Here is a 56,526-nt window from a genome sequence, read left to right as displayed (position 1 = left end):
GCCGCCGATCCTCCGCGAGATGGCACCAGCCGTCGAGGTAGCTCATGCCCTGGGTGGTCACCAGCCCCAGCGGGTCCACCGTGCGCCGGGTCCGCTCGTCGCGCGCCGGGACGTAGTAGGTCAACTCCACCTGCTTGGCATCGGCCACAGCCCGATCCAGCCGGACGCGCAGCTGGCCCAGGGCGCGTTCGCGCGCCCCCAGGTGTACGTCGACCTGTCCGGCTGCGGCTGCACCGTCCTCCGCGGCCGCTTCGAGCTTGGCCAGGGTGCGATCCACGACAGGGACCACATCGGCATCGGCGGAGTCACGCAGCGTGCGCAGGGCCACGATCAGGGCCGAGGCCTCAGGCACCGTCAGGCGCAGCGGCCTGGCGAGGTAGTCGGCATTGGTGACCCGGATGACGCCGTCCCCCTCGAGCGCGTCGAGATCGACCTCGATGTAGTCGCCGGGTAGGTAGCCGGGCCAGCCGCAGTACATCAGGACCTTGAGGTCGCTGACGATCTGGTGGGGTGTGATCCCGAGGTCACTGGCGGCCTGCTCGAGGCGGACCTCGCGCCGGGTGAGCGCGTAGGGCACCAGGGCGAGCAGCCGGGCCACCTGGGCCCCTGCGCCGGGGGGCGCGCCGGTCATCTGGCGGCCCCCTGCAGGCGTTGGATCACCGTGTCGCGCAGCGCCGGTGGCGCTTCCGCGTAGGCGTCGGCACCGAAACTGAGGACCTCGTCGGCCATCGCGTCCACCGAGCTGCCCTCGATCACCAGGCGGTCCCAGCCCGTCGTCCGGTCGGGACCGGCCACCTGCTCCTCGCTGCTGGCCGCCTGCCGGCGCAGGCCGATGGCGGCTCCGGCGCGGACCAGGACCCGGGTCTGCTCGATCCGCGGGGCACGCGGAGCAAGCTGACGGGTCAGGGCGTGGAAGTCGACGTCGGTGGGCAGCTCGTAGGACCCCTCCGGTCCGGACTCGAGCACCTCCCCCTGCACCCGCGAGAGCCGGAACAGCCGGGGGGCGCCACGGTCGATGTCGAAGGCCAGCACGTACCAGCGCCCGGAGCTCCAAGCGACCCGCCACGGCTGCACCTGACGTTGGGTCACCTCGGCCGAACCACCGCGGCGATAGGCGAACGAGACCGGCGTACGGCGCTGGGCTGCGGACCAGAAGGCGTCGAACGACGGCTCCTCGGCGCTCAGTTGGGGTTCGACCAGGTCCAGGGCGCTGCGGTCGACCGCGATACCTGCCGCCTTGAGCTTCACGATGGCATCGGACGTCGCTCCTGCCAGGCCGGCGTGCTGCCACACCCGGGCCGCCAGGCCGAGGACAGCCGCCTCGTCGGCCTCGAGCGCCACGTCAGGCAGCTCGAACGCCTCACGATGGATGCGGTAGCCCAGCTCGTCCTCGAAGAACGCGTCCTGGCTGGCCATGTCGATCGGGATTCCGAGCTGGCGCAGCTCGTCCTTGTCCCGCTCGAACATCTTCTCGAAGGCGTCGTCGCTGGACCCCTCGTAGAGGTAGCTCCGGATGTGGTCCTTGTCGAGATGGCGGCGCGCCACGAGCAGCATGATGAGGAGGTTCATCAGCCGCTCGCTCTTGCGCATCGCCACCTGCTCAGTCCCCCTCAGACGATCAGGAAGCCGACAGGATGTCGACGACGAACGTCAGCGTCGCGTTGCCCGGGATCGTGCCCTGTCCCTTCGGACCGTAGGCCAGGTCCGGCGGGATCACCAGGATGACCCGGCTGCCGACGGTCTGACCGACGAGTCCCTGGTCCCAGCCCTTGATGACGCTGCCGGTGCCGATGGTCGTCGAGAACGGTGTCTTGCTGAAGGACTCGTCGAACACGGTCTTGGTGCCGTAGACCTGCCCCAGGTAGTTCACCGTGATGTTCTGGCCGTTCGTGACCTTGTCGCCGTCGCCCTTGATCAGCGGCACGATGCGGAGCTTCGTGCCCGGCTTCTTCGCGCTCGCTGAGAAGTCGAAGCCGGTCGGCACTCCGCCCTTCTCGACGAGCTTCGGGGCGTTCGGTGGTGGGGTCTGCTCGGCGCCCTGCGGGCCGTCGAGGACGACGATCTTCTTCATGATGTCGACCACGAAGACGACGTGGTCGGTGTTGCCGATGCTCAGGGTGGCGTTGCCCTGGTCACCGAAGGCGTCTGCGGGGGGCGAGACGACCAGGACCCGCGAACCGACCGTCTGACCCTCGAGGGCAACGTAGAGGGCCTTGAAGATCTGGGCGTCGTCCACCGTGATCGTCTCGGGGGCGCCGCCCTTGTCGTAGCTGCTGAAGACCTGCTTCTTGGTGAAGCCGTTGCCGATCCAGATGTTCACCGAGACCTGATCGCCCTTGGCGACCTCGTCGCCATCGCCCGCGACCAGCACGTCGGTGTCCAGTTTGTCGCTGCTCACAGCGCTGTTCCAGGTGACCTTGGGGGCCTTGCCGACATCGCCGGTCACGGACACGGCCTCCAGTCCCCCGCTGGCGCCGGAATCGCCGTTGTCGTCGGAGGAGTCGCCACAGGCGACCAGGCTGAACAGGAGGGAGAGCAGGCCCAGGAGGGCGATGAGGCGGCGCACGTGGATCACCTTAGGAAGTCGGAGGTTACAGCCCGGTCACCTTACCGGGCGCTTCCCAGCGCTCGGCGCTGGCGCGCTCACATCCCGTCGATGAGGCGCTGCACGCGCTCGTCGTACGCCCGGAAGGGGTCCTTGCACAGGACGGTGCGCTGGGCCTGGTCGTTGAGCTTGAGGTGGACCCAGTCGACGGTGAAGTCGCGCCGTTGCTCCTGGGCCTTCTTGATGAACTCGCCACGCAGGCGCGCCCGGGTGTTCTGGGGTGGCACCGACTTGGCCTCGAAGACCTTCAGGTCGTTGGTGACCCGCGCGACCATGCCGCGCTTCTCCAGCAGGTAGTAGAGGCCCCGGTTGCGGTGGATGTCGTGGTAGGCGAGGTCGAGCTGGGCGACTCTCGCGTGCCCCAGGGGCAGGCCGTGCTTGGCGCGGTACTGCTCGATGAGCTTCCACTTGATCACCCAGTCGATCTCGGTGTCGACCATGCCGAGGTCACCGGAGTCGACGGCCTTGAGTCCACGCTCCCAGAGGTCCAGGACCCGGTCGATGGTCGGGGTGTGCAGCTCGCGACGATCCACGAAGTCCCGTGCCTTGGCGAGATACTCGGCCTGGATCTCGAGCGCGCTGGCCTCTCGGCCGTTGGCGAGCCGGACCTTGCGCTGACCCGTCATGTCGTGCGAGATCTCCCGGATGGCCCGGATCGGGTTCTCCATCGTGAGGTCGCGCATGATCACGCCCTCTTCGATCATCCGCAGCACCAGGTCGCAGCTGGCCACCTTGAGCAACGTGGTGGTCTCGCTCATGTTGGAGTCGCCGACGATGACGTGCAGGCGACGGTAGCGCTCGGCGTCGGCGTGCGGCTCGTCGCGGGTGTTGATGATGGGGCGGCTCCGGGTGGTCGCGCTCGAGACGCCCTCCCAGATGTGCTCGGCGCGCTGGCTGAGCGAGTACGTCGCACCGCGCGGCGTCTGCGTGACCTTGCCTGCACCCACGATCACCTGGCGGGTGACCAGGAACGGGATCAGGATGTCGGCCAGCCGGGAGAACTCGCCCGCCCGGCCGACGAGGTAGTTCTCGTGGCAGCCGTAGGAGTTGCCGGCCGAGTCGGTGTTGTTCTTGAACAGGTAGATGTCGCCGGAGATGCCCTCGTCGTGCAGACGCTGCTCGGCGTCCAGCAGGAGCCCCTCGAGGACCCGCTCCCCCGCCTTGTCGTGGGTGACCAGCTCGACGACGTCGTCACACTCGGGGGTGGCGTATTCCGGGTGGCTGCCGACGTCCAGGTAGAGGCGTGCGCCGTTGCGGAGGAAGACGTTGGAGCTCCGCCCCCAGCTCACGACCTTGCGGAACAGGTAGCGCGCCACCTCATCCGGGCTCAGGCGCCGCTGCCCGCGGAACGTGCACGTCACGCCGTACTCGTTCTCGATCCCGAAGATGCGCCGGTCCATATGTGCAGCCTACGGGTGCGTCGTGCAGGAATCCCCGGATATCCGGGGGAACTCGCGGTTGTCAGGGTGTACGAAGGCTGACAACCGCGTACGAACCCTGATATCCGGGGATTCCTGGGGCTGGTCGCGACCCGTCAAGCGATCGGAGGGGCCGTCGGCGGCTCGTCAGCTCCGGGAGCTTGATCGCTCGACGGGGCCTCGGCGACCGGTGTGCGGTCCCCGAGGATCTGCGCGAGCTGCTTGGGCACGATGCGCTTGAACTTGCGAGGCTGGCTGCGCGTGCGATCCAGTACGGCGACCTCGAGGTCACCGTCGGGAATCACCCGATCACTGCTCTCCGAGTGCCCCAGCGCGGCCACCGCGAGGGCAAGAGCGGACTCCAGGCTGGCGCCCTCGGTGTAGTGCTCCTTCAAGTGACCGGCCACGGTGTCGGCGGCACCACCCATCACCGCATAGCCGTGTTCGTCGGCCACCTGGCCATCGTAGGTCAGGCGGTAGATCTGGTCGTCCTCGGCGGAGTCACCGATCTCGGCCACGAAGAGCTCCACCTCATAAGGCTTCTCGCCACCACTGGAGAAGATCGTGCCCAAGGTCTGGGCGTAGGCGTTGGCCAATCCCCGGCCGGTGACGTCACGACGGTCGTAGGCGTAGCCACGCATGTCCGCCAGCCGCACGCCGGCGATTCGCAGGTTCTCGAACTCGTTGTAGCGGCCGACCGCGGCGAAGGCGATGCGGTCGTAGATCTCCGAGACCTTGTGCAGCGCCTGGGACGGGTTCTCGGAGACGAACAGCACGCCGTCGGCGAACTGCACCACCACCACCGAACGCCCCCGGGCTATGCCCTTGCGGGCGAAGTCAGCACGGTCCTTCATCAGCTGCTCGGGCGAGACGTAGAAAGGCATGCTCATGTCAGTTCATCCCCCCGTCGAGCGCGGCGGCCGGGCCGTCGGGTCGCTGCATCCGGCCACTGATCACGCGGTCGGCGATCGCTGCGACCTCGTCGTCGGGCAGCCGGCGACCGCCGTCGGCGGTGATGACCTGCACCACCGGGAAGATCCGGCGGGTGATGTCGGGCCCTCCGGTGGCCGAGTCGTCGTCGGCGGCGTCGTACAAAGCCTCCACCACCGCCTGCACACACTGCTCGGCGCTGAGGTCGTCGCGGTAGAGCTTCTTGAGCGAGCCGCGCGCGAACAGCGACCCCGAACCCACCGAGTGGAACGCGGTCTCCTCGTAGCGACCGCCGGTCACGTCGTAGGAGAAGATCCGGCCCTGCTGGCTGATGAGGTCGTAGCCCGCGAAGAGGGGGACGACGGCCAGCCCCTGCATCGCCATCGCCAGGTTGTTGCGGATGAGCGCAGCGAGCCGGTTGGCCTTGCCGTCGAGCGACAGGGTCGAACCCTCGATCTTCTCGTAGTGCTCGAGCTCGGTCTGGAAGAGGCGAACCATCTCGACGGCCAGCCCGGCTGCACCGGCGATGCCCACGCAGGAGAACTCGTCGGCCGGGAACACCTTCTCGATGTCGCGCTGGGCGATGATGTTGCCCATCGTGGCGCGCCGGTCGCCTGCCATCATGACGCCGCCGGGGAAGGTGGCCGCCACGATGGTGGTGCCGTGGGGGGCGAGGTCGCCCACATTGCCCTGAGGCAGCCCGCGGCGCGCAGGAAGCAGGTCAGGCGCCTGGGTGGCGAGGAAGTCGGAGAACGAGGAGTTGCCCGGCATCAGGTAGGCAGCAGGCAGCCGGGGGTCGGTCATTCTCCGCCCTTCTGGATGAACGACTTCACGAAGTCCTCGGCGTTGGTCTCGAGCACGTCGTCGATCTCGTCGAGCAGCGCGTCGACGTCCTCGTCGAGCTGTTCCTTGCGCTCGGCAACGGACTCGTCGGGGGCGACCTCGGTGGACTCCTCGACCTCGGAGGACTTCTTGGGCTGCTTCTGCTCCTGTGCCATGTCCCGACCTTATCGAGTAGAGGGAGACTGCGAGGTCAGCGCCGCGAAAAGTTGTGAGGCTGTGTCACAACGGTCCAACAGGTCACCGACATGGGCCTTGCTGCCACGCAACGGATCGATCGTAGGCACCCGCTGCAACGATTCGCGCCCGGGCAGGTCGAAGATCACCGAGTCCCAGGACGCGGCGGCGACGTGCTCGGCGTACTTCTCCAGGCACCGGCCGCGGAAGTAGGCCCGCGTGTCCTCCGGCGGCTCGTGCATCGCCCTGGCCACGGACGCGTCGTCCAGGAGACGTTCGATCCGGCCCAGGCGAACCAGCCGCTGGTAGAGCCCCTTCTCGGGCCGGATGTCGGAGTACTGGAGGTCGATGAGCATCAGCTTGGCGTCGTCCCACTCGAGGTTGTCGCGGTCGCGGTACTGCTCGAGGAGCTTGAGCTTGGCGACCCAGTCCAGCTCCGTCGCACACTCCATGGGGTCACGCGCCAGCCGGTCGAGGACCGACTCCCAGCGGGCGAGGACGTCGAGGGTCTGGGGATCGGCATCCACCCGTTCCTCGACGTACTTCTTGGCGAGGTCGAGGTATTCCATCTGCAGTTGTACGGCGGTGAGCTGGCGGCCGTCCTGGAGCCGGATCAGATGGGTGAGCGTGGGGTCGTGGGACACCGCGCGCAGCGCGGCCACGGGCCCGTCGACGGCGAACTCGGCTCGCAGGTAGCCGTCCTCGATCATCGCGAGCACCAAGGCAGTGGTGCCGACCTTGAGGTAGGTCGAGATCTCGGCGAGGTTGGCGTCGCCGAGGATGACGTGCAGTCGGCGGTACTTCTCCGGATCGGCGTGCGGCTCGTCGCGGGTGTTGATGATCGGCCGCTTCAGCGTCGTCTCGAGTCCGACCTCCACCTCGAAGTAGTCGGCACGCTGGCTCACCTGGAAGCCGTGCTCGCGCCCGTCCTGACCGATCCCGACCCGGCCGGCGCCACACACGACCTGACGCGAGACGAAGAACGGCGTCAGGTTGTGGACGATGTCGCCGAACGGTGTGGAGCGCCGCATCAGATAGTTCTCGTGGGCGCCGTAGGAGGCGCCCTTGTTGTCGGTGTTGTTCTTGTAGAGCAGGATCGCCGCGCCGCCGGGAAGTTGTCCGGCCCGGATAGAGGCGTCGAGCATCACCTGCTCGCCGGCCTTGTCCCACTTCACGATGTCGAGGGGCGTGGTCACCTCGGGCGTCGAGTACTCCGGGTGGGCATGGTCCACATAGAGCCGGGCACCGTTGGTGAGGATGATGTTGGCCAGACCCATGTCCTCGTCAGTCAGCTGCGAGGCGTCGGCCATCTGGCGCGACATGTCGAAGCCACGTGCGTCGCGCAGGGGTGACTCCTCCTCGAAGTCCCACCGGGCACGCCGGGCCTTCAGGGTTGCGGAGGCATAGGCGTTGACGACCTGTGAGGAGGCCACCATCGGGTTGGCCGTTGGCTGGCCGACCACCGAGATGCCGTATTCGACCTCGGTCCCCATCACCCGGCGTACGCTCATGGCGTCGAGCCTACGCGGCGACGCAGGATTCGAGGTGGTGCCCATGGGCGTGTGGACCGACCGCGTCGTGCCGCGGCTGACTGACAGAGCACTGCGCGGCGCTCAGTTCGACGACTTGCGCCGATCCGTCTGCGCAGGTCTGGAAGGGCACGTGCTGGAGCTGGGCTTCGGCAGCGGGCTGAACCTCGAGCACTACCCCACGGGAGTGACGAGGGTCAGTGCCGTCGAACCCGCCGACGTGGGGTGGAACCTGTCTGCCACCCGCAGGGGCGGCTTCGGCTCCCCCGTGCGCCGGGTCGGTCTCGACGGCCAGCAGCTCGATGCCGCTGACGGCTCGTTCGACTCGGTGCTGGTCACCTTCACGCTGTGCACGATCCCGGATCCGGCCCGCGCCCTGGCCGAGGTGGCCCGGGTGCTTGTCCCGGGCGGCACCCTCCACCTCCTGGAGCACGGCCGCGCCCCCGACGAGGGCGTGGTGCGGTGGCAGTGTCGCCTCGACCCCTGGCAGCAGCGGGTGTTCGCGGGCTGCCACCTCTCGCGCGACGTGCCCGCGCTCGTCTCCGCGGCTGGTCTGGAGATCACGGAATTGGATCAGCGCTACCTCCCTGGTCCGTCCATCGCTCGGCCGTGGGCCTACGCCTACCGCGGCCGAGCCGCCAAGATGGTCTCGTGACCGACGACAACGACGAGTCGACCCGGGCCCTCGAGGCAGTGGCAGCAGCTGGTCTGGCGCACACGGTGACGCGACACGGACCCGTGCGCTCGCTGACCGAGGCCGCGGCAGCGCGTGGCGTCGAGCCGCGGGCGGTTCTCAAGACCCTGGTGGTGCGCGTCAGTGACGGCGACTACCGGTTCGTGCTCGTGCCGGGTGACCGCGAGATCTCGTGGCCCAAGTTACGCGCCCACCTCGGGGTCAGTCGGCTGTCGATGCCGAGCGCAGAGGTCGCCTTCGAGGTCACCGGCTACGTGCGCGGCACCATCACCCCCTTCGGGAGTACGACGGCCTGGCCGGTCATCGCCGACGTGATGGTCGGCGGCCAGGTGTCGGTCGGGGCCGGTGCGCATGGCTTGGCGATCACGCTCGAGGCGGCCGACCTGCTGGCCGCCCTCGGCGCCACCGTGGCAGACGTGACGGATCCAGCGTGAACCGCCTGACCTGGCTCGGCCACGCGACCGTGGTGATCGACCTGTCCGACACCCGACTGCTCACCGACCCGCTGCTGCGCCGCCATGCAGGCCCCCTGCGCCGGATCGGCCGGCGACCCGACCCGCATGCCTGGGCGCACCCGGATGCCGTCCTCATCTCCCACCTGCACAGCGACCATGCGGCCCTGGGGTCGCTCCGCAAACTGGTCGGCATCCCCATGCTCACCGGCCCCGCCAATGCGGCCTGGCTGCGTCGCAAGCTGGATGCCGAGGCCCCAGCGCTGACGACCGAGGAGTGGGTGCAGGTGGCGGACGTGCGGGTCCGGCTGGTGCGTGCCGACCACAGCGCGCGGCCGATGCCGCATCGCCCGAACGACACCCATGGCCACCTGATCGCAGCCCCCGGGCTGACCGTCTGGTTCGCCGGGGACACCAGCCTCTACCCCGAGATGTCGGACCTGCCGACCCTCGCCGGCACGCCTATCGACGTCGCGCTGCTCCCGATCGCCGGTTGGGGTCCGCGCCTCTCCCCGGGTCACATGGGCCCCCGGCAGGCGGTCGATGCCTGTTTGGCGGTGGGCGCTCGCGCCGTACTCCCGATCCACCACGGCACCCTGCATCCGCCCGGCTTCTCGGCCGGTGACCTGGCCTGGATGCACCGACCCCTGGCCGAGTTCCGCACCGATCTGGCCGAGCGCGCACCGCAGGTACGCCTGTTGGACGTGGGCCTGGGCGAGTCTGTGGACCTGGACGACTACAGCGGCGCGCCGTAGCCGGAGTCTCCGCCCGGGCGGAGAGCGTGTGGATCAGAGGTACTGCCCGGTGTTGGCCACCGTGTCGATGGAGCGTCCTGGCTCGGTGCCCTGCTTGCCGGTGATGAGGGTGCGGATGAACACGATCCGCTCGCCCTTCTTGCCCGAGATCCTGGCCCAGTCGTCAGGGTTCGTGGTGTTGGGCAGGTCCTCGTTCTCCTTGAACTCGTCCACACACGCCTGCAGCATGTGCGAGACCCGCACCCCGCGCTGCTGCAGGTCCAGAAGATCCTTGATGGCCATCTTCTTGGCCCGGTCGACGATGTTCTGGATCATGGCGCCGGAGTTGAAGTCCTTGAAGTAGAGGACCTCCTTGTCACCGTTGGCATAGGTCACCTCGAGGAAGCGGTTCTCCTCGGTCTCGGTGTACATCCGCTCCACCGTCGCCCGGATCATCCCGTCGACCGTGGCCTGGCGATCGCCCCCGAACTCGGCGAGGTCGTCGGCGTGCAGCGGCAGGTCGGGGATGAGGTACTTGGAGAAGATGTCGCGCGCCGACTCCGCGTCGGGCCGCTCGATCTTGATCTTCACATCCAGTCGACCAGGACGCAGGATCGCCGGGTCGATCATGTCCTCGCGGTTCGAGGCACCGATGACGAGCACGTTCTCGAGCGTCTCGACGCCGTCGATCTCGCTCAGCAGCTGGGGCACGATGGTGTTCTCGACATCGGAGGAGACCCCCGATCCGCGGGTGCGGAACAGTGAGTCCATCTCGTCGAAGAACACGATCACCGGGGTGCCTTCGCTGGCCTTCTCACGGGCCCGCTGGAACACGAGCCGGATATGGCGCTCGGTCTCGCCGACGTACTTGTTCAGGAGCTCGGGTCCCTTGATGTTGAGGAAGTAGGACTTCCCCTCCTGACCCGTCTTGGCCGCCACCTTCTTCGCAAGCGAGTTGGCCACCGCCTTGGCGATCAACGTCTTCCCGCAGCCGGGAGGCCCGTAGAGCAGCACTCCCTTCGGGGGTTTGAGCTGGTGCTCGAGGAACAGCTCAGGGTGCAGGTAGGGCAGCTCGACGGCGTCGCGGATCTGCTCGATCTGGGAGATGAGCCCGCCGATGGCGGAGTAGTCGATGTCGGGCACTTCTTCGAGGACGAGCTCCTCGACCTCGGACTTCGGCACCTTCTCGTAGGCGTAGCTGGAGCGGGCGTCGAGCAGCAGGGAGTCGCCGGCGCGCAGCTTGGTGGCTCGCAACGGTTCGGAGAGACGGACCACGCGCTCCTCGTCGGCGTTGGCGATCACCAGCGCCCGCTCACCGTCCTCCAGGATCTCCTTGAGCATGACGACCTCGCCGACCTTCTCGAAGGCCAGGGCGAGGACGACGTTGAGGGCTTCGTTGAGCATGACCTCCTGGCCGCGCTGCAACTCGTCGAGATCGACGTTGGGGCTCACGTTGACCCGGAGCTTGCGCCCACCGGTGAACACGTCGATGGAGTCGTCCTCGTTGCGCGCCAGGAAGGTGCCGAAGCCCGCAGGAGGCTGGGCGAGCCGATCGACCTCTTCCTTGAGACCCACGATCTGGTCGCGCGCCTCGCGCAGGGTCTGTGCCAGGCGTTCGTTCTGCGTCGTCACGGCGGCCAAGGAACGCTGGGTGTCGCTCAGACGCTGCTCGATGGCGCGGGACGCACCCGGCATGTCACTGAGCCGTCTACGCAGGTCAGTGACCTCGGACTCGAGGAACCGGACCTGGTTGTAGAGCTCTTCTCGGCTGGTGTTCTCCGATGCGGACATCTGCACCACCTCCTGATGAATCGACCCTACCTGTGACCCCTGCGAAGGGAAGTGGATATCTCGCGGTGTTGGTCACGATTTCGAGACGGCCCCTAATCCACCGGCTGATCGGGTGAACGCGGGCCGGTGTAGTCGGGCCCGTAGGCACCGGGCGCCGGGCGGCGCTTCTTCATCGGCGGCTTCTCCCCCGGGGCCATGCGGCGCGCCGTGACCAGGAACGCGGTGTGCCCCACCATCGAATGTCCCGGGCGGACCGCGAGGCCCTCCACGTGCCAGTCGCGCACGAGCGACTCCCAGGCGTGCGGCTCGGTGAAGCCACCATGGACCCGGACCGTCTCGACGTAGCGGGAGAGCTGGGTCGTCGTGGCCACATAGGCACACACGATGCCACCGGGCACCAACGATTCAGCCGCAGCATCCACGCACTCCCAGGGTGCGAGCATGTCGAGGATGATCCTGTCGGTTCGCTCACCGGAGGCAGGGAGTGCTTCGGCGAGGTCGCCGATCGTGAGCTCCCAGGCGGGGTGGTCACCGCCGAAGAACTGGGTCACGTTCTGCCGGGCGACATCGGCGAACTCCTCACGGCGCTCGAAGGACGAGACCCGCCCCTGTGGTCCGACGGCACGCAGCAGCGAGCAGGTCAGGGCACCGGAGCCGACCCCGGCCTCCACGACGCGGGCGCCGGGGAAGATGTCGGCCATCGCCACGATCTGCGCCGCGTCCTTGGGGTAGACGACAGCCGCTCCGCGGGGCATCGAGACGACGAACTCGCTGAGCAGGGGCCGGAAGACGAGGTATTCGCCACCAGCCGACGAGGTGACGGTGAATCCCTCCTCGCGTCCGATCAGCTCGTCGTGCTCGAAGTGGCCACGGTTGGAGAAGAACCGCTTGCCCGCACTCAGGCAGATGTTGTGGCGGCGGCCCTTGCTGTCGACCAGACGCACCCACTCGCCCTCGTTCAGCGGGCCACGGTGGACGCCCGACCAGGCGTCAGGAGGTACGTCGGGGTAGGTCTCAGGCATGCCCGAAACCCTAGTGGCGAGACTCCCGGAACGCTCTATCGACGTCAGCGGTCGTGAGGACTCCGAAGATGGTGCCGTCATCCTCGAGCAGCAGGTACTCGTGTGCGGGTCGGCGACTCACCGCGAGGATCAGTTCCTCGCCGTAGATGGTCGCCGGCAGGGCGAGCCCCGGCTCCATGGTGCGCGCCACCGACGAGGTGGCCACCCATGGACGACGTTCCTCCGGGGTCGAGCGCAGCGCAGCCTCGTTGACGATGCCGGTCGGCTGCCCGTCGTGGGTCACCGTCACGATGCTGCCGGCTTCGGCCTCCTGTGCGCGGCGTACCGCCTCAGCGAGCGGCAGGTCCTCGGGCACGGCGAGCGTGCGGCGAGCCAGGTTGCGCGCCACCAGGCTGGGCAGCCGGCGTCGTAGGTTGGCCGAGGACAGGGCCGCGCTGGCGCCGGTCCAGAGGAACAGCGCCACGATCCCGGCCATCAGGAAGTCGAACAACTGGGGCTCGATGTGGAAGAACGGCTCGTAGAGCAAGGGCAGGAACAGCGCCAGGATCGCGGCGATCCGGCCACCCCACGCGGCGGCGATGGTGCCCCGGTGCGGATTGCCGGCGGCGGCCCACACAGCCGACTTGAGCACTCGCCCACCGTCGAGCGGCAGCCCCGGCACCAGGTTGAGGACACCGACCACCAGGTTGGCCACGAAGAGGCCGTCCACCGTCATCCCGATCAGACCTCCCGGTGTGAGCAGGGTGAGCAGGAACGCGACGAACGAGATGGCCAGGGACATCAGGGGGCCCACGACTGCGATCCAGAACTCTTCGCGTGGACGACGAGACTCACCCTCGATGGCCGTCACGCCGCCGAGGAAGTGAAGCGTGATCGAGCTGACCGAATGGCCGTAGTGACGCGCCATGAGCGCGTGGGCCGCCTCGTGGGCGAGGACCGAGAGGTAGAGCACGACGGCGAATGCGAGCCCGGCCAGGTACTTGCCGGCGCCGAGCCCGGGCTGCACCTGTTCCACCCGAGGAGCCAGCGCCACCGCCACGAGGCCGGCGATCAGGAACCAGGTGCTGGTGACGAGCACGTCGATGCCGGCGATCTGCCCGATCCGGATGGTGCCGGGCGGATGCTCACGTTTCACCGGCTCGAGGTCGGGATCGGCGTGGCTCACGTCATCGAGGCTAGCCGATGACCCGGCACTGTCGGTGCCGTGACCTATGGTGTCGGCCATGACAACGGGTTCGATGCACGAGTCCCCGGCCACGCGGCACTCCACGCCGGTGGACGGGGTGGACGTGCTCGGCGCGCTGTCGCCGAGTCGTGCCGGTGATTTCTTGACCTGCCCCCTGCTCTACCGCTTCCGCACCGTCGACCGCCTGCCGGAGCCGTTCTCGCCGGCCGCGGTGCGGGGCACGGTCGTGCACAAGGTCCTGGAGGACCTGTTCGACCTCCCGGCCCACGACCGCACCCCGGAGCGGGCTCGCGACCTTCTGGTGCCCACCTGGGACCAGTTGTTGGAGGGCGAGCCCGCACTGGTCGAGATGTTCGGTGGCGAGGGCCCCGAGGTCGCATCGTGGTTGACCTCGTGTCGCGCCGTGCTGGACCGCTACTTCACGCTCGAGGACCCACGACGGCTGGAGCCCGCGGAGCGGGAGGTCTACGTCGAGACGCTGCTCGAGTCCAAGCTCCTGCTGCGCGGGTTCGTCGACCGTGTCGATGTCGCGCCCAACGGCATGATCCGCGTGGTCGACTACAAGACCGGCCGCTCCCCCGGTGAGTTGTTCGAGGCCAGCGCCCTGTTCCAGATGAAGTTCTACGCGCTGGTGATCTGGCGCACCCGCGGTGTGATCCCGGCGATGCTCCAGCTGATCTACCTGGGCAACGGTGAGATGTTGCGCTACGAGCCCGACGAACAGGATCTGCTGGCCACCGAGCGCAAGCTGGAGGCCATCTGGCTGGCGATCCGCTCCGCGCAGGACAGCGGCGACTGGCGTCCGCGCCGCTCGGGCCTGTGCGCCTGGTGTGCCCATCAGGCCATCTGCCCTGAGTTCGGCGGCACCCCGCCACCCCTGCCCGAGCTCACCATCGAGCCCGGGCCGGACCTCAGCTGAGGTTGCGCTCGGCCCAGATCGCTGCCTGCGTGCGGTCGACGACCCCGATGCGCGCGAAGGTTGAGGTGAGGTGGGCTTTGACCGTGCGCTCGGAGATGGCCAGTCGACGGGCGATCTGCTTGTTGGCGAGGCCCTGGCGCACCAGTTCGAGGACCTCGGCCTCGCGTGGGGTCAACTGGACCAGCGGCGCGCTCGGCGCTCGTGCCGTCAGGAGCTCACGGGCCGCCCGCGGGTGGAGGGGTGACTCGCCCCGGCTGACGGCTCGGATCCCGTCGAGCACCTGGTCGGCGTCGGAGTCCTTGAGGAGATAGCCGACCGCCCCGGCGTCGAGGGCCGCGATGATCCGGGGACTGTCCGAGAACGACGTGAGCACCAGGACATCCGCCCCCAGGTCCTCGCTACGGATGGACCGCGTGGCGGCCACACCGTCCACGCCCGGCATCTGGAGGTCCATGAGGACCACGTCGGGCCGCTCGCGGCGTACGACTTCGAGGGCCTCGGCGCCGTCGGCTGCGGTGCCCACCACCTCCATGTCCGCGGCTCCCCGCACGAGCTCGGCGAGTCCGGCGCGCAGCACCGGGTGGTCATCGACCAGGACGACACGGATCATGTGACTCTCATTTCCAGGCGGACGGTGGTGCCATGGCCGGGGAGCGAACGCACCTCGAGGCGGCCACCGTTGTCGGCGACCAGACTCTCGAGGCCCTGCAGCCCGAAGCTGTCGGTCTTGGTCGGGGTCTCGGGCTTGAAGCCGATGCCGTCGTCGCGGACCTCGAGGGTGAGCAGGTCCCCGATCCGGGCCACGTCCACGCTCAGCGTGCTGGCGTGGGCGTGCCGCAGCGCGTTGCGCACGGCTTCCTGGGCGACTCGCCACACCAGGGCGACTGTGGTCTCGGGGACGCCGTCGACCGACGCGACGCTCACCCGGACCTCGACGCCGGCGCCGGCGACCGGGGCCACGAGGTCGTCGAGCGCGGCCTCCAGGCCCTCGGCACGCAGGTTGGGGGGATGGATCTCGACGAGCAGGGACCTGAGGCTGCGGAGCCCGTCGCGCAGCGAGGTCGAGGCGCGCTCCAACGACTCGCTGCGACGTGGATCCTTCTCCTCCCTGGCGAGAGCCGACACCGTGAACGCCGTGCCGGCCAGGTCCTGGACGACTCCGTCGTGCAGGTCCCGAGCGATCCGGCGACGCTCGGCATCCGAGGCATCGACTGCGGTCAGCAGGAGCCGTTCTCGTTCGGCAGCAGCCTTGGTCAGGCGGCGGGTGAGCACCCACAGCATCGGGGTCGCCACGCTCACCAGAACGACCAGTCCCCCGAAGGTGATCCGCTGGAAGGGGCGGAAGATGGAGGCGCGACGCAGGGCGATGTCGTCGGCGGAGTAGTAGGCCTCGAACAGCAGCGGCTGGCCCTCGGGGGACCAGATCTGGGTGTAGACCTCGACCAGGTCGAAGCCCTTCTTCTCGTAGCGGTTCTCCGGCTCGCTGAGGTCGGAGACCTCGGCATCGCTGCCGCCTTCGCGCAGGATCTCCAGTTCCTCCTCGCCGAGTTCGAAGGTGTCCCCGATGAGCCGGGTCTCGTCGGAGTAGACGATGCGCCCGCTGGCGTCCCACAGCTTGATCCGGATCACCTCGCCCACCAGCAGCCGGTCCAGCGCGGCCCTGTCGAACCGGTCGATCGCCCCGGCACGACCGGCGACGAGACCGCGTGGAATGGCGGGCTCGGCCACCGACCGCCCGAGGATCTGCGTCGTGGCCTGTGCGTCGGTCAGGGCCTCGCTCGAAGCGGCCCGACCACTGAGGATGCTCGTGCCCAGGGTGATCACCACCAACGTCAGCAGCCCGATGGCCAGGAACTGCGCCACCGGGCTTCTGAGGAGTTGCTTCACTGAGTCATCCTGTCCACCGTTGCCTGTCGGGCAAGGCTAGGGCCTGTTCGGCTCAGAGACTCACGGTTCCGCGGCAGACCTCGCCGGACTTCGGGTTGGTCGCCCGGAACACGAAGGTGTCCACGCCGCTGAGGTTGACCAGCCGGCGCTCCACCGAGAACGAGCCGCTCGGAGCCTTGGTGGTCGCTGAGCCGCTGGCCGAGCGGGAGCCGTTGTGGTTGATGACCCAGTTCCAGGTCTGTCCGTTGCGGTTGCTGTCGATCTCGCCCTCGAACTCGATCCGGCCGTCGTCGGGCTTCGCCTTGACCTTCCAGTCGGTCGAGCCGGAACAGTTGCCCTCCCTGATCTTGGCGTCGGAACCCTTGGCGTTCGCCGGAACGGCGAAGGCGATGGGTACGGCGATGGCGGCGATGAAGCCGGCGGCAAGGATGCGGGTGGCGGTCGGGGTGGTGTTCATGGTGTTCCTCCTGTGGTGGGCTGGTGACATCAGCCTCGTCGCAGGAGGGTGCACTCCACCATTGTCCGGTGGTCCTAGGACTACCCGTGGGCGTTGAGCAGGTGCGTGAGCGCGAAGCTGTCGAGGCCCACCAACGTGTCGCGGAAGACCACCCGTTCACCTGGTTCGACCGGGACGTGGTTGGGCACGGCCAGCACCACACACCCGGCCGCCTGGGCAGAGCGGGTGCCCGTGTTGGAGTCCTCGATCGCCAGGCAGTGCTCAGGCTTCACGCCCAGGAGTGCCGCGGCCGTGAGGTAGGCCTCCGGATGTGGCTTGCCCTCGTCGACGGCGTCCCCGGTCACCACAGCCTCGAACGTGCCCCGGGGCAGGTGGTTGAGCACCGGCTCAACGAAGGTCAGGTAGGACATCGTCACCAAGGCGCACGGGATGCCTGCGTCCACCAGGTCGGCCAGCAGCTCGCGAGCCCCCGGGCGCCACGGGACCGACTCCCGGACTCGGGCGATCACCCGTTCGAGCAGCTCGTGCACGATCTGTTCGGGCGGGATGTCGAGTCCGGTGTGCTCGCGGATGTAGTGGGCACTCACGATGAGGTCGCTGCCGACCAGCTCCATGGCGTGCTGCTCGTTCCACTCGTATCCGTACTTCTCCGCGAGCTCGTACTCGGCCTGGATCCAGTAGGGCTCGGTCTCCACGATCGTGCCGTCCATGTCCCAGAGCACTGCAGCGATGTCGGTCACGTGGTTCAGTCCTCCGGGTCGTAGCCGAGATTGGGCGAGAGCCATCGTTCGGCCTCCGCAACGGTCCAGCCCTTGCGCTCCGCGTAGGCGGCCACCTGGTCGCGTCCGAGCCGTCCCACGACGAAGTACTGGGACTGGGGGTGTGAGAAGTAGAAACCCGACACGGCCGCGCCCGGCCACATGGCCATCGACTCGGTCAAGGAGATGCCGGTGTTGGCCTCGACGTCCAGGAGCTGCCAGAGCAGTTCCTTCTCGGTGTGGTCCGGACACGCCGGGTAGCCCGGCGCCGGACGGATCCCGGCGTAGCGTTCCGCGATCAGGTCCTCGTTGGACAGCTTCTCCTCGGCATAGCCCCAGAACTCGCTGCGGATCCGCTCGTGCAGGCGTTCGGCGAAGGCCTCGGCGAGACGGTCGCCGAGTGCCTCGACCATGATCGCCGAGTAGTCGTCGAGCTCCGCCTGGAACTGCTTGACCTTGTCAGCCAGGCCGATCCCAGCGGTGACGGCGAACGCGCCGACGTGGTCCCTGAGTCCGGAGTCGGCCGGCGCGACGTAGTCGGCCAGCGACCGGTTGGGGATGCCCTCGCGGTGTTCGCCCTGTTGGCGCAGGTGATGCAGGGTCAGCGGGCCGTCAGGTCCGATCACCTCCAGGTCCTCACCTGCACCGACCGCCGGGAACAGGCCGTAGACGCCGCGCGCGGTGACCCACTTCTCCGCGATCATCCGGTCGAGCATGTCCTGGGCGTCGTCGTACAACTTGCGTGCGGTCTCGCCGGTCGTGGGACTGTTGAGGATGTCGGGGAACTTCCCCTTCATCTCCCAGGCGTTGAAGAACGGCTGCCAGTCGATGTAGTCGCGCAGTTCGGCCAGGTCGTAGTCGTCCAGGACCTGTACGCCGTCCTGCTTCGGCACCGGCGGTGTGTAGGACGACCAGTCGATGGGCGTGCGGTTCGAGCGGGCCGCGTCGAAGTCGAGCATCGGACGGTCCTGCTTGGTCGAGTGACGCTGCCGGAGCGCGTCGTAGTCCGCCTTGACGTCGGCCATCAGCCGCGGCCGCAGCCGGTCGTCCAGCAGAGCTGCTGCGGTGGGCACCGATCGCGACGCGTCCTTGACCCAGACCACCGGGCCGTCGTACTTCTGGTCGACCTTGACAGCGGTGTGGGCGCGCGAGGTCGTCGCTCCCCCGATCAGCAAGGGGATGGTGACGCCCTGGCGCTGCATCTCGGTGGCGAAGTTGACCATCTCGTCGAGGGACGGGGTGATCAGGCCGGACAGCCCGATCAGGTCGGCGCTGTGCTCCTGCGCCGCATCGAGGATCTTCTGGGCGGGCACCATCACCCCGAGGTCGATGACCTCGTAGTTGTTGCACTGGAGCACCACGCCGACGATGTTCTTGCCGATGTCGTGAACGTCGCCCTTGACGGTGGCCATGATGATCGTGCCGTTGGTGTCCTTGGCTGTGGCCAGCTCGGGGTTGTCCAGCTTCTCCTGCTCGATGAACGGGATCAGCCACGCCACGGCCTTCTTCATCACCCGGGCGCTCTTGACGACCTGGGGCAGGAACATCTTGCCGGCCCCGAAGAGGTCACCGACGACGTTCATGCCGTCCATCAGAGGGCCCTCGATGACCTCGATGGGACGGCCACCGCGTGCCGCGATCTCCAGGCGCAGGGCCTCGGTGTCGGCCTCCACGTGGGCGTCGATGCCCTTGACCAGCGCGTGGGTGATCCGCTCTCCCAGCGGCATGGTCCGCCAGAGCTCCTCCTCGGCCTCGTCCTGTGCCTCTCCGGACCGGTTGTGGGCCTCGGCGATCTCCAGCAGGCGTTCGGCGGCGTCCGGGCGTCGGTTGAGCACGACGTCCTCGATGCGCTCGCGCAGCTCGGGCTCGACGTCGTCGTAGACGGCCAGCGCACCGGCGTTGACGATGCCCATGTCCAGGCCTGCCTTGATGGCGTGGTAGAGGAAGACGGCGTGGATCGCCTCGCGGACGGGATTGTTGCCGCGGAAGGAGAAGGACACGTTGGAGATGCCGCCGGAGACGAGCGCCCCGGGCAGGTTGGCCTTGATCCAGCGGGTGGCCTCGATGAAGTCGAGGCCGTACGACGCGTGCTCCTCGATGCCGGTGGCGACCGCGAAGACGTTGGGGTCGAAGATGATGTCCTCGGGTGGGAAGCCGACCTCGTCGACGAGGATGCGGTAGGCCCGCTCGCAGATGGCCTGTCGCTTGGCCAGGTTGTCGGCCTGACCGTCCTCGTCGAAGGCCATCACGACCACGGCAGCGCCGTACTTGCGACACAGGCGGGCGTGCTCGCGGAACTTCTCCTCGCCTTCCTTCATCGAGATCGAGTTGACGATCGACTTGCCCTGGACGCACTTGAGCCCGGCCTCGATGACCTCCCACTTGGAGGAGTCGATCATCACCGGGACCCGGCTGATGTCGGGTTCGCCGGCGACCAGCTTGAGGAAGCGGTCCATGGCGGCGACGCCGTCGATCATCCCCTCGTCCATGTTGACATCGATGACCTGTGCACCGTTCTCGACCTGCTGGGCGGCCACCGACAGGGCGGTGTCGTAGTCACCGTCCTTGATCAAGGTGCGGAAGCGGGCCGAACCGGTGATGTTGGTGCGTTCCCCGACATTGACGAACAGTGAGCGGTCGGTGACGGTGAACGGCTCCAGACCGGACAAGCGCAGGGCAGGCTCCACCTGCGCCGGCGCCCGTGGCGGCAGTCCCTCGACAGCGGCGGCGATGGCACGGATGTGGGCAGGCGTGGTGCCGCAACAGCCACCCACCAGGTTGATGAAGCCACTGCGCGAGAACTCGCCGAGCATGGCCGCGGTCTCCTCGGCCGCCTCGTCGTACTCACCGAAGGCGTTGGGCAGCCCGGCGTTGGGATAACAGGACACGAAGGTGTCTGCGATGCGCGACATCTCGGCGATGTAAGGACGCATCTCCTTCGCACCGAGTGCGCAGTTCAGGCCGACGGCCAGGGGTGAGACGTGACGCACGGAGTCCCAGAACGCCTCGGTGACCTGGCCCGACAGTGTGCGTCCGGAAGCATCGGTGATGGTGCCGGAGACGATCACCGGCCAGCGTCGCCCACGCTGCTCGAACAGCGTCTCCACGGCGAAGACAGCCGCCTTCGCGTTGAGCGTGTCGAAGATGGTCTCGATCACCAGCAGGTCGGCGCCGCCGTCGACCAGTCCCCCGGCGGCGTCAAGATAGGCCTCGACCAGCTGGTCGTAGGACACGTTGCGGGCGCCGGGATCGTTGACGTCCGGGGAGATCGACGCGGTCCGCGTCGTGGGTCCCAGAGCTCCGGCGACGTAGCGCGGGCGATCGGGGGTGCGCGCCGTCATGTCGTCGCAGGCGGTCCGTGCGAGGCGGGCGGCGGTCTCGTTGAGCTCGCGGGCCAGTTCGCTCATGCCGTAGTCGCCCAGGGAGATCGCCTGGGCGTTGAAGGTGTTGGTCTCGATGATGTCCGCGCCGGCCTCGAGGTACTCCCGGTGGATGGTGGCGATGATCTCCGGCTGGGTCAGCGTCAGGAGGTCGTTGTTGCCCTGCAGATCACTGGGCCAGTCTGCGAAGCGCTCTCCGCGGTAGCCGGCCTCGTCGGGTCGATCACGCTGGATGGCGGTCCCCATCGCGCCGTCGATGACCAGGATCCGCTCGCGGAGCGCCGCCGTGAGCTCGGCGGTGCAGTCGGGGCGTTCCCGGGACGGTTCCGACACGGTGTTCCTCTCGGCGCGGGCGGTCTGGTAGGACCGCTCATCAAGCCTAGGCAGGCGTTCCAGCAACTGGACGGACTTTCCGCATCGTGACACCGAGCGTTGCCTGCGGTGAAATCCCCGACCCGACTACGCTGGGGCGGTGATCGAGCTGCAGGACATCGCCCCGTTGGACGACCCGGTCGTCATCGCCGCCTTCGAGGGGTGGAACGACGCCGCCGACGCCGCCTCCTCGGTCGTGGACCATCTGCTGTCCGTCTGGGACGCCACCGTCATCGGTGCGGTGGATCCCGAGGAGTTCTACGACTTCCAGATGAACCGTCCGGTGATCGGCACTGACCAGGCCGGTCATCGTCGCCTCACGTGGCCCTCGACGCAGATCGCGGTCGCCTCTCCCCCGGGACTGGGTCGCGACGTGATCCTGATCCGTGGCATCGAGCCCAACATGCGCTGGCGGCAGTTCTGTGCTGAGCTCCTTGCCGCCTGCGACGACCTCGGCGGCGCCCTGGTGATCACGCTCGGCGCGCTGCTCGCCGACACGCCCCACACCCGACCGATCCCCGTCACGGGGACCGCCACGGAGCCCGAGCTCGTGGACCGCCTGAAGCTGGAGCAGTCCACCTATGAGGGTCCGACCGGCATCGTGGGGGTGTTCCAGGACGCCTGTGTGCGTCTCGACATCCCCGCGGTCGGCTACTGGGCGGCCGTCCCCCACTACGTGGCGCAACCCCCGTGCCCCAAGGCGACCCTGGCCCTGGTCGGCCAGATCGAGGAACTGCTCCAGGTGAGCATCCCGCTCGGTGACCTGCCGGAGGATTCCCGGGCCTGGGAGCGCGGGGTCGACGAGCTGGCCGAGGAGGACGAGGACATCGCGGACTACGTCCGTGCTCTGGAGGAGACCCGGGACACCACCGAGCTGCCCGAGGCCTCCGGCGAGGCGATCGCGCGGGAGTTCGAGCGCTACCTCAAGCGTCGCGGCAGCGACGACTGAGGACCGAGGCTCACAGAGCGAGTCCCAGGGCCGCGTCGATGAGGTTGCCGATGCTGGCTCCCGCGTCCGGATCGGAGTCGTCGCCGGCATTGGTGGCCTCGACCCACGCCTCGACCGCTGCAACGGCGCGCGGGGCATCGAGGTCGTCGGCCAGCGCGGCGAGCACCTCATCCACGACGGGGGCTGCGTCGGCGCCGGCACCGAGGGAAAGCGCGGTGCGCCACGCTGCGAGGCTGTCGACGGCATTCCACAGCTTGTCGTCGGTCCACTCCCAGTCCGGGCGGTAGTGCTGACGAAGCAGGGTGAGACGGATCGCCATCGGATCGACCTCGGAGTTGCGCAGCGCCGAGACGAAGACCAGGTTGCCTCGCGACTTCGACATCTTCTCGCCGTCGTAGCCGACCATGCCCTGGTGGGCATAGGCCTTCGCGTATGCCGAGCCCGGGTGGGCCACCTGCGCCTCCCCTGCGCTCATCTCGTGGTGCGGGAAGACCAGGTCGGTGCCGCCGCCCTGGACGTCGAAGTTCATGCCGAGGTACTCCAGCGCGATGGCGCTGCACTCGATGTGCCAGCCGGGTCGCCCAGGGCCGAACGGGCTGTCCCACGCCGGTTCACCCGGCCGCTCACCGCGCCACAGCACGCAGTCCAGCGGGTCTTTCTTGCCCGCTCGCTCAGGGTCGCCACCCCGCTCGGCGAAGAGGGTCAGCATCTGGTCACGGTCCAGCCCGGACACCTCGCCGAAGGCCTCGTCAGCGGTCACCGAGAAGTAGAGGTCGGTGTCGACCGAGTAGACCGCTCCTGCCTCCTGGAGGCGCTCGATGAGGGTGATCACCAGCGGGATGGACTCCACGGCGCCGATGTAGTGCTCGGGCGGCAGGACCCGGAGGGCTGTCATGTCGTCGCGGAAGAGCTGGGTCTCCCGCTCCGCGAGTTCCACCCAGTCGACGTGCACCTTGGTGGCGCGTTCGAGCAGCGGGTCGTCCACGTCGGTGACGTTCTGGACGTAGACGACGTCGTGGCCGGCGTTGCGCCAGGCCCGGTTGAGCAGGTCGAAGGCCAGATAGGTGGCGGCGTGACCGATGTGGGTGGCGTCGTACGGCGTGATGCCGCAGACGTAGAGCCGGGCAGGCCCCTCGGGGCGGGTCTCCACCAGCGCGCCGGAGCGCGCGTCGAACAGGGAGACCGGGGGCCCGGCGACGGGCAGGACGGGAACGTGCGGGGTTGACCACGTGCGCATGGCCGAAGCCTACTTCTCAGAAGGCGGGCCACGGGATCGCGGGCCACTGTGAGGAGGCCTGCGGGTAGCGACCACGCGCCAGCAGCAGCTCACAGCGACGGTGGAACGAGCGCACCTCGTTGCGGGTGACGAGCTCCGACAAGGTGGCAGACAGTGCGTCGTCACCGAGGAGTCGAGTGAGCGCGTCCCGCTCGAACTCGTCGAGTTCCTCGCCCGCCCAGCCCCACAGGACGGTGCGCAGCTTGTCGTCCACGTTGAAGCTCACACCGTGGTCGACGCCGAAGCGGTGACCGTCGGCCATGGCCAGCACGTGGCCGCCCTTGCGGTCGGCGTTGTTCACGATCACGTCGAACAGGGCCATCCGGCGCAGCGGCTCGCTGTTCTCGTGGATCAGCGAGACGGGTTCGCCTCGAGCGTCGCTGGCGTCGAGGACATGCCTCCACCCGTCCGGCACCTCGTGGGGCGCCACCAGGTCCACCGGGTACTGGTCGGGGTCCGGTTCCTGCCAGACCTGCACCATGCCGGGCCCGTGGGGTCCCTCGCGCAGGAAGGTCAGCGGCACCACGTTCCAACCGAGGGCCTCGGAGACGGCGTAGGAGGCGATCTCCCGGTTGGCCAGGGTGCCGTGGGGGAAGTCCCAGAGTGGCTTCTCACCGGCGACGGGCTTGTACACCACCTGGATGTCGCCGGCCGTGGCGAGGAATGTCGCGTTGGAGGCCGGCATGATGCGGCCCTCCAGCACCAGGGGGGCCGAGAGCAGCTCCGGCGACAGCGTCTGGCTCACGGGAGTCAGGGATCGCGTCGCTTGAAGCCGTTGGCGCGCACGCAGAGATGGCCGTCCGGATCGATCGGGTTGCCGCAGAAGGGGCAGCTCGGTCGTCCTGCCTCGACGACAGTGGCCGCGCGTTTGACGAACGCCCGTGCGGCTCCTGCGGTGATGCGCACGACGAAGACCTCGTCGGGCTCGGGCTCCTCGAGGTCCTCGTCGAGCTGCTCGGGCGAGACGACCGCGGCCTCGGTGTAGGGGAAGACCTCGATGACCACCCGCTGCGTCTGCGGCTCCCAGGCGAGGGTCATCGTGCCTGCCCGGAACTCCTCCTCGATCGGCTGCTCGAGGGGGCCGTTGTCGTCGAGATCGAGCGGGGCGACCGCGGGGATGAGGGTGGTGTTGTCCTCGCTGGACATGACCTCGTCGAGGAGCTCGTCGATCCGCTCGGCCAGGACGGCCACTTGCTGCTTCTCGAGGCCGACGCTCGTGACCCGCGCACCACTGCGGGCCTGGAGGAAGAAGGTGCGGGCTCCGGGCTCGCCGACAGTGCCGGCGACGAACCGCTCCGGGGGATCGAATCCGTGTACGAGGGGACTCATGACGACAACCCTATGCCGACGCCGGAACCGGCCCGGCACCCCCACCGACGACGGCGTCGGTCGGCGCCGAGGCCTTCGCGCGGCTCCTGCTTCGCCCCTTGCCCTTCGTCGGCGGTGCCGGTCTCAACCAGGAGAGGTCTCCGGCGTGGGTGTTGACCGACAGCACGTAGGGACGTGCGGAGGTGTAGCGGATGATCGTGACGGAGGCTGGGTCGATGTTGATGCGCTGGAACAGGTCGAGGTGCATGCCGAGCGCATCGGCCACGATCGCCTTGATGACGTCTCCGTGGCTGACCGCTACCCAGGTGGCCTGGTCACCGTGCTCGGCTGCGACGGCAGCGTCGTGGCGACGGATCGAGGAGATCGCCCGTGACGACATCGCGACCATCGACTCTCCGCCGGGGAAGGTGACCGACGAGGGCTGGGACTGGATCGCGGGCCAGAGAGCGTGCTTGACCAGGACCTTGAGCTGTTCGCCCTGCCAGTCGCCGTAGTCGCACTCGAGCAGTCCTCGGTCGGTCGACGGCTTGAGCGCGGTGGCCTGGGCGCCGACGATGGCGGCCGCGGTCTGTCGGCAGCGTTCCAACGGGCTGGTCACTACTGCCGCCAACGGGACCACGCCGAGCCGCTCCGCCGTCGTGCTGGCCTGCTGCCGGCCCACCTCGTCGAGCTTCACACCGGTGGTGCGCCCGGCCAGCACCCCGGTCGCGTTGGCCGTCGTACGGCCGTGTCGGACGAGGATCGCGGTTGCCATGCGGTCGAGACTATCGGGGCTACCCTCGGGCACGTGATCATCGACAACGCCGTTTACCGCCGGGGCGTGCGAGTCCCCGTCGAATGCGACCCGTCGGATCTGGCGGCGGTTCGCGCCGGGCTGACGGGCAAGGACGACTTCGTGTGGATCGGCCTGCACCAGCCGTCCGCCGAGGAGATGGCCGAGGTCGCGCGCGTGTTCGGCCTCCACCGGTTCGCGGTGGAGGACGCCCTCCAGGCTCACCAACGCCCGAAGCTCGTGACCTACGGCGACAGCCTGCTGCTGGTGCTGAAGACCCTGTGGTACGTCGATGAGCACGATGCGGTCGAGACCGGTGAGATCAGCCTCTTCATCGGCAGCGACTTCGTCGTGAGCGTGCGTCACGGGGAGGGCTCGGAGCTGCACACGGCCCGCGCGTTCCTCGAGAGCAAGGAGAACGTGCTCGCGCACGGTCCGTCAGCTGTGGTCTACGCGATCTGCGACACCGTGGTCGATGCCTACGGTGAGGTCGCCGCCGAGCTGGAGCAGGACGTGGACGAGGTGGAGTCCTCGGTCTTCTCACCCGGTCGCACGGACGACTCGGCGCGGATCTACACCCTCAAGCGCGAGATCGCCGAGGTACGCCGCGCCGTGGTTCCGCTGCGGGAGCCGATCGGTCGCCTGGCCGAGGGCGAACCGACCGGGATCGCTGCGGAGGCTGCGCCGTTCTTCCGTGACGTGTCCGGCAACCTGGCCAAGGCCTGGGACATCGTGGACTCCCTGGACCGATTGTTGTCGACCGCGTTCGACGCACACCTCGCGGCGATCTCGGTGCGACAGAACGAGGACATGCGCAAGATCTCGGCGTGGGTGGCGCTGGCCGCGGTGCCGACACTGATCGCCGGCATCTACGGCATGAACTTCGATCACATGCCCGAGCTGCGCTGGCAGTTCGGCTATCCGATGGCGCTGGGGCTGATGCTGGCCATCGTCGGCGGTCTGTGGACCGCGTTCAAGCGTTCCGGCTGGCTCTAGCCGGATCAGGTGGCCGAGATGGTGCCGGCTGCGAGCAGCGCGAGGATGCCGAAGCCGAGCACGAGGCGGTAGGGGATGAACCACGTGATCGGGTGCCCTGCCACGAACCGGAGCAGCCACGCCACGGCGGCGTAGGCGACCAGGAAGCTCACACCGGTGCCGACGACCGTGGGTCCGATCCCGATCCCGTGGACGTCCTTGAGCTCGTAGAGCCCGGCCGCGGTCAGTGCCGGGATGGACAGGAAGAAGCTGAGGCGGGTGGCGGTGACCCGGTCGAGGCCACAGAGCAGGCCGGCGGAGATGGTGGCGCCGGAGCGGGACACCCCTGGGATCAGCGCGATGCACTGGGTGAACCCGACGATCAGGGCGTCGGTGAGGGTCAGGTCGCGTTCTCCACGGTCCTGGGTGCCCCGGGACTCGGCGAACCACATCACCGCACTCCAGGCGATGAGCGCCCCGGCGACCCACCACAGGGATCGCAGGGGGCCGGAGATCACGTCCTTGCCGAGGAACCCCACCACCCCGATCGGGATGGAGCCCAGGATGACGAACCAGCCCATCCGATGGTCGAACGTGCCACGGTACTCAGGCTTCACCAGTCCAGCGAACCAGGCCTTGGCGATGGCCCAGATGTCCTTGAAGAAGTAGACCAGGACAGCTCCGATGGCGCCCATCTGGATCACCGCGGTGTAGGCGGTGATCGCCGGGTCGTCGATCTGGAGCCCCAGCATCTTCTCCGCGATGGTCAGGTGACCGGTGCTCGACACGGGGAGGAACTCGGTGAGGCCCTCGACAACGCCGAGAACCACGGCTTCGAGGTAGTTCAGGTCGGTCATGGGTCACCCAGTGTGATCGTGGACGTAGCGGGGCACAGCCTACGAGGCGGGACCTGCCCGTTACCTGACCGGCTCCCCCGTGGCGCTCACCGACTTTCTGGCCGGGGGTGGTTACCGTTGCGCCATGCAGCAACGCTCCGTGGGCTCGACCGGCCTGAAGGTGTCACGACTGGGCTTGGGCACGCTCACGTGGGGCCGTGACACCGACGAGCACGAGGCTCGTGAGCAGTTGATCGCCTATGTCGAGGCCGGCGGCAACCTCTTGGACACCGCGGCCGGGTACGGCGACGGTGCGTCCGAGGAGCTGATCGGCACCCTCATCGGCGACGTGGTGGCCCGAGATGACGTCGTGCTCGCCACCAAGGCTGGGATCTCGCGTCGCGGCGGGACCCGGGAGACCAACGCGTCGCGGGGCAGCATGCTCACCTCGCTCGACGCCTCGCTCAAGCGGTTGAACGTCGATCACGTCGACCTGTGGCAGGTGCACACGTGGGTGGACGACGCTCCGCTCGAGGAGACGCTGTCGGCGCTGGACTTCGCGGTCACCTCGGGTCGGGCCGCCTATGTCGGGGTGTCGAACTACACGGGGTGGCAGAGCGCGCAGGCTGCGACCTGGCAGCGTGCCGTGCCGGGCCGGGCGACGCTGGCATCGACCCAGGTGGAGTACTCGTTGCTCAACAGGTCCGCCGAACACGAGGTCCTGCCCGCGGCGGCGGCTGTGGGGCTCGGCGTCCTGCCCTGGTCGCCGCTGGGTCGCGGTGTGCTGACCGGCAAGTACCGCGCCGGCACTCCGGCCGACTCGCGTGGCGGCTCCCCACACTTCGCGGGCTTCGTGGGGGCTTATCTCAACGAGCGCGGGCACCGGATCGCCGAAGCGGTGGCGCGTGCTGCCGACGGGCTGGGGTGGACGCCGCTCGAGGTCGCGCTGGTCTGGGTGCGCGACCGGCCGGGCGTCACGGCGCCGTTGGTCGGGGCCAGGACGGCCGCACAGCTGCGTGGCGCACTCGGGATCGATGAGCTCGAGCTGCCCGGCGAGATCGTGGACGCCCTCGACGACGTCTCCGGGGACTGACGTGAGTCGCGCCACCCGACGACCGCCAGCTCCCGGGGTGGAGTGGGAGTTCGACCGGCTGACCCTGCCGCGCGAGTTGTCCCGCAACGTCGTGACTCGCCTGTTGGTGGAGCGCGCCGAGCGCGGCGGCTGGGAGCTTGACCGGGTGCGTATCGGAGCGGACGGCGTACGCCGCGTGGTGCTGCGCCGGAAGATCATCCGTCAGGTTCGCCCGGAGATCCACTTCATCTTCTAGGGGCCGTGGTCCGGTCAGGCCTCGCCGAGGAACCGGTCGAAGACGCGGGCACCGAACTCGAGCGCGTCGACCGGCACTCGTTCGTCGACACCGTGGAAGAGCGCGGTGAAGTCGAGGTCGGCGGGCAGGCGGAGCGGTGCGAAGCCGTAGGAGCGCAGCCCAAGTTTGCGGAAGTGCTTGGCGTCCGTGCCGCCGCTCATCAGGTACGGCGCCACGATCGCGTCGGGGTCCTCGGCGAGGATCGAGCGGGTCATGAGATCGACGAGCCGCCCGTCGTACGGCGTCTCCCAGGGGTCCTGCTTGGAGACGTAGTCGATGCTGACCCGCTCACCGCAGAGCTCGGCCAGGGTCGTGAAGAACTCGTCCTCGAACCCGGGGAGGAAGCGGCCGTCGACATGGGCGGTTGCCTCGGTGGGGATCACGTTGACCTTGTAGCCGGCTTTGAGCATCGTCGGGTTGGTCGTGTTGCGGATGACGGCGCCGAGCATCCGGGCCGCACCCCCGAACTCCTCGATCAGGGCCTCGGCGTTCTCCGGGGTTGCCTGCGTGCCGGCCAGTTCGCCGACGGCGGCCAGGAGGGTGCGCATGGTGGGTGTCAGGCGTACCGGCCACTCGTAGGCCCCGATGCGAGCGACCGCGGCAGCCAGGTCGGTGATCGCGTTGTCGGTGTTGAGCATGGAGCCGTGGCCGGCCCGACCTCTGGCGGTGAGCTTCATCCACGCCATGCCCTTCTCGGCGGCCTGGATCAGGTAGACGCGCTGGCCTCGGATGTCGACCGAGAAGCCTCCCACTTCGCCGACGGCCTCGGTGCAGTCGGCGAGCTCGTCTCGATGTTCGGTGATCAGGTGCTCGGCGCCCTTGTGCCCGCCGGCCTCCTCGTCGGCTGTGAAGCACAGGACCATGGCTCTGTCGGGGGTGGCGCCGGCACGCGCCCGGGCTCGGACACACGACAGCAGCATGGCGTCGAAGTCCTTCATGTCCACCGCGCCGCGGCCCCACACGTAGCCGTCCTGGATCTCGCCGCTGAACGGGTCGACCTGCCAGTCCTCGGCTGCCGCGGGTACGACATCGAGATGGCCGTGCAGCAGCAGTGGGTCGGGTCCGTCGCCCCACCGCGCCACGACCGAGGCACGCCCGGACTCGGACTCGTAGATCGTCGGGGTGATGCCGACCTCGTCGAGCAGCCCGGCGACGTACTCGGCGGCCTTCCGCTCCCCCGGGCCGTCCTCGCCGCCATAGTTGGAGGTGTCGATCCGGATGAGCTCGCGGCAGAGGTCGACCACCTCGGCTGCTGGGTCGTAGTCGGGAGTCTCCATGGCCCCATCCTGACACCCTCCCGATGCGGGGTCGGGGCCCGCCTTTTGCTACAGTTCTCCAGCACTCGTCCGGGTGGCGGAATAGGCAGACGCGCTAGCTTGAGGTGCTAGTCCTCGTATAGAGGGTGGGGGTTCAAGTCCCCCCTCGGACACCAGAACAGGGCCTCGTATCGAAGATCTTTCGGTGCGGGGCCTCGTCTAGTTCGGCGGTCGCGCTCAGCGTTGGCCCGGAGTGCCGAAGGGCTTGCTGTCTGGTCGAATCCGCTGGGTGGGGGTCCAAGTCCCCAGGACACGTGGCCTCTGTCTGAGGTGAGGAGCTGACAGGGCCAGCGAACAGCTAGCCCTGGGACAGCCCTTCCTGTGCCTGTCATTGATTGCAGAGCGAGGTTACAGACTCGACGCAGTTGAACGGACAGGCCCCAATGCAGTACCTGGGAGTGGTCGCCCCGCGAAAGTTGCAAGAGGATGTGCAACGCAACAATCCTCAGGTTGGGCTGGACTCTGGCTTCGCGGCCGGTCTGACCGACTGATGGGAGGCTACTGGGTAGCCCAGTTCGCCCAGAGTGGGCGCCCAGCACGCTCGACCTCGAGCAGATCGTAGTAAGCACTACAGTTTGCGCACTCCGGCAGGACAGTTGCCCGAGTGGAAGCACCTTAGGCTGAGGCGCCCTAGGTCGGTTTCAGCGCGTCCGTAACGGATACATCCAACAGCGATTGGCAGGCCGCCCTGGTGGGGTCGTCAAAGTCATCAAAGTCGTTCGTCACCAGCCACTTGGATCCTGAGTTGGCTGCAGCACCCAGCACGACTCGGTCCTTGCGATTTCGTGGAACCAAACCACGAATGAGAAGCCTCTGCGCCTGGCTCGGTCTTGTCGCAAAGCAGACTCGTCCTGTGTCCAAAGCACTCTTAAAGAGCAGCATTGCGGAGCTGACCTGGGACAGCGTCTCCTGGTACTCGGTCCAGATCAGGCTGGTTTTGAGCAATGGAGCGTCCTTGCCGTTGTCGTCGAGGACCCAGTTATGCTCACTGCCGTCAATGAGCCAGAGCAGGAACTCAAGCGCGTCGGCGTGGAACGTCGAGTGTCGATTGTCGCTATGGGCTAGAACGTTCGTGTCGACGACAACGTCGTCGTGATCATGGATTTGCGACTCATGCAACGCCACTGCGGTCACAGCGCTTCACGTCGTGCGATTCGCGCCTGTTCTCGCGCCAGGACAAGAGAGTCGTGCAACTGTTCAGCGAAGAACCCCTCGGGCCACTCCTGCCTTTCGATACTCCCTGTTGAAGAGACGTCGATAGGCCGCACTCGCGTCACGCCTCCACTCTTGTCAGCAAAGAACACAGCCACATCGCTCACATCGATCACACCCTCCGCGATCAGTCGCCGGAGACGCAGCAGGAGGTGCTCGCTGTGAGTCTCAATCAGCACCCTCTTTCCTTCGGCAGCCTGACGCGTGAAGTGATCCATTAGTCGCACCTGGAGTGCGGGATTGAGGTGAATCTCGGGCTGCTGTATCAGTGCAAGGTTGTTGCGTTCGGTTGCGATCAGACTCTGAGTGATGAGTGGCAACAGCTGGGACAAGCCCATCCCGCTGTCCACGAGATTGGAGTCTGCGCCACCTTGCCTCGTCTTGCGAACAAGCAACTCAAACGAGTCGTAGTCCGGCCCTGGCTTGAAGAGCAGCCCGCCATAGCCACACGAGACAAGGAAGTCGTTCACGGCCTCCACTAGTTGGCCATCGCCTTCTTGCTTGTCCCTAAACAGCATCTCCGGAGCAAACTGACCAGCAGTTCCCACGTTCGAGGGCGGCTCCGCGCTGACGCGATACGTCCGTCCTGGAAGCGCTCGTAGCGGGCTGAGATAGCTGACTGACGAAAGGGTTCTCTCAATTCCAGCGTTCACGTCAATCTGAATTTGGAAGAAGCGAAGCCCTGCATCCACCCAAGCACTAATGCGTTCTCGGTGCTCCTGCTTCACGTCGCGCAGGCTGCCAATTCCGCTCAGGCCAGGTGACCCGCTGATCATGAAGTGCTCGGGACTCTGGTCCCTAATCTGGCGAAGCATGCTCGAAACTGGCCCCAGGGGTCGTCCTGCGCGGCCGGGACTCGGGACAATAGGTCCGCTGACATTGGTCGTCTGTCCGTCGCGGCTCCACGAAAACATCCGCTTGCCGCGTTGATCACGTAACTGGTACCGCTTCAGGGCGCTGCTCCCGCCTCTTTCATCTCCGGCCACGAAGGTGAACTCAACGGCGCCTGGGGTCATAGGATCCGAGTCGTCCGACAACCACGTCCTGCGTTCGCCTTCGAGCTCGAGCTCGAACGTAACCGGCAGAGTCGTGTCATGGTCACGAACGAAGTCACGGAAGCGCCCCGCCTCGTACAGGGGGCCCTGCGATAGCAGGGCGGTCTCCGGGCGCGCCGACTCGATGGTTTGCTTCAGAAGTAGCAGCGGCGAGTAGAGCGACGTCTTGCCTGCGTTGTTCGCCCCCAGAAGGAGCGTCAACGGCTTTAGCTCAAGCCAACCAGTGTCTACGTACCCGCGATAGTTCTGCCACCGAAATTTCATGCTGCACCTGTTCGCTCAAGTCGCGGGGATCGTTGGGAAGAGCATGCCTCAGTGGAAGGCATCGAAGGTGGGAAAACTCAACCTGTTGCATGGGCGGGTCAAGTCGGCGGAGTACAAGCAGCGGGGCTACAAGTTCATCGACTTCAGCGAGTCAGACCTACGCGTCTGCGCAGGTAGGGCTTGACTGCACGGGCAAGTCGTACGTTTGTCGCACTGAGGGGCCCTGCGAGGATCAGTATTCCGGCCATGTGAAATGAGGACGACTTGACCAGCACGATCGACGACCTTCGGACCCGTTTGGACATGGGTGGCGTTTGCTTGGTCGGTGCCGGTTTGTCGTTGAATGCGCGTTACCCAGATACCAAGAACCTGGCGACTCTCGTGTGGGATGCGCTCGACGCGGATCCGGCAGCGCGTGCAGTCGTGGCCGCGGAACTCAGAACGCAGGACGGGCCAGCCAAGGACCTGCTCTCCGATGATTGGGATCGACTGCTCGTTGCTTGGGCTGCGATTACATCCTCACCGAAGGCCCGTAACAGGTTCCAGCACGCGTTCGTAGCACTTGACGTCGAGCGATCGGCCCGTCCGTCAGTCGCCCATGAGGCACTCGCCCGCCTCATTCACGACGGTTCAGTGGAGTTGGTGATCTCGTACAACTGGGACTCGGCACTTGAGCGTGCCTATCGACGCCTGTACGGAACATCCATTCCCGAAGGCGTGATGTTCAAGCCACACGGGGACGTCGCATCACCTGACACCCCGTGGGTCCTGCCCCACGAGGATGGCGCCGTTGGGACCGAGTTGCACGCGAAGGTCAACGAGCTAGCGGAACGTCATCCCCGGACGCTGATAACCATCGGGTATTCCGGCAGCGACCCTGTGGTCGTCGAAGAGCTCATTGCCCCGCTGAGTTCGCGGTGGCGGGTGGTTCGAATCAGTCCGCGCGCAGCCGGGGACGACGATGTTTCCGGCACCGCTGAGGACGTCCTTCGTGCTCTGACTGCACCGTTGGTGCAGCGCGAAGCTGCTTCGCCTTGGAGCGTGGTGACGTTCGAGCGACAGCGTCCCATCGATTCCGCGCTTGCCGGTGAGCGCCTCGGGCCAAGAGACGTCGTCGCCTGTCCACGTCTGCCGGTAGTGGCCGCCGTTACCGAGTCGCTGCTTCGGAGTCACGCGGTGGTCCTCAACGGTGAAAGCGGCTCCGGGAAATCCATCACCGCCTACCAAGTTGTCAGCGACTTGGCCGACCAAGGATTCGAGGTCCTACGCCTGCGAGCAGGCAGCCGGGACGCCGGCCTGGCTGAGTGGTCTTCGGAGTTGCGGTCGTTTCCGCACAAGAAGGTCTTGTTCGTTGATGACGCCCAGGACCTGTCCGCAGACGCTGTCCGCGAGCTGGCTGAGACAGCAGATGAGAATCAACTGGTTCTCATTGCAGGATTCGACCACGTCGCCGGTGGAGTCGTCACCCACACCGTTGCTGGCCCCGCAGCTGTCGGCCTCCTCGAGAGGCACATGCTGGACAACCTCGACACCATGCTGCCCAGGCTTCAAGCCTTGGATAACAACATCGGGACCAGTTTCATGGACGAACCACCCGACCTGCGGATTCAAGTTGCAGCGAAGGAAACGAACGCATGGCTGTTCTTCTACTCGCTGACGGGCGGATGGCGCCGCACAGCTAAAGCCCTCCAGGAAGTGCGGGACAGAGACCGAGCCGACGTCCTCGCTGCCGCACTCGCTGTCGCGCAGATCACCAGTATCGACAGCGGAGTGACGGTCGAGGACCTGGCGCCCCATGCGGAAGCGGTCGGCCGTGACACAAGCTGGGTCGAGGCTGGACTCCTCGTACTGAAATCGCGTCAGTTGGCGTTCGAACAAGACGGCGTTTGGCGTTGCCCTCACCTGAGGGCGGCAATTGCAATCGTGAACTGGATGCTTCACCCGCCGCAATGGTCACACGCGCTGAACGTGCCAGTAGAAGTGGCCCCGATCGCATCAGCTGAGACGGCCCAAGACGACGCAGAGCAGCCTGAAGTCGAACTGGCACGCTCCGTCCTGATCGACCCTGGCCTACCGCAACCAGTCATCGAGGAAGACCGCAGAAACATCGTGACGCTCATGAACGTCGCCCTCGACAACAAATCGACGCCAATGCGCGGCATCGCTTGGTTGCTCGGCCGCAACCTGGACACCGAAGCCCACTGGATTCTCCAAGAACACCAAGTCCGCAACCCTGAACGCGAACGCGCACTCGCCGAACGTGCTCTCAGCACCAGAACCGGGTCGGACGTCACCATGGCCGCACAGATGCTCGAGCAACTGGACGGCCCGCACACCCCAATCATCAAGGAGACGATCTGGGAGCACCTCGACGTCGTGGTCCAGTGGGCACGAGAAGTGACCCCCGAGACCGGCTGGGCTGTTGCCGCTCTTATCAACATACTCATCAACGATGACCGTCCGCGCATCTCTGCAGCCATCTCGCAAATCGACCCCGTACGTCTAGCAGGCCTGTGCGAAGCAGGAGGCTGGCCCCACATCTACTCCTCGCACAGGGCGATTGACCGCATCTCGCAAGCTGGCGGCGCCGCGTTCCAACAAGCCGTTGGCGAAGCGTTCGACGAGGCCGCACTCAGCCGCATGCTCTCCGCGGCCCCAAATCTCCTCAGCGCCAACGAACTCTTCTCAGTGCTCGCATACACGAACCAAGACCTAGGAGTTCGCCTCTTCGAGACGCACGCAATTCAGTTCGCCCACGAGTTCTCAAAGCGCCCAATCGAGAGTTTCAGCAGCCTCTTTGAGACCTTTATGTTCCTCCTCGATGTGACACCCACTTTCTTCCGCAGCAGGAAACCCACCCGCGAGCAACAACGAGCAATACGCAGGCTCCTGCGCGCACTGGGCACCCGACAGTTGGAGCACGACCTTGCTCGACCACGGGGCGACGGCGGCTGGTTCAACTTCCCCGGCTTCATCGCAATCTTCCAAGAGTTCGACCCGAAGGGATGGGCCAAGGTCGCCGAGGCAGTCGACCTAGCAACCCTCGAACAAACACTGGTCGACCAGCTCCCCAACCCCACAAGCCAAATTGTGTTCGTACTACTCAGCCTTCACGACACTCGTTCAACCGAGGTCGAAGAACTACTCAACCGACACAGCGACGAATTCGAAACTCTCGACGTAGATCTCGCCTTCTTCCACCCCCAACTGGTCATCACTCTCCTCAAACGAGGCCTGGTACTGAACCTGGACCTCGAACACCAGAACTACGAGCTCGCAGCCGGCGTTCTGACCGCCATCGCCGGCGTCGACCCCCACATCGCCAAGGAAGTCGCAGACGCCAACGCTGTAGCCTTCGCCGCAGGCCTACGAGCGACCGCAACTCCAGCCTTCACCGACCTACTCGACTGGATCGCTGCCTGCGATCAACACGCACCAGACCTCATCGACACGGCCCTGCAAGACCTCGGGGCCGGGGTGGTCGCAAGATGGGCCGACGCCCTCAGAGACACGAAATCCAAACGCCAAATTCAAGGCCTCGTAGCTCGCGCCGCGAATCTCGACGACTGCTCTGCACGAACCGAAGCCGCTGCGCTCATCTCCAGGTTTCCCAGCCTCCGGCGGCTGTAGACCACTACAGGTATCGGCGCGGGCACCATCGCATCCCACGGAGCCGCGTGACCGTGCCTGCCCTGCACTCCATGCGCCCAGATGTCTAGTCGTCGCCTGGCTTCGCGAGCTTCAGCACACCACTCGAGACGACCAGAGGTCTTGGCAGATCGGCTCGCGTCGCTACATGTGGCAGGACAACCTTGAGACTCCGAACTTCGTCTCCGGGGTTGCTGAACCGGCCGGTGTCAGCCCGAGCTATCCCATTTCGCCGCCAGTCGACCAGGACGCTCACTTGGTGTGACGGCTAGAGCCGAGTTGGATGGGCAGGTGGACTGGAGCGATTGGGACCAGAAGTCGCTGGAGGACAAGGGCCTTGTCGGGTGGATCCGATGGGCCGACTGGCCACCACCCAAAAAGGAACTTCCTGCATCGGCCGGGGGCGTGTACGTCCTATTTCGACGGTCGCAGTCGGAACCGCGCTTCTTGGATCGCTCGACTGGAGCGACGCACAAGAAGCGCGATCCGAGTTTGGGCCGTGATGCCCTCACGGCCAACGGGGTGCCCGCGGCCAATGTCGTCTACATCGGCAAGGCAGATCACCACCGACTGCGTGGCCGGCTCAACGAGTACCAGGCCATGGGCGCCAAGCCAACCGGCAGCCACTGGGGAGGCCGACTCATCTGGCAGTTGAGTGACTCAAGAAAACTGCTCGTTGCTTATCTCGTGCTGCCACCCACCGACATTCCGCGCAACGTCGAGACGAAGATGATCGAGGGTTTCCGTCGACGCTACGGAAAGCCGCCCTTGCGAACGATCCGCACCTCCTTGGACGCTAGTGGCGACCGGCAACGGACCCCTTGGCCGGGACACGAACTGTCCCATTCCGCCGCCAAAGACCGCCGAGCGGTGCTGGCTGATCTGAGCGTTCTCGTTGACCGATCCCTTCTGTGACGCTGACAGGCCGATTTCTACACTGGCTGGGTGTTCATGCTCTCGGCCACTGATCGGCTGCCTCACCGGCCGCGGCGAGTCCTCGTTGCGGGGGCGTCAGCGTCGGGCAAGACGACCCTGGCCGCCCGAATCAGTGAAAGGTTGGGCATTCGCCACGTGGAGCTCGACGCACTGTTCCACGGCCCTGGATGGACTCCGCGCGAGACCTTCGAGGCCGAGGTCGAGGCGTTCAGTGCAGAGCCAAGCTGGGTCACCGAGTGGCAGTACACCGTGGTGCGCGAACGACTGGCTCAACGGGCGGATCTGGTGGTGTGGCTCGACCTTCGCCGGGCCACGGTGATGCGTCGGGTCGTGCAACGGACGGTCCTCCGTCGGCTCCGCCGGCAAGTGCTGTGGAACGGAAACATCGAGCCACCGCTGTGGACCGTGGTCACGGACCGAGAGCACATCGTGCGCTGGGCTTGGTCGACACATCACAAGAGTGCTCCACGGATCGCCGCGGTTCATCAGCAGCGTCCCGATCTGGTCATCGTCCGTCTCCGTGATCGATACGCCGTGGAACAGTGGGTCAACGGTCCACTGAGACACGCGGCCTCTCTGCCAACAATCACCGAATAGCGATCCTCTTCGGTGATTGTTGCCGCAGCGGGTTCGGCAGTGCTCGAAGGCTGTCCTGGTGGCAGAGCCCGTCAGTTGTCGCCCGCTCGATCCGACGTCAAACGCGGTCACCGAGTTGGCGAGCCTGTTCGAGCTGTACCGGATCCACTACGGCCAGGCGCCCGCCACCGTGGCGACACAGGCCTGGGTCGGCGACACGGCCCGATCCCGTGAGCTCACGTTCTATGCCGCTTACCACGGTCCGCGCATGGTTGGATTCGCCGCCATTCACCAGATCCCGGCCTCCCTTCGCCTGGGTCGGTTCTGGCAGCTACGCGACCCTTTCGCCGACCCCACGATGCGTCGACAAGGCATCGCCCGGCTCCACGGGGCTTTTTCTTCATTTCGAGCGACAATGGAATAGCCGACAAGGGGCTGGAGTCGTTCGGAGGTGGCGTGATGTTGACGGTCTCTGATCTTGAGTGGATCGATGAGGTGCCGCTCGTCGAGAGGCGCACCCCGCTGTCCTGCCGGCTCCACCTGTGGCACCGCTGGGTCCGGGTGTACGGCGAGGGCACCAGTTACGTGGCCTGTGAGCGCTGCGACCGCCTTCCGACCCCGACCATCTTCGACCAACCCCTCCCCTAGCCAGACAGGCTGGTCCTGGTGACCGGCGCCGGCACCTCGGGTCCTCCACGGCGTCTGCGGGAGACGCCCACGCTGGTGAACGCGTGAGAGAGTGCCAGCATGATCGAGATCCTCCATCCCAACAGGTTGCCCCGAGCGCGCGAGGCAGGCGCCCTGGTCGCTGGCGTCCTGCAGACGCTGAGGAGCCGCAGCGCGGTGGGCACCAACCTGCTCGAGATCGACCAGTGGGCGAAGGAGATCATCCTCGAGGCCGGAGCCTTGTCGTGCTACGTCGACTACGAGCCCTCCTTCGGCAGAGGGCCATTCGGCCACTACATCTGCACCTCCGTCAATGACGCGGTCCTGCACGGACTACCCCACGACTACGCGCTCGCCGACGGCGATCTGGTGTCCCTCGACCTCGCCGTCTCCCTGGGCGGAGTGGCCGCAGACTCCGCGCTCAGCTTCATCGTCGGCGACTCGCGCGCGCCGGAGAGCGTCGCGATGATCGCCGCCACCGAGCGCGCCCTGGCCGCCGGGATCGCTGCTGCCCGGCCCGGTGCACGCGTCGGCGATCTCTCCCACGCCATCGGTTCGGTGCTCAGCGAGGCCGGCTACCCCATCAACACCGAGTTCGGCGGTCATGGCATCGGGTCGACGATGCACCAGGACCCGCATGTCTCGAACACCGGAAGGCCCGGCCGTGGGTTCAAACTTCGCCCGGGCCTGCTGCTCGCCCTCGAACCGTGGGTGATGGCTGACACCGCTGAACTGGTCACCGACGCTGATGGGTGGACGCTGCGCAGCGCCACGGGTTGCCTCACGGCGCACAGTGAGCACACGATCGCCATCACCGACGACGGCGCAGAGATCCTCACTCTGGCCTAGTTCCCGGTCAGCCGAGTTCGCTGGTCCCGCCCATGGCCCTGACCCCAGCCTCCTCCTCTCGATACTGACACCGGACGCCGAGCGGGGCTATGGTCCATCTGACTGTTCAATCAGTCAGGAGGTCGTGATGCGACGAACCCGTGCCGTCCCGCTCAGCGTGGCGCTCGGCCTTGCCGCCGCCTGCACGGCCACGGGGGGATCACAGCCGTCTGCGGACCCGACGACCACGACGAGCAATCCGGTCACCGCTCCCCCGGTGTCACTGTCCCTCCTGGTCTTCAATGTCGAGTACGGCGGCAGCCGCTCCACCGACGCAGTGATGGCTGACCTCGACGCCGACGTGGTCGGGGTGCTCGAGTCGTACAACCGGCTGCCGGAGATCGCGGCCAAGGCCGGCTACCCGTACTACGACGTGGGGCTGCAGATCCTCTCGAAATACCCGATCCTCGAGCCCTCCGGGGCCGACGGTCTCTACGCACTCATCGAGGTCCGCCCCGGTGAGGCCGTCGCCCTGATCAACACGCATCTCGACTACGTGCAGGACGGGCCGAACCGACTGGCGCGAGGCGTGCCCCTGGCCGAGGTGCTGGCCGGCGAGGAGGAGGTTCGGCTCGCGTCGATCCAGAAGTTGCTGCCCTCTGCCACCCGTCTGCTCGACGAGCAGTGGCCCGTGCTGTTCACCGGCGACCTCAACGAGCCGTCCCACCTCGACTGGACTGCGGCCACCTCGGCGCAGCACGGCGGAATCGGTGCGGTCCCCTGGCCGGTGAGCACCGCCCTCATCGGAGCCGGACTGCGTGACGCCTACCGCGAGGTGCGGCCCGATCCGGTGACCGATCCAGGCAACACCTGGGGACAGGTCGCGGGCAGCAACGGCAGCGCGCGCCGCATCGACTTCGCCTACGTCGGCGGGCCTGTCGAGGTGAAGAGCAGCGAGGTCGTCGGCGAGCGGGGCGGCGACAGCGTCGATCGCGGCTATCCGACATGGACCTCCGACCACCGTGCCGTCCTCTCCCAGTTGATCCTGCATCCGAAGCCCATCCCGACCACGATCGCTCTCTCGAGCCGACTGGTGACAGCTGGCGACGACGTGACGCTCACCTATCGCCAGCCTGGCGCAGACGGCACGGTGACGCTGACCGGCCCGTCTTCGGCCACCTACCCCGCGCCGGGAGACTCCGGCACGGTGGTGGTCCCCACCGCGGAGCTGGCCGGTGGTGACTACCGGGTGGACCTCAGCGACCCGACGGGCGCCGTGATCGCCACGAACGAGCTCTACGTTCGTCCCCGGCACAGTCAGGTCGAGGTCACCACGGATGCCGCCACCTACGCGGTGGGCGAGCCGATCACGGTGCGGTGGACCGATGGACCCGCCAACCGCTGGGACTGGATCGGGGTGTATCGGGCCGGAGCCGCCGACCCCGAGCGCGACGACTACCTGCTCTGGGGATACACCGGCGGCCACGATGCCGGAGCGCTCCCGCCGCGCCCCGAGGGTGAGCTCGTCCTGGGCCGTGACCACCAGGGCAGTCCGTGGCCGTTGCCCGCAGGCCGCTATCGCGTGCACTACCTCCTCACCGATCAGTACGAGAGCGCGGGCTCGACCGACTTCATCGTGCGCTGACGGCGCGAACGACGATGCCCGCCCCGGAAAGGCCGGGAGCGGGCATCGAAGTTTGACCTCAGAGGCCGAGAGCGCGCCTCATCGTGAAGAACAGGTCGGTCTGGTTGGTCACCCCCAGGACGTTTGCCGCCTGCGGACCGCCTGCGGCGATGCGAACCTCGGTCCCGGTGTGCTGCTGTGACCCGGGGAACGGCGTCGTGGCATAGCTGATCGTCATGTCGGCGCCTTCAACCGTCGTGAGCGTGGCTGTCACACCGGGAGTGGTGGTCCCGGTCTCGACGATCTGGCTGGTGTGGCCGTGGTCGGCCGTGACCACCACGAGGGTGTCCGGGTGCCGCTTCTGGTAGTTCAGCGCCAGCTGGACTGCCGCATCGAACTCGACCGTCTCGCCGATCTGGCCACAAGGATTCGCGGCGTGATCCTGCTTGTCGATCGAGGCCCCCTCGATCTGGAGGAAGAAGCCCTTGCGAGCGTGGCGGGTCTGCTTGTCCAGGATCGAGATGGCCTTGCTCGCCATGTCCGTGAGGTGCGGCTGAGACGCCGTACGGGCCGCGTTCTCGGCGCACGTCGAGGGTGCCGTCCCCGTTGGGGTCGGCGTTGGTCCTGTCCATTCCAGGTCCATGTTGTTGGGGGCGAACAGCCCGAGCACGGGAGCACGCGTGTGCACTGCATCCAGACCGGCAGCGTCGGTGACCACCTGGTAGCCGGTTGCCTGCGCCTGCTCGAGCACCGTCATGCCGGCGCTCGGTCCGCCCTGGATCTGCTGGTCGAAGAACTGCTTGCCGCCGCCCAGCGTGACGTCGGCGCGGGTCCTGACGATCTGCTCGGCGATCGAGCCGCGGCCGCCGTTCTCCTTGGCGTCCGTGGGACAGTCGCCCATGGCCTGGGGGCCCTTGCAGTTGCGGCTGACCACGTGCGAGGCCAGGACGGCAGGAGTTGCGTCCTCGATCTCTGCCGTGGTCACGTTGCCGGTCCGGAATCCGGCCTTCTTGGCCAGCTCCAGCACGGTTGGCACGGCCCGGCCATCGGGAAGCACGCTGATGGCCCCGTTGTAGGTCTTGTGGCCGGTCGCCCAGCCGGTGCCGGAAGCGGCAGAGTCGGTCACGTAGTCGGGCAGCTCAGGGTGCTCCTTCTGCACGGCGTACGTCGTGTAGGCACCGGTGAGGGGCAACCTGTCCATGTGCAGCCGGCCCGCGGCACCGACCGAGTAGTTGCGCGCGATCGTGATCTCGCTGTCACCCATGCCATCGCCGATCAGCAGGATCACATTGCGGGCCTTGCCGCCGACGATCGCGTGGCGGGCGGCTTTGGTGTTGTCGGAGGGACCGGCGGTCCGCAGGGACTGGTGGGCACCCAGATGCGGGACGGCGAGGGCCACCGAGGGCACGGCCACCAAGGTGGTCGCGGCGACCACGGCAGCGAGCCGTTGACGGCGTGAGGAGAGCATCTTCATCGAGATTCCATTCACTGGTTGGTCGGAAGGACTCCCAGCAGCCGACCATCGCCGGGCGGCTCGGTCCCCCACTCGTGCATGGACGCCGGGGGACCATCGGGTGAACCCTCGATGACCCTGCCTCTGGTCGAGCGCTGTTGCCGGCTCACCCGGCGCGGGGGACCCCAAACGGTGCAAATCCCGACATCATGGACGCGACGGAATCGTGCCGTGAACGACTGTGAGGGAGACTCCGATGACCGAACCGGCGGTAGAGGTCCAGGCCGGGAGGCCCTCATCTCGCGGCAGGGCCCTCTCCGCAGCGCTCTGCCTGATCCTGGCAGCGCTGCTGACGACTCCTGCAGTGGTGGCGTTCTGGGGCCAGCGCACCATCAACGACGGACAGCGTTATGTCGAGACGGTCGGTCCGCTCGTGGACTCCCCGGAGGTGCAGGCCGCGATCGCGGCGAAGGTGACCGACGCCCTTGAGGCACAGGTCGACGTGGAGTCGCTGCTCAACGAGGCCTTCTCCGGCGTGATCACCCAGCGGCCGAGGCTGCAGGCCCTGGTCGGCCCGCTCTCCGGTGCCGTCAACGGCCTGATCGAGTCCCAGGTGCGCGCCGTGATCTCCTCCGACGCGTTCCGCGAGGCCTGGCTCGCGGCCAATGCGCGCGCCCAGGTCGCGCTCCTCAGGGTCCTGCGTGGCGACAACAGCGGGGCCTTGTCCGTGCAGGACGACCAGGTGGTCCTCGACGTCTCCGATGTCATCGACGAGGTCAAACAGCGGCTCGTCGACCGAGGGCTCACCATGCTGGACAACGTCCCGGTCCCGGACCAGGGTCGCCAGATCGTCCTGCTCAACGCCCCCCAGCTCGACCAGGTCCGCACCATCTACGCCTTCAGCAACCCGGTCGCGAAATGGCTCCTGGTCGTCGTCGCGCTGCTGTTCCTGTCCGCGTTCGTCCTCGCGCGTCGCCGCCCGCGCATGAGCGTCGCCATCGGCATTGCCCTGGCCCTCAACGCCGCGCTGCTGGCCATCACGTTGTCCGTGGGGCGTCAGTTGTTCGTCAACGAGCTGTCCGGGACCGTGTTCGGGCCGGCCAGTTCGGTGTTCTACGACCAGCTGCTCTCCTACCTCGAACGCGGTCACCAGGTGCTGTTCCGTCTCGGCGTCGTGCTGGTGGTCCTGGGGTGGTTCACCGGCACCAGCAGGAGTGGCGTGGCAACGAGGTCACTGGTCGCCAGCGGACTCGAGAGCGTGGGCGCCGCCATCAGCCAGGGTCAGATCGGCCAGGCCGGGCAGTGGGTGATGGCCAATGCCAGGTGGCTGCGCGTGGTCAGCGCCCTCCTCGGCGTCGTCGTTCTGCTGTGGGGCAACGACATCTCACAGAGCAGGCTCTACTGGTCGGTCCTGCTGGTTCTCGTCCTCCTGGTCGCAGTGCAGGTGCTGGTGGGGGCTGGCCAAGGACGTTCCCGATCCGCCGCTCCCCCGCCCGAGGCAATCCCAGGTTAAGGACGACCGGTCCACAGGCCCCTGCCTACGTGGTCAGGCTGCGCGCGCGGCGCTTTCGCGCCGGGTGGTCCAGTCGTAGATCACCGAGGTGCGCAGCACGTTGTCCTGGAGGGACCGGTTGGTCTGACTGATCAGGACCCAGTAGAGACCCAGCGGCACCGCCAGGCAGAATCCCGCACGAAGCATGGCCGTGGCCCAGCGCAGCCGGCCCCCACGGTGGTTGACCACCCGGAGCCCGAGGACATGGTTGCCGTAGGTGCGTCCCGTCGTGGCCCATGCGGCAGAGAGGTAGAGGAACAGCAGCAGCCCCCAGGCGATGAGCAGGCTCAAGAACGACGGTGTCGGGAACGAGAAGCCGGGTGGGTGTCGCAGGAAGCTGGCTGCGGCCCAGCCGACGTAGCCAGCAACGATGCAGACCAGGGCGATAGCGCCGTCGATCGTGTTGGCCGCGGTGCGCGTCACCGCCCCCGCACGTTGCCCCTGGAAGGGACGTGCCTCCACCGGGACGGCATCCACGGCGTACGACGCTCGCGGCAGGTCGGGCGTGGGCTCGCTCATGGCGGACCTGCCTGGTCTCCGTCGTCGAGCGCGGGTACGTCGGTGCGCCGCCCTCGACGCCGCAGCAGCATCCGGTCCACCATCCTGGCCACGGCTGCGTCAGCATCCACTCCCTGCATGCGCAGCCCGCGAACGGCTTCGGAGGCCACCGATCCCGTGGAGTCACGGATGATCTCGGGCAGGTCGATGCCATCGACGACGTACTCCGCGACACCGATGAGATCGACCTGATCGAGCACGATCCTGGTCAGGTCCAGGCGAGCCAGCGCGGACATCACGATCCGTTCGAGATCGACCTGCGCGACGATGACCGCAGCGAGGTCGAGCTTCGACAGCGTGGACGTGACGAGCCCTTCGAGGTCGACGGCAGTGAGCGCCTCCTCGGCCACGGCGTCGACGTCCAGGCCTGCGAGCACGGTGGCGATGAGCCGGTCCAGGTCCAGCGTGGCCAGGACCTGTGCCGAGACCGCGTCGAGGTCGAGATCGGCGACCACCTGGGCCACCACCGCATCGGCATCCACACTCCTCAGCACGGTGTCGACCTGGTGTCGCAGGTCGAGCCGGACCAGAGTCTCGGAGAGGGCCCCGGCGAGGGCCGCGTTCGACCACCGTTCGAGCGCCGCCACTGTCTCGGGGCGGTCTGCACGCCACCGCTGGGCCAGGACCTCGAGCCCGTGAAGCGCATGCAGTCGGCGGGGAACCAGCGGTGGCTCGAGCACCATGCCCATCACCGGTCTCAGCGCCCTCCCACTCAGTTGTAGTGCCCGGCCCGTGAGACCGGCCACGCCCCAGGCGAGTCCCATCGCGCGGTCCGAGACCACCGAGGAGGTGCCGGGCCGCGACGGGACCGGACTGGCCTGGGCCAGCGCCCGCAGCACCACCTCGACGACGACGGAGGCCAGGCCGAACCCGACCGCCACCCCGGTCATCAGCGCGACCCCGACGTCGGGCACGCCTGCGGGGACGGAGATCTCCGTCCGGACGAGCTGGTCGCGGTCACCTGGGGTTGGCATCGGGGCCAGCCTCCCATTTTCTGCACCAGGTCAGGGGGCAAATCTGGCCGAGTCCGGGGCTACTCTCGGATGGTGAGCACTCCCGTCGAAACCGCCCTGTTGCAGCGGATCCGCGAGGCCGTGATCGGGGACGACCAGGTGATGGAGGGCCCGTACGGCGCGAGGCGGGTGACCTATGCCGACTACACCGCCTCGGGCCGTGCGCTCAGCTTCATCGAGGACTTCATCCGCGACGAGGTGTTGCCGCGCTATGCCAACACCCACACCGAGTCGAGCGGGACCGGATTGCAGACCACCCGCTTGCGTGAGGACGCCCGGCAGATCATCCACGATGCCGTCGGCGGTGACGACGAGACGGTCGTCATCTTCGCTGGCTCGGGCTGCACCGGCGCCATCGCCAAGCTGATCGGCATCCTGGGCCTGAGGATCCCCTCCGTCCTCGAGGATCGACACCACTTGACTGCCGCCATCCCCGCGACGGAGCGGCCGATCGTCTTCATCGGACCCTTCGAGCACCATTCCAACGAGCTGCCCTGGCGCGAGTCGATCGCCGACGTGGTGGTCATCCCCCAGGATCTCGACGGGCACATCGACCTCGAGGTGCTGGAGGCCGAACTGGTGCGCCACGCGGCCAGGCCACTCAAGATCGGTTCGTTCTCCGCCGCCAGCAACGTCACCGGCATCGTCAGCGACACCGCACGGATCGCGACGCTCCTGCATAGCCACGGCGCCCTGTCCTTCTGGGACTTCGCCGCAGCCGGACCGTACGTCGACATCGAGATGTACGGCGAGGGCCCGCTGGCCCACAAGGACGCCGTCTTCCTCAGCCCGCACAAGTACATCGGAGGTCCCGGGACACCCGGCGTGCTCGTGGTCCGACGCGAGCTGCTGGGCAACCGGGTCCCCGATGTGCCGGGCGGCGGCACCGTGGCCTACGTCAATCCCGACGACCACGTCTACCTCGACGACCCGGTACATCGCGAGGAAGGCGGCACCCCGGACATCATCGGTTCCATTCGCGCGGGGCTCGTGTTCCAGCTCAAGCAGGCGGTGGGCACCGACGTCATCCGGGCCCATGAGGCGTGGTTCCTACGTCGGGCGGTGCAGACGTGGTCCACGGAGCCGGCGATCGAGATCCTGGGCAATCTCGCATCGGAGCGACTGTCGATCGTGTCCTTCGTAGTCCGGGCACCCAGCGGCAACTACCTGCACCACAACTTCGTGGTCTCCGTGCTCAACGATCTGTTCGGCATCCAGGCCCGGGGAGGCTGTTCGTGTGCGGGACCCTACGGTCACCGCCTGCTGGGCATCGACCTCGCCCGTTCCCACGAGTTCGCCGACGAGATCGCGCACGGGTGCGAGGGCATCAAGCCCGGGTGGGTGCGGGTGAACTTCAACTACTTCCTGTCCGAGCCCGTCGTGGACTACGTGCTCGAGGCCGTGCTCCTCATTGCTCGTGAGGGGTGGCGGCTGCTGCCCGACTACCGGTTCGATCCGGCTCGCGGCCTGTGGCGCCACCACCTGGGCGCCGTTGATCCGCCGCTGCGACTGTCTCAGATCCGGTACGACGACCGCGGGGTGATGACCTATCCGGCCCATCACGACCGAGCACCTGAGTCGCAGCTGGCCGTGCACCTCGATCAAGCCAGACAGGTGCTCAGGTCCGGGGCAGGGCGCATTGCTGCCCACGCGGACGGGAGCGAGGGTGACGGTGACACGGGCCAGGTGTCTGAGGACTTCGACAAGCTGCGATGGTTCGACCTGCCGCCGGGCTGTCTCGTCGACGATTGAGGTCCGGAGTTGTCATGGCAGCAACAATCCCGCCTCGTGCAACGAGGCGGGACGGATGCTTCTGGCTCAGTAGGCCTCTTCGCGCACGCCGTCCGGAGCCATGCGCGGCTCAGGAACGACCATGGCGGCACGGTGTGCGGCCCAGCAGGACGGACAGAAAGCGACCTGCTCGAAGTTGACTGATCGGACGTGTGCCACAGCGCGGTTCACGGGCTGGTCACAGTCGCGGCAGATATAGCTCCCCACCTGATGATCCCCCTTCTCTCGTGAGATGAACCCCACAGGGCAATTGCACAGTCGTCGTCGCGAGGAGTCAAGCATGACTAGAGTGGTGACGTGGCGTTTTCCGTGGGATTTGTGCCTGGTGTGACGCCTGATAAGTGGGCGCGAGTCTGGCGCAGGCGTGAGACCGAAGAGTTAAATCTTTCCCTGGTGGACCCGGATGACCAGGAAACAGCCCTGATCGAGGGCCGCCACGATGCCTGCTTCGTGCGAATGCCGGTCGATCGCGGCCGACTGCACTGCATCGGCCTCTATCGCGAGGTGCCCGTGGTCGTGGTGCCCCTCGACCACCCGGTCACGGCGTACGACGAGATCGCGCTGGCCGATCTGGCGGGCGAGCAGCTGGTGCAGGGGGACGTGCCTCAGTGGTCCGAGGTGAGCGCCGTCGAGCAGCTGGCCTTCCCTGACATGAGCATCAAGGACGCTATCGAGGTGGTCGCGAGCGGCACCGGAATCGTGGTCGTGCCGATGTCCGTGGCACGACTGCATCACCGCAAGGACGTGGAGCATCGCCCCGTCCTCGACCTGCCCGAGACTGAGATCGGCCTGGCGTGGCTGCGCGACAACGACGATCCGAGGATCCAGACCTTCATCGGCATCGTGCGGGGACGCACCGACAACAGCTCACGGGGTGAGCGGCCGAGCGGCCAGGCGGGCAGCGGGACACCCGCCCCACACGGCGGTGACGCAGCGCCGCGACCGGCACCCAAGCGCAAGGCAGCGCAGAAGGCCGCGGACAAGAAGGCCAGACGACGCGGTGCGGGACGGACGCGCTAGAGCAGGACCCCTTGCCACCGATGCGGTCGAGGGTGCTTCCAACTGGTCACCAGGACGTGGCCAACGGCCGGCCCTCGTGGAACCCTGCGGCTGACTGGATCCCCACGACAGCCCTCGCGTGGAGCTCCTCGAGACTTCCAGCACCGGCATAGGTGCACGAGGAGCGCACACCGGAGCAGATCTCGTCGAGCAGGTCCTCGACGCCCGGACTCGCCGGATCCAGATACATCCGCGACGACGAGATCCCCTCCTCGTACAGCGCCTTGCGCGCCCGGTCGAAGGCCGACTCGCTCGAAGTGCGGTTCGCCACCGCGCGCGCTGAAGCCATCCCGAACGACACCTTGAACGGTCGTCCGTCGGCGTCGTGAAGCAGGTCGCCCGGGGACTCGTGCGTGCCGGCGAACCAGGACCCGATCATCACCGAGGCCGCCCCGGCTGCCAGTGCCAGGGCAACGTCGCGAGGATGGCGCACCCCACCGTCGGCCCACACGTGCTTCCCCAGGTCGCGCGCTGCAGCGGCGCACTCGAGGACGGCAGAGAACTGCGGGCGTCCGACACCGGTCATCATGCGCGTCGTGCACATGGCCCCGGGGCCGACTCCCACCTTCACGATGTCGGCGCCGGCCTGGACCAGAGCCCGGGTCCCCTCGGCCGAGACGATGTTGCCGGCGGCCACCGGCACCTCGGGAGACAGGGCCCGAACCGCCCGCAGTGCCTCCAGCATGCGGTCCTGGTGACCGTGCGCCGTGTCCACGACCAAGCAGTCGACCCCCGCCTCCAACAGGGCACTGGCCTTTCCCGCGACGTCACCGTTGACACCCAGGGCGGCCGCGATCCGGAGCCTCCCGTGGGTGTCGAGGGCGGGCGAGTACAGCGTGGAGCGCAGCGCACCGATGCGGGTGAGGATGCCGACCAGGTCTCCGCCCTGTGACACGGCCACCGCGATCCGCTCGCGCGCCGAGTCGATGGCGTCGAAAGCCTCGCGTGGGTCGGCGTCCGCAGCGATCGTCACCATCCGTCGGGTCATGACGTCCTTGACCTGGCTGAACCGGTCGACCTCGAAGCAGTCCTCCTCGGTGACCACTCCGACGGGCTTGCCCTCCGAGACCACCACCGCCGCACGATGCGAGCGCTTGGGGATCAGCGACAGCGCCTCGCCAACGGTCTGGTGGGGTGCGAGCTCGATAGCGGTGTCGAAGACCAGGTGTCGGCTCTTCACCCAGGCCACGACCTCACGCACCACGGCTGCCGGGATGTCCTGTGGGATCACCGTCAGGCCGCCGCGCCGCGCCACCGTCTCGGCCATGCGCTTGCCGGCGATGGCGGTCATGTTGGACACGACCAGGGGCAGCGTGGCTCCGGTCCCGTCACTGGTGGACAGGTCCACGTCGAAGCGACTGGCGATGCCTGAGTGCTGCGGCACCATGAAGACGTCGTCGTAGGTCAGGTCCCAGGGAGGTTTGCTGTCATGGAGGAAGCGCACGTGTGAGGAATCTACCGGCCTACGATGTCCCGCGTGGAATACCTCCCCTCTCCGGACCTGACCGCTGCGGCGAGCGCTGCCTTCACGGCACGCTTCGGGGCCGCTCCCGACGCGATCGGCCGGGCGCCGGGCCGGGTCAACCTCATCGGCGAGCACACCGACTACAACGGCGGCCTCTGCCTGCCCATCGCGCTTCCGCACGCGGCGTACGCCGCCGTCGCGCGACGCGACGACGGGATCATCCGGGTGGTCAGTGACCAGACAGGTCACTGGGAGGGCAGCACCGCGGATCTCGTGCCCGGGGCCACCGGCGACGCTTCCTACGTGCTGGCCTCACTGTGGGCGGCCCGCGAGGCGGGGATCGCGGTCAACGGCCTGGACGTGCACATCGACAGTCAGGTCCCGATGGGCAGCGGTCTGTCCAGTTCAGCTGCGTTGATCTGCGCGACCGTGGCAGCCGTCGCCGACGGGCAGCTCACGTCGAGGAACCTGGTCGAGGCCGCCATCCGCGCGGAGAACGACGGCGTCGGGGCGCCCACAGGTGGCCTCGACCAGACGGTGTCGGTGCTGGCCCGGGCCGGTCACGCCGTCCTGCTGGACTTCGCCGCGGGATCTGAGCGCGTCGTTCGGCAGGTGCCGTGGCGCCCGGAGTCCGCGGGGCACAGCCTGCTCGTGGTCGACACCGGAGTTCGCCACAGCCATGCGGACGGTGGCTACGGCAACCGCCGGGCTGAGTCGGAGGCGGCCGCTGAGGTGCTGGGAGTCACCCACCTAGGCCAGGCCGATGACCTGACTGCCCTGGATGATCCGATCCTGGCGCGCAGGGCACGTCACGTGGTCACCGAGATCTCCCGGGTCCGGAGCGTGGTCGACGCGGTCGGGTCGGGGAACTGGTCCGAGGTAGGACGGCTCTTCACCGCTTCGCACCTCTCGCTGCGCGACGACTTCGAGGTGTCGTGCGCCGAGCTCGATGAGGTGGTCGACGTGGCGCTCGACCGCGGCGCACTGGGGGCTCGGATGACCGGGGGTGGCTTCGGTGGCAGCGCCATCGTGCTGGCACCGCGCAGCGAGATGGACGCGATCGCCGGGGCCATCGTGGCTGCTCTCACGGCACTCGGGACCACACCGGCGCTGCTGCACTCACCGGCCAGCGCCGGTGCCTCCCTCAACTGCTGAGCAGACGGCCGAGCTCACGCCACGTCAGGTCGACATCGGCTCGCGTGGTGCGCCAACCACCCACGGCCAGCCGCAACGCGGCGCGTCCCTCGACCTTCGTGTGGCTGAGATAGGCGGTCCCCGAGGCGTTGATCGCCTCCATGAGGTCCATGGTCAGCTGCTCGGGCCCGATGGCTCGGAACACCACCAGCCCGAGGGAGGGTGGGGTGACGAGCTCGAACCGGTCGTCGCCCTCCACGAGAGCTGCGAAGTGCGCCGCGAGCTCCACTCCCGAGCGCAGGTGAGCCCTCAACCCTTCCAGTCCGTAGGTGCGCAGGACGGTCCAGAGCTTCACCGCCCGGAACCTCCGGCCCAGCTGAGGGTGCCAGTCGCGGTAGTCCACCACGGCGCCAGACTCGGTGGCGGGGTTGCGAAGGTACTCCGGCAGGATCGAGAGGGCACCGATCAGGGCGGCGCGGTCGCGGACCCAGAAGGCACTGCAGTCGAAGGTGGTCAGCAGCCACTTGTGCGGATTGGTGACGTAGGAGTCGGCGTACTCCCCCACTCCCGCGTTGACCCAGCGCAGTTCCGGACAGACTGCTGCCACACCGGCCCATGCGGCATCGACGTGGAGCCACGCGCCGCAGTCACGGGCGATCTCGCCGAGATCAGCGACGGGGTCGAAGCCGCCGGTTGAGGTGGTCCCCACCGCCGCTTGGATCATCAGTGGGGTGAGGCCGCGCTCCCGGTCGGCGGCCACGGCGTTGCGCAGGGCAGGAACCGACATTGCCTGGCTGCCGGGGTCGACGGCGATGGTGCGCACGCTGTCCTCACCGAGCCCGCTCATCATCGCGGCCTTCAGCAACGAGGAGTGCGCCTGGCTCGACCCGTAGATGGCGAACCGGGCCGGCTCGACCCCGGTGGTGCGTGCTGTCCCACCCGTGGCACGGTGCAGAGCAGCCAGGAGCGCGGTGAAGGTCGCCGTGGAGGCGGTGTCCTGGATGACACCGCCGCCCGGTCCGCCCTCGGAGTTCAGGAAGGCCGTCGGCAGGTCCAGCGCCCGCGCCAGCCAGTCCAGGACCACCTGCTCGAGCTCGGTCACGGCCGGGCTGGTCGCCCAGATCATCCCCTGGGCGCCGATTCCGCTGCTGATCAGGTCACCGAGGATCGCGGCCGGGGAGGAGTTCGCCGGGAAGTAGGCGAAGTAGCGAGGATGCTGCCAGTGCGTGATCCCCGGCATCAGCACTCGGTCGAGATCGGCCAGGACCGCGTCGAAGGACTCACCGTGTTCGGGGGCCTCGTGGGGCAGCATCGCGGCGACGTCGCCCGGCTTGACGCTCGCCAGCACGGGCTGGTCGGCGACCGTGTCCCAGTAGTCGGCGATCCAGTCGATCACCTCGTGTCCGTGACGACGAAAGTCCTCCGGGCTCATGTGGGGATCGATCATGAAGGCACCGTATCCGGACCCGCCGCGAGTCCGTAGTCGTGCAGCTCCAACAGGGCCAGCGAGCGGATCAGATCGGTTTCGCCGCGACGCCAGGCGCCAGCTGGATCGTCACTGACCCGGGCCAGGACGTGCAGTGGCTGACGAGTCAGTGCCCTGAGTGCGAAGAGGTCGAGGTCGTCGGAGGAGTCGATGAAGCGCTGGCCGGCAGTGGCGTTGCGGATCCAGCGCACCCGGCCAGGCAGGTAGGCGGCGAGCGCGAGCAGGATCGGCAATGCTGCGGTCGACAGGGCCAGCCACAGTGCGAGGTCCTGGATGGCGCCGGTGGTGCTGCGACTCGCCGAGGCGATGCTGTCAGCAGCGGAGGCACCCTCGTCGAAGGGTGCTGACGCCCCGTCGGGGACCAACGGGATGCCACCGACGGTCTCACCGGCGTTCCGGAGGCTCGAGGCGAGATCCGTGGCCGACGACGTGGCGGTGCGGCTGGGGGCCGCCAGCGCGTCCACCACCTCGTGGACCCCGAGGGCCAGCCAGATGCTCGCCGCGACGAACGCGACGAGGAACAGGTCGGCGGCGACCTGCGCAGTACGGCGGCCCGGGCTGTCGGCGTAGAGCTTCATGCCCTTCATCCGAGCAGTGCTCAGATCTGGTGTCGAGTACTCACCTGGAATCGGGTAGTCGTGCAGGTACGCGGCCGGGCGTGGGCCGCGAAAGTTGACCCATGACCACTCCCAACACCACCAAGACCACCAACGCCTTCTTCCTCCAGGCCGGCCTGTCCTTCGGGGTCGCCCTGCTGACCATGATCTTCGCGGTCTTCTACCTGCCCGTCGATCCGTGGATCCGGGCCTTCCTCGGCCTCGGCACCATGTTCCTGACCACCTCGTCGTTCACCCTCGCCAAGTGCGTGCGTGACGCCCAGGAGACCCAGGCCGTCGTGTCCCGTCTCGACCAGGCCAGGGTCGACAAGATCCTCTCCGAGCACGACCCCTTCAAGCCGCTGATCTGACCCGTTTAGGGTGTGCCCATGGCCGCCTCGACCCCGCCCGCGCCCCTGCTGCCCTACGGACCACTGCCGACGGGGGGCACCGTCCGGGCGATCACCCGGTGGGGCGACCCGGTGATGCACCGGCTCCAGAAGCCGGTGACCGAGTTCGACGAAGAACTGTCCGCCTTGGCCGCCGACATGGTGGCCACCATGTATGCCGCCGACGGGGTCGGCCTCGCTGCGTGTCAGATCGGGGTCGACCTCTCGGTGTTCGTGTTCGACTGCCCTGATGACGACGACCGCCGGGTCCTCGGGGTCGTCTGCAACCCGGTCCTCACCCTCCCCGAGGGACCGACGCGTCAGCTGGACGAGGCAGATGAGGGCTGCTTGTCCTTCCCCGGAGCGTTCGTCGAGTGCGCACGGCCGAGTGTGGCCCGCGTCGACGGTGTCGGCCTGGACGGCCAGCCCGTCACCTTCTCCGGGGACGGCCTGCTGGCCCGCTGTCTCCAGCACGAGACCGATCACCTGATGGGCACCGTCTTCGGGGACCGGATCAGCGCCAAGAGCCGCAAGAAGCTCCAGAAGGCCCATGACAAGGTGACCGACGAGTTCCCCGCCGGCTGGCCCGCCTGACGCCGCCAGGTCTGGACCGGGCCGCCCCACGCATTGACCAGGTCCGGTGGCCGCGCTGTCCTGGGGAGATGCAACAGCCACCGCTGACGCATGGCGCCCGGTCGACGTACCCCGCGGAGCTCCTGGAGGTGCTGCGGATCATCGTGGTCGCCGGAGTGCCACTCGGCATCATCGTGGCTGGCCTGGGCAGCCGCCTGGCGATGTACGTGCTGCGGGTGACGTCGCCCGACGCCGTGGTCGGCACGGTCTCCGACGACGGCTTCGTGATCGGTCAGGTCACTGCAGGAGGGACCTACCAGCTGGTGTCCCTCGGGGCCGCGCTGGGCCTGATCGGGGCTGCTGCCTACGTGGCGGTTGCTCCGTGGTTGATCGGGGACGCGTGGTTGCGCCGACTGGTCGTCGGAGTCACCGCGGGTGCCGTGGTCGGCGCCCTGGTGATCCATCCGCAGGGGGTCGACTTCACCCTGCTCGAGCCGACGTGGTTGGCGGTCACGCTGTTCGTGACGCTGCCGTTCGCGATGGGAGTGCTGCTCACCGTCACCGTGGACGCAGCGGCTGATCCCGATTCGTGGACCGCGCAGGGCCGTCGGCGGTGGATCCTGCCCGTGTTGTTGCTGGTCGGCTTCCCCTTGGCTCTCCTGGTGGGCATTGCGGTGGGCGCCGTCGTGGCGATCCTCCTCCCGCTGCGCAGGGCCCTGCTGGAGCCCCTGCGGCGGTCGCGACCCGGAACCCTCGGCATGCGGATGCTCTTCGCAGCGGTCCCGGTCGTGGCCATGGGAGCGCTTGCCAGCGATCTCTCCGAGCTGTTCTAGCGGCGAGCGGTGACGTAGCACGCCACGGCTGTCGCGGCGGCCACGTTGAGCGAGTCAATCCCCGCCGACATCGCGATGATGGCCCGTCGATCGGTGGCCTGTTCCCAGCGCGATGAGAGTCCGTGGCCCTCGGAGCCCAGCACCAGGGCCACCTTGTCGAGACCGGCCACGGCCTCGTCGATCGGGGTCGAGTCCTCCGACAGGGTCAGCGCCACCGTGGTGAAGCCGGCCGTGGACAGCATCGGCATCGCGTCGTACCAGTCGTCGAGCCTGGTCCACGGCATCGTGAAGACGGCTCCCATTCCCACCTTGATCGAGCGACGATAGAGCGGATCGGCACATCGTGGGGACAACAGCACCGCGTCGAAGCCGAGGGCGGCCCCACTGCGGAAGATCGCCCCGACGTTGGTGTGGTCGACGATGTCCTCCAGCACGAGGACGGAACGAGCACCCCCGAGCACCGACGAGACCGTGGGAAGCGCCTGGCGTTCCAGGGAGGCGAGGGCGCCGCGATGCACGTGGAAGCCGGTGACCTCCTCGGCGAGCTCCTCGGACACGACGTAACAGGGTGCGCTGGACGCCGCCAGGACGTCGGACAGCCCCTCGAGCCACCGCGGGGACATGAGGAAGGAGCGGGCGGTGAAACCCGCTTCGGCCGCTCGGCGGACGACCTTCTCGCCCTCCGCGACGAACAGGCCGTGGGTCGCCTCGAGGTGCTTGCGCAGCTGGACGTCGCGCAGGTCTCGGTAGTCGGCCAGCCGCGGGTCGTCCGCGGAACCGACCTCGATGCGATCACCCATAGTGATCAGGGTTCGCCACTGCCACGACATCACCGATCACGATGATCGCTGGCGGCCGAAGACCGAGCGCGGCGATGTCGGCGCCCAGGGCGCCCAGCGTCGTGAGCACCCGCTGCTCACCTGGCATGGTGCCCTCCACGACGACCGCGGCAGGGGTCCCCGGCGGGCGGCCACCCGCGACCAGTGCCGTAGCGATCGCAGCCGCATTGTCCACCGCCATGAGCAGGACGACAGTGCCCCGCAGCTGCGCCACAGCAGACCAGTTCACGAGCGAGTCGCGATGGCCCGGTGGGAGATGCCCGGAGATGACGGTGAACTCGTGCGCGACCCCGCGATGGGTGACCGGGATGCCGGCTCGCGCGGGCACCGAGATGGCCGAGGTCAGGCCGGGGACCACGGTGACCGGGACTCCGGCCTCGGCGCACGCCAGCATCTCCTCGTAGCCCCGGCCGAAGACGAAGTTGTCACCACCCTTGAACCGGACGACGCGTTTGCCGGCCAGGGCCCGGTCGATGATCAGGCGGTTGATCTCCTCCTGCGAGGCCGACCGCCCCCGGGGCAGCTTGGCGACGTCGATGAGCTCCACGTGCGGGCCCAGCTCGTCAAGCAGCTCACGTGGGGCGAGCCGGTCGGCCACCACGACATCTGCGGAGGCCAGGGCGTTGCGGGCCGCGATGGTGACGAGCTCCGGATCACCGGGGCCACCGCCGACCAGCACGACGCCCGGCGTGCGGTCGTGGGTGGCGGTGATGACTCCCTCACGCAGCGCCACCAGGATCTCGTCTCGCATCGCGGCTGACTTGCGTGGCTCACGATTGGCGAGCACCGCGACGGTGACCCCCTCGTGCCGCCCCGTCGCTGGCGTCCAGGCAGTCGCCTCGGAGGCATCGTCGGCACGGACACAGAAGATCCGTCGGGCTTCCGCGGCCCTGCTGACCCGGGCGTTCACCTCAGGATTCGCCGTGGCAGCGATGACGTACCAGGCGCCCTCGACATCGGAGTCGACGAACTCACGCAGCTCGATGGTGATCTCGGGGACGAGTC

At 67.6% G+C, this 56,526-nt stretch carries 54 protein-coding genes and 1 tRNA gene (2 of these 55 running past the window's edge); 23 read left to right on the top strand and 32 right to left on the bottom strand.

Annotated features, from left to right (window positions below; translation table 11 throughout):
• The 8 genes from AB7I40_RS17700 to dop form a co-directional block, all read right to left on the bottom strand.
• Nucleotides 1-631: the 5' portion of a helix-turn-helix transcriptional regulator gene (locus tag AB7I40_RS17700; RefSeq protein WP_428344456.1), read on the bottom strand. The gene continues 353 nt to the left of window position 1, outside the view; 631 of the gene's 984 nt are visible here — the first part of the coding sequence; it begins with the start codon at nucleotides 629-631; its stop codon lies beyond the left edge, outside the window.
• The gene (locus AB7I40_RS17695) at nucleotides 628-1,590 is read right to left on the bottom strand and encodes a helix-turn-helix transcriptional regulator (protein ID WP_428344455.1); all 963 of its coding nucleotides are present in this window, start codon (nucleotides 1,588-1,590) and stop codon (nucleotides 628-630) included. The genes AB7I40_RS17700 and AB7I40_RS17695 overlap by 4 nt, the downstream gene beginning before the upstream one ends.
• Before the next feature lie 28 nt (nucleotides 1,591-1,618).
• Nucleotides 1,619-2,566: an FKBP-type peptidyl-prolyl cis-trans isomerase gene (locus AB7I40_RS17690; protein ID WP_428344454.1), complete on the bottom strand. Its 948-nt coding sequence runs from the start codon at nucleotides 2,564-2,566 to the stop codon at nucleotides 1,619-1,621.
• Between the two features lie 77 nt (nucleotides 2,567-2,643).
• Entirely contained in the window at nucleotides 2,644-4,005 is a 1,362-nt protein-coding gene (gene pafA, locus AB7I40_RS17685; RefSeq protein ID WP_428344453.1) for a Pup--protein ligase, read from the bottom strand.
• A 134-nt stretch (nucleotides 4,006-4,139) separates the two neighbouring features.
• Nucleotides 4,140-4,913: a proteasome subunit alpha gene (gene prcA, locus AB7I40_RS17680; protein WP_428344452.1), complete on the bottom strand. Its 774-nt coding sequence runs from the start codon at nucleotides 4,911-4,913 to the stop codon at nucleotides 4,140-4,142.
• Nucleotide 4,914: 1 nt separating this feature from the next.
• Nucleotides 4,915-5,757, bottom strand: a complete 843-nt coding sequence (gene prcB / locus AB7I40_RS17675) for a proteasome subunit beta (RefSeq protein WP_428344451.1) — start codon at nucleotides 5,755-5,757, stop codon at nucleotides 4,915-4,917.
• Nucleotides 5,754-5,951 carry a ubiquitin-like protein Pup gene (locus AB7I40_RS17670; RefSeq protein WP_428344450.1) on the bottom strand — a complete coding sequence of 66 codons (198 nt, stop codon included), beginning with the start codon at nucleotides 5,949-5,951 and terminating at the stop codon, nucleotides 5,754-5,756. Before AB7I40_RS17670 ends, prcB begins: the two co-directional genes overlap by 4 nt.
• A gap of 9 nt (nucleotides 5,952-5,960) precedes the next feature.
• Entirely contained in the window at nucleotides 5,961-7,481 is a 1,521-nt protein-coding gene (gene dop / locus AB7I40_RS17665) for a depupylase/deamidase Dop (RefSeq protein WP_428344449.1), read from the bottom strand.
• 43 nt (nucleotides 7,482-7,524) lie between these two features.
• Here dop and AB7I40_RS17660 point away from each other — a divergent pair, with 43 nt between their 5' ends.
• The 3 genes from AB7I40_RS17660 to AB7I40_RS17650 are packed head-to-tail and all read left to right on the top strand — an operon-like array spanning nucleotide 7,525 to nucleotide 9,400.
• The gene (locus AB7I40_RS17660) at nucleotides 7,525-8,154 is read left to right on the top strand and encodes a class I SAM-dependent methyltransferase (RefSeq protein WP_428344448.1); all 630 of its coding nucleotides are present in this window, start codon (nucleotides 7,525-7,527) and stop codon (nucleotides 8,152-8,154) included.
• A complete protein-coding gene (locus AB7I40_RS17655) occupies nucleotides 8,151-8,627 on the top strand; it encodes an aminoacyl-tRNA deacylase (protein WP_428344447.1) in 477 nt (158 codons plus the stop codon). The genes AB7I40_RS17660 and AB7I40_RS17655 overlap by 4 nt, the downstream gene beginning before the upstream one ends.
• Nucleotides 8,624-9,400: an MBL fold metallo-hydrolase gene (locus AB7I40_RS17650; RefSeq protein WP_428344446.1), complete on the top strand. Its 777-nt coding sequence runs from the start codon at nucleotides 8,624-8,626 to the stop codon at nucleotides 9,398-9,400. The genes AB7I40_RS17655 and AB7I40_RS17650 overlap by 4 nt, the downstream gene beginning before the upstream one ends.
• 33 nt (nucleotides 9,401-9,433) lie before the next feature.
• Here AB7I40_RS17650 and arc read toward each other — a convergent pair whose 3' ends face one another.
• The 3 genes from arc to AB7I40_RS17635 form a co-directional block, all read right to left on the bottom strand.
• The gene (gene arc / locus AB7I40_RS17645; RefSeq protein ID WP_428344445.1) at nucleotides 9,434-11,170 is read right to left on the bottom strand and encodes a proteasome ATPase; all 1,737 of its coding nucleotides are present in this window, start codon (nucleotides 11,168-11,170) and stop codon (nucleotides 9,434-9,436) included.
• 92 nt (nucleotides 11,171-11,262) lie between these two features.
• Nucleotides 11,263-12,192, bottom strand: coding sequence for a tRNA (adenine-N1)-methyltransferase (locus tag AB7I40_RS17640; RefSeq protein WP_428344444.1), 930 nt, complete (start codon nucleotides 12,190-12,192; stop codon nucleotides 11,263-11,265).
• 10 nt (nucleotides 12,193-12,202) lie between these two features.
• Nucleotides 12,203-13,357 carry a site-2 protease family protein gene (locus tag AB7I40_RS17635; protein ID WP_428344443.1) on the bottom strand — a complete coding sequence of 385 codons (1,155 nt, stop codon included), beginning with the start codon at nucleotides 13,355-13,357 and terminating at the stop codon, nucleotides 12,203-12,205.
• Nucleotides 13,358-13,415: 58 nt separating this feature from the next.
• Here AB7I40_RS17635 and AB7I40_RS17630 point away from each other — a divergent pair, with 58 nt between their 5' ends.
• On the top strand, nucleotides 13,416-14,297 hold the full coding sequence (locus AB7I40_RS17630) for a RecB family exonuclease (RefSeq protein WP_428344442.1): 882 nt from the start codon (nucleotides 13,416-13,418) through the stop codon (nucleotides 14,295-14,297).
• On the opposite strand, the gene AB7I40_RS17625 is transcribed toward AB7I40_RS17630, so the two are convergent.
• The 5 genes from AB7I40_RS17625 to metH form a co-directional block, all read right to left on the bottom strand.
• Nucleotides 14,290-14,907 (bottom strand): response regulator, encoded by a 618-nt coding sequence (locus AB7I40_RS17625; protein WP_428344441.1) that lies wholly within the window; start codon nucleotides 14,905-14,907, stop codon nucleotides 14,290-14,292. The two genes, AB7I40_RS17630 and AB7I40_RS17625, sit on opposite strands and share 8 nt — an antisense overlap.
• Entirely contained in the window at nucleotides 14,904-16,184 is a 1,281-nt protein-coding gene (locus tag AB7I40_RS17620) for a sensor histidine kinase (RefSeq protein ID WP_428344440.1), read from the bottom strand. The genes AB7I40_RS17625 and AB7I40_RS17620 overlap by 4 nt, the downstream gene beginning before the upstream one ends.
• 52 nt (nucleotides 16,185-16,236) lie before the next feature.
• Nucleotides 16,237-16,641: a hypothetical protein gene (locus AB7I40_RS17615; protein WP_428344439.1), complete on the bottom strand. Its 405-nt coding sequence runs from the start codon at nucleotides 16,639-16,641 to the stop codon at nucleotides 16,237-16,239.
• Between the two features lie 80 nt (nucleotides 16,642-16,721).
• Complete coding sequence (locus AB7I40_RS17610; protein ID WP_428344438.1) at nucleotides 16,722-17,381, bottom strand: HAD family hydrolase; 660 nt, start codon at nucleotides 17,379-17,381, stop codon at nucleotides 16,722-16,724.
• 5 nt (nucleotides 17,382-17,386) lie between these two features.
• Nucleotides 17,387-21,112 carry a methionine synthase gene (gene metH, locus AB7I40_RS17605; RefSeq protein ID WP_428344437.1) on the bottom strand — a complete coding sequence of 1,242 codons (3,726 nt, stop codon included), beginning with the start codon at nucleotides 21,110-21,112 and terminating at the stop codon, nucleotides 17,387-17,389.
• A 139-nt stretch (nucleotides 21,113-21,251) separates the two neighbouring features.
• On the opposite strand from metH, the gene AB7I40_RS17600 reads away from it, so the two are divergent.
• Nucleotides 21,252-22,100, top strand: coding sequence for a PAC2 family protein (locus AB7I40_RS17600; RefSeq protein ID WP_428344436.1), 849 nt, complete (start codon nucleotides 21,252-21,254; stop codon nucleotides 22,098-22,100).
• 10 nt (nucleotides 22,101-22,110) lie between these two features.
• Here the strand turns inward: AB7I40_RS17600 and mshC are convergent, their stop codons facing one another.
• The 4 genes from mshC to AB7I40_RS17580 are packed head-to-tail and all read right to left on the bottom strand — an operon-like array spanning nucleotide 22,111 to nucleotide 25,459.
• On the bottom strand, nucleotides 22,111-23,337 hold the full coding sequence (gene mshC, locus AB7I40_RS17595; protein WP_428344435.1) for a cysteine--1-D-myo-inosityl 2-amino-2-deoxy-alpha-D-glucopyranoside ligase: 1,227 nt from the start codon (nucleotides 23,335-23,337) through the stop codon (nucleotides 22,111-22,113).
• 16 nt (nucleotides 23,338-23,353) lie between these two features.
• A complete protein-coding gene (locus AB7I40_RS17590) occupies nucleotides 23,354-24,121 on the bottom strand; it encodes an SCO1664 family protein (RefSeq protein ID WP_428344434.1) in 768 nt (255 codons plus the stop codon).
• A 5-nt stretch (nucleotides 24,122-24,126) separates the two neighbouring features.
• Nucleotides 24,127-24,705, bottom strand: coding sequence for a DUF3090 domain-containing protein (locus AB7I40_RS17585; RefSeq protein WP_428344433.1), 579 nt, complete (start codon nucleotides 24,703-24,705; stop codon nucleotides 24,127-24,129).
• A gap of 10 nt (nucleotides 24,706-24,715) precedes the next feature.
• Nucleotides 24,716-25,459, bottom strand: a complete 744-nt coding sequence (locus AB7I40_RS17580; RefSeq protein ID WP_428344432.1) for a histidine phosphatase family protein — start codon at nucleotides 25,457-25,459, stop codon at nucleotides 24,716-24,718.
• A gap of 33 nt (nucleotides 25,460-25,492) precedes the next feature.
• Here AB7I40_RS17580 and corA point away from each other — a divergent pair, with 33 nt between their 5' ends.
• Nucleotides 25,493-26,473, top strand: coding sequence for a magnesium/cobalt transporter CorA (gene corA, locus AB7I40_RS17575; protein ID WP_428344431.1), 981 nt, complete (start codon nucleotides 25,493-25,495; stop codon nucleotides 26,471-26,473).
• A gap of 5 nt (nucleotides 26,474-26,478) precedes the next feature.
• On the opposite strand, the gene AB7I40_RS17570 is transcribed toward corA, so the two are convergent.
• Nucleotides 26,479-27,300: an undecaprenyl-diphosphate phosphatase gene (locus tag AB7I40_RS17570; RefSeq protein ID WP_428344663.1), complete on the bottom strand. Its 822-nt coding sequence runs from the start codon at nucleotides 27,298-27,300 to the stop codon at nucleotides 26,479-26,481.
• A 133-nt stretch (nucleotides 27,301-27,433) separates the two neighbouring features.
• Here AB7I40_RS17570 and AB7I40_RS17565 point away from each other — a divergent pair, with 133 nt between their 5' ends.
• Together AB7I40_RS17565 and AB7I40_RS17560 are read left to right on the top strand one after the other, a co-directional pair.
• Complete coding sequence (locus tag AB7I40_RS17565; RefSeq protein ID WP_428344430.1) at nucleotides 27,434-28,381, top strand: aldo/keto reductase; 948 nt, start codon at nucleotides 27,434-27,436, stop codon at nucleotides 28,379-28,381.
• Nucleotide 28,382: 1 nt separating this feature from the next.
• Nucleotides 28,383-28,616 (top strand): DUF5703 family protein, encoded by a 234-nt coding sequence (locus AB7I40_RS17560; RefSeq protein WP_428344429.1) that lies wholly within the window; start codon nucleotides 28,383-28,385, stop codon nucleotides 28,614-28,616.
• Between the two features lie 14 nt (nucleotides 28,617-28,630).
• Here AB7I40_RS17560 and AB7I40_RS17555 read toward each other — a convergent pair whose 3' ends face one another.
• Nucleotides 28,631-29,932 (bottom strand): M20/M25/M40 family metallo-hydrolase, encoded by a 1,302-nt coding sequence (locus AB7I40_RS17555; RefSeq protein ID WP_428344428.1) that lies wholly within the window; start codon nucleotides 29,930-29,932, stop codon nucleotides 28,631-28,633.
• A 67-nt stretch (nucleotides 29,933-29,999) separates the two neighbouring features.
• Here AB7I40_RS17555 and AB7I40_RS17550 point away from each other — a divergent pair.
• Nucleotides 30,000-30,087: transfer RNA gene (locus tag AB7I40_RS17550), tRNA-Leu, on the top strand.
• Between the two features lie 514 nt (nucleotides 30,088-30,601).
• Here AB7I40_RS17550 and AB7I40_RS17545 read toward each other — a convergent pair.
• Complete coding sequence (locus AB7I40_RS17545) at nucleotides 30,602-31,105, bottom strand: hypothetical protein (protein WP_428344427.1); 504 nt, start codon at nucleotides 31,103-31,105, stop codon at nucleotides 30,602-30,604.
• A complete protein-coding gene (locus AB7I40_RS17540; protein WP_428348111.1) occupies nucleotides 31,102-32,439 on the bottom strand; it encodes an AAA family ATPase in 1,338 nt (445 codons plus the stop codon). The genes AB7I40_RS17545 and AB7I40_RS17540 overlap by 4 nt, the downstream gene beginning before the upstream one ends.
• A gap of 327 nt (nucleotides 32,440-32,766) precedes the next feature.
• On the opposite strand from AB7I40_RS17540, the gene AB7I40_RS17535 reads away from it, so the two are divergent.
• The 7 genes from AB7I40_RS17535 to AB7I40_RS17505 all read left to right on the top strand — a co-directional run bounded on the left by AB7I40_RS17535 (nucleotide 32,767) and on the right by AB7I40_RS17505 (nucleotide 40,801).
• Entirely contained in the window at nucleotides 32,767-36,132 is a 3,366-nt protein-coding gene (locus tag AB7I40_RS17535; protein ID WP_428344425.1) for a hypothetical protein, read from the top strand.
• 309 nt (nucleotides 36,133-36,441) lie between these two features.
• Nucleotides 36,442-37,065: a hypothetical protein gene (locus AB7I40_RS17530; protein ID WP_428344424.1), complete on the top strand. Its 624-nt coding sequence runs from the start codon at nucleotides 36,442-36,444 to the stop codon at nucleotides 37,063-37,065.
• A gap of 36 nt (nucleotides 37,066-37,101) precedes the next feature.
• The gene (locus AB7I40_RS17525; protein WP_428344662.1) at nucleotides 37,102-37,683 is read left to right on the top strand and encodes an AAA family ATPase; all 582 of its coding nucleotides are present in this window, start codon (nucleotides 37,102-37,104) and stop codon (nucleotides 37,681-37,683) included.
• 58 nt (nucleotides 37,684-37,741) lie between these two features.
• Nucleotides 37,742-38,086 carry a GNAT family N-acetyltransferase gene (locus tag AB7I40_RS17520; protein WP_428344423.1) on the top strand — a complete coding sequence of 115 codons (345 nt, stop codon included), beginning with the start codon at nucleotides 37,742-37,744 and terminating at the stop codon, nucleotides 38,084-38,086.
• A gap of 35 nt (nucleotides 38,087-38,121) precedes the next feature.
• A complete protein-coding gene (locus tag AB7I40_RS17515) occupies nucleotides 38,122-38,310 on the top strand; it encodes a hypothetical protein (RefSeq protein WP_428344422.1) in 189 nt (62 codons plus the stop codon).
• Nucleotides 38,311-38,409: 99 nt separating this feature from the next.
• Nucleotides 38,410-39,177 carry a type I methionyl aminopeptidase gene (gene map / locus AB7I40_RS17510; RefSeq protein ID WP_428344421.1) on the top strand — a complete coding sequence of 256 codons (768 nt, stop codon included), beginning with the start codon at nucleotides 38,410-38,412 and terminating at the stop codon, nucleotides 39,175-39,177.
• A gap of 127 nt (nucleotides 39,178-39,304) precedes the next feature.
• Nucleotides 39,305-40,801, top strand: a complete 1,497-nt coding sequence (locus AB7I40_RS17505) for an endonuclease/exonuclease/phosphatase family protein (RefSeq protein ID WP_428344420.1) — start codon at nucleotides 39,305-39,307, stop codon at nucleotides 40,799-40,801.
• 58 nt (nucleotides 40,802-40,859) lie between these two features.
• Here the strand turns inward: AB7I40_RS17505 and phoA are convergent, their stop codons facing one another.
• Nucleotides 40,860-42,254: an alkaline phosphatase gene (gene phoA, locus AB7I40_RS17500; protein WP_428344419.1), complete on the bottom strand. Its 1,395-nt coding sequence runs from the start codon at nucleotides 42,252-42,254 to the stop codon at nucleotides 40,860-40,862.
• Nucleotides 42,255-42,489: 235 nt separating this feature from the next.
• Here phoA and AB7I40_RS17495 point away from each other — a divergent pair, with 235 nt between their 5' ends.
• On the top strand, nucleotides 42,490-43,746 hold the full coding sequence (locus AB7I40_RS17495; protein ID WP_428344418.1) for a hypothetical protein: 1,257 nt from the start codon (nucleotides 42,490-42,492) through the stop codon (nucleotides 43,744-43,746).
• 33 nt (nucleotides 43,747-43,779) lie between these two features.
• On the opposite strand, the gene AB7I40_RS17490 is transcribed toward AB7I40_RS17495, so the two are convergent.
• Both AB7I40_RS17490 and AB7I40_RS17485 read right to left on the bottom strand, forming a co-directional pair.
• Complete coding sequence (locus AB7I40_RS17490) at nucleotides 43,780-44,304, bottom strand: RDD family protein (RefSeq protein ID WP_428344417.1); 525 nt, start codon at nucleotides 44,302-44,304, stop codon at nucleotides 43,780-43,782.
• On the bottom strand, nucleotides 44,301-45,317 hold the full coding sequence (locus tag AB7I40_RS17485) for a hypothetical protein (protein ID WP_428344416.1): 1,017 nt from the start codon (nucleotides 45,315-45,317) through the stop codon (nucleotides 44,301-44,303). The genes AB7I40_RS17490 and AB7I40_RS17485 overlap by 4 nt, the downstream gene beginning before the upstream one ends.
• Nucleotides 45,318-45,389: 72 nt before the next feature.
• Here AB7I40_RS17485 and AB7I40_RS17480 point away from each other — a divergent pair, with 72 nt between their 5' ends.
• Together AB7I40_RS17480 and AB7I40_RS17475 are read left to right on the top strand one after the other, a co-directional pair.
• Complete coding sequence (locus AB7I40_RS17480; RefSeq protein ID WP_428344415.1) at nucleotides 45,390-47,108, top strand: aminotransferase class V-fold PLP-dependent enzyme; 1,719 nt, start codon at nucleotides 45,390-45,392, stop codon at nucleotides 47,106-47,108.
• 336 nt (nucleotides 47,109-47,444) lie between these two features.
• A complete protein-coding gene (locus AB7I40_RS17475; protein WP_428344414.1) occupies nucleotides 47,445-48,167 on the top strand; it encodes a LysR family substrate-binding domain-containing protein in 723 nt (240 codons plus the stop codon).
• 46 nt (nucleotides 48,168-48,213) lie between these two features.
• On the opposite strand, the gene AB7I40_RS17470 is transcribed toward AB7I40_RS17475, so the two are convergent.
• Entirely contained in the window at nucleotides 48,214-49,650 is a 1,437-nt protein-coding gene (locus AB7I40_RS17470) for a GuaB1 family IMP dehydrogenase-related protein (RefSeq protein WP_428344413.1), read from the bottom strand.
• 24 nt (nucleotides 49,651-49,674) lie between these two features.
• On the opposite strand from AB7I40_RS17470, the gene galK reads away from it, so the two are divergent.
• On the top strand, nucleotides 49,675-50,826 hold the full coding sequence (galK, locus tag AB7I40_RS17465) for a galactokinase (protein WP_428344412.1): 1,152 nt from the start codon (nucleotides 49,675-49,677) through the stop codon (nucleotides 50,824-50,826).
• On the opposite strand, the gene AB7I40_RS17460 is transcribed toward galK, so the two are convergent.
• On the bottom strand, nucleotides 50,816-52,252 hold the full coding sequence (locus AB7I40_RS17460; protein ID WP_428344411.1) for a pyridoxal phosphate-dependent decarboxylase family protein: 1,437 nt from the start codon (nucleotides 52,250-52,252) through the stop codon (nucleotides 50,816-50,818). The two genes, galK and AB7I40_RS17460, sit on opposite strands and share 11 nt — an antisense overlap.
• A complete protein-coding gene (locus AB7I40_RS17455; protein WP_428344410.1) occupies nucleotides 52,249-52,869 on the bottom strand; it encodes a hypothetical protein in 621 nt (206 codons plus the stop codon). The genes AB7I40_RS17460 and AB7I40_RS17455 overlap by 4 nt, the downstream gene beginning before the upstream one ends.
• A 101-nt stretch (nucleotides 52,870-52,970) precedes the next feature.
• On the opposite strand from AB7I40_RS17455, the gene AB7I40_RS17450 reads away from it, so the two are divergent.
• The 3 genes from AB7I40_RS17450 to AB7I40_RS17440 all read left to right on the top strand — a co-directional run bounded on the left by AB7I40_RS17450 (nucleotide 52,971) and on the right by AB7I40_RS17440 (nucleotide 54,682).
• A complete protein-coding gene (locus AB7I40_RS17450; RefSeq protein WP_428344409.1) occupies nucleotides 52,971-53,258 on the top strand; it encodes a YiaA/YiaB family inner membrane protein in 288 nt (95 codons plus the stop codon).
• Nucleotides 53,259-53,276: 18 nt separating this feature from the next.
• Nucleotides 53,277-53,870 carry a peptide deformylase gene (gene def / locus AB7I40_RS17445; protein WP_428344408.1) on the top strand — a complete coding sequence of 198 codons (594 nt, stop codon included), beginning with the start codon at nucleotides 53,277-53,279 and terminating at the stop codon, nucleotides 53,868-53,870.
• Nucleotides 53,871-53,938: 68 nt separating this feature from the next.
• Nucleotides 53,939-54,682, top strand: coding sequence for a hypothetical protein (locus AB7I40_RS17440; RefSeq protein WP_428344407.1), 744 nt, complete (start codon nucleotides 53,939-53,941; stop codon nucleotides 54,680-54,682).
• On the opposite strand, the gene AB7I40_RS17435 is transcribed toward AB7I40_RS17440, so the two are convergent.
• Nucleotides 54,679-55,482, bottom strand: coding sequence for a TrmH family RNA methyltransferase (locus AB7I40_RS17435; RefSeq protein WP_428344406.1), 804 nt, complete (start codon nucleotides 55,480-55,482; stop codon nucleotides 54,679-54,681). The two genes, AB7I40_RS17440 and AB7I40_RS17435, sit on opposite strands and share 4 nt — an antisense overlap.
• On the bottom strand, nucleotides 55,475-56,526 hold the 3' portion of the coding sequence (gene cobA / locus AB7I40_RS17430; protein ID WP_428344405.1) for a uroporphyrinogen-III C-methyltransferase. It continues 160 nt past the right edge of the window; the window shows 1,052 of its 1,212 coding nt (coding positions 161-1,212); the start codon falls outside the window, past its right edge; it ends in the stop codon at nucleotides 55,475-55,477. Before cobA ends, AB7I40_RS17435 begins: the two co-directional genes overlap by 8 nt.

The organism is Nocardioides sp., from assembly GCF_050246775.1.
GTDB lineage: Bacteria > Actinomycetota > Actinomycetes > Propionibacteriales > Nocardioidaceae > Nocardioides.
The sequence above is the reverse complement of the archived record's forward strand: the minus strand, read 5'-3'. Positions and strand labels throughout refer to the sequence as shown.

Coding starts and splice junctions, on each gene's coding strand:
- arc (WP_428344445.1), bottom strand. CDS start 11,170: ATGTCCGCATCGGAGAACACCAGCCGAGAAGAGCTCTACAACCAGGTC.
- phoA (WP_428344419.1), bottom strand. CDS start 42,254: ATGAAGATGCTCTCCTCACGCCGTCAACGGCTCGCTGCCGTGGTCGCC.
- mshC (WP_428344435.1), bottom strand. CDS start 23,337: ATGCGCACGTGGTCAACCCCGCACGTTCCCGTCCTGCCCGTCGCCGGG.
- prcA (WP_428344452.1), bottom strand. CDS start 4,913: ATGAGCATGCCTTTCTACGTCTCGCCCGAGCAGCTGATGAAGGACCGT.
- AB7I40_RS17565 (WP_428344430.1), top strand. CDS start 27,434: ATGCAGCAACGCTCCGTGGGCTCGACCGGCCTGAAGGTGTCACGACTG.
- def (WP_428344408.1), top strand. CDS start 53,277: ATGGCCGCCTCGACCCCGCCCGCGCCCCTGCTGCCCTACGGACCACTG.
- AB7I40_RS17695 (WP_428344455.1), bottom strand. CDS start 1,590: ATGCGCAAGAGCGAGCGGCTGATGAACCTCCTCATCATGCTGCTCGTG.
- galK (WP_428344412.1), top strand. CDS start 49,675: ATGTCCCGCGTGGAATACCTCCCCTCTCCGGACCTGACCGCTGCGGCG.
- AB7I40_RS17615 (WP_428344439.1), bottom strand. CDS start 16,641: ATGAACACCACCCCGACCGCCACCCGCATCCTTGCCGCCGGCTTCATC.
- AB7I40_RS17630 (WP_428344442.1), top strand. CDS start 13,416: ATGACAACGGGTTCGATGCACGAGTCCCCGGCCACGCGGCACTCCACG.
- AB7I40_RS17440 (WP_428344407.1), top strand. CDS start 53,939: ATGCAACAGCCACCGCTGACGCATGGCGCCCGGTCGACGTACCCCGCG.
- AB7I40_RS17460 (WP_428344411.1), bottom strand. CDS start 52,252: ATGATCGATCCCCACATGAGCCCGGAGGACTTTCGTCGTCACGGACAC.
- AB7I40_RS17505 (WP_428344420.1), top strand. CDS start 39,305: ATGCGACGAACCCGTGCCGTCCCGCTCAGCGTGGCGCTCGGCCTTGCC.
- AB7I40_RS17525 (WP_428344662.1), top strand. CDS start 37,102: ATGCTCTCGGCCACTGATCGGCTGCCTCACCGGCCGCGGCGAGTCCTC.
- AB7I40_RS17660 (WP_428344448.1), top strand. CDS start 7,525: ATGGGCGTGTGGACCGACCGCGTCGTGCCGCGGCTGACTGACAGAGCA.
- AB7I40_RS17495 (WP_428344418.1), top strand. CDS start 42,490: ATGACCGAACCGGCGGTAGAGGTCCAGGCCGGGAGGCCCTCATCTCGC.
- prcB (WP_428344451.1), bottom strand. CDS start 5,757: ATGACCGACCCCCGGCTGCCTGCTGCCTACCTGATGCCGGGCAACTCC.
- AB7I40_RS17490 (WP_428344417.1), bottom strand. CDS start 44,304: ATGAGCGAGCCCACGCCCGACCTGCCGCGAGCGTCGTACGCCGTGGAT.
- AB7I40_RS17670 (WP_428344450.1), bottom strand. CDS start 5,951: ATGGCACAGGAGCAGAAGCAGCCCAAGAAGTCCTCCGAGGTCGAGGAG.
- AB7I40_RS17625 (WP_428344441.1), bottom strand. CDS start 14,907: ATGATCCGTGTCGTCCTGGTCGATGACCACCCGGTGCTGCGCGCCGGA.
- AB7I40_RS17435 (WP_428344406.1), bottom strand. CDS start 55,482: ATGGGTGATCGCATCGAGGTCGGTTCCGCGGACGACCCGCGGCTGGCC.
- AB7I40_RS17640 (WP_428344444.1), bottom strand. CDS start 12,192: ATGCCTGAGACCTACCCCGACGTACCTCCTGACGCCTGGTCGGGCGTC.
- AB7I40_RS17555 (WP_428344428.1), bottom strand. CDS start 29,932: ATGGAGACTCCCGACTACGACCCAGCAGCCGAGGTGGTCGACCTCTGC.
- AB7I40_RS17515 (WP_428344422.1), top strand. CDS start 38,122: ATGTTGACGGTCTCTGATCTTGAGTGGATCGATGAGGTGCCGCTCGTC.
- AB7I40_RS17485 (WP_428344416.1), bottom strand. CDS start 45,317: ATGCCAACCCCAGGTGACCGCGACCAGCTCGTCCGGACGGAGATCTCC.
- map (WP_428344421.1), top strand. CDS start 38,410: ATGATCGAGATCCTCCATCCCAACAGGTTGCCCCGAGCGCGCGAGGCA.
- dop (WP_428344449.1), bottom strand. CDS start 7,481: ATGAGCGTACGCCGGGTGATGGGGACCGAGGTCGAATACGGCATCTCG.
- pafA (WP_428344453.1), bottom strand. CDS start 4,005: ATGGACCGGCGCATCTTCGGGATCGAGAACGAGTACGGCGTGACGTGC.
- AB7I40_RS17450 (WP_428344409.1), top strand. CDS start 52,971: ATGACCACTCCCAACACCACCAAGACCACCAACGCCTTCTTCCTCCAG.
- AB7I40_RS17580 (WP_428344432.1), bottom strand. CDS start 25,459: ATGGCAACCGCGATCCTCGTCCGACACGGCCGTACGACGGCCAACGCG.
- AB7I40_RS17585 (WP_428344433.1), bottom strand. CDS start 24,705: ATGAGTCCCCTCGTACACGGATTCGATCCCCCGGAGCGGTTCGTCGCC.
- AB7I40_RS17455 (WP_428344410.1), bottom strand. CDS start 52,869: ATGAAGCTCTACGCCGACAGCCCGGGCCGCCGTACTGCGCAGGTCGCC.